Annotated in this window: 56 protein-coding genes, 1 tRNA gene, 2 pseudogenes and 1 riboswitch (1 of these 60 cut by a window edge); of the genes and pseudogenes, 48 read left to right on the forward strand and 11 right to left on the reverse strand. The window is 75.2% G+C overall.

Annotated features, from left to right (window positions below):
• From ACYVOF_RS09585 to ACYVOF_RS09655, 15 genes and pseudogenes are all read left to right on the forward strand, one after another.
• Window positions 1-672, forward strand: a pseudogene (locus ACYVOF_RS09585) (DNA repair protein RecN); the annotation flags it as partial.
• Between the two features lie 88 nt (window positions 673-760).
• Window positions 761-1,945 (forward strand): putative cytokinetic ring protein SteA, encoded by a 1,185-nt coding sequence (steA, locus tag ACYVOF_RS09590; protein ID WP_460865938.1) that lies wholly within the window; start codon window positions 761-763, stop codon window positions 1,943-1,945.
• Window positions 1,942-2,880, forward strand: coding sequence for a copper transporter (locus ACYVOF_RS09595; protein WP_460865939.1), 939 nt, complete (start codon window positions 1,942-1,944; stop codon window positions 2,878-2,880). The genes steA and ACYVOF_RS09595 overlap by 4 nt, the downstream gene beginning before the upstream one ends.
• 72 nt (window positions 2,881-2,952) lie before the next feature.
• Window positions 2,953-4,668, forward strand: coding sequence for a CTP synthase (locus ACYVOF_RS09600; protein ID WP_460865940.1), 1,716 nt, complete (start codon window positions 2,953-2,955; stop codon window positions 4,666-4,668).
• On the forward strand, window positions 4,665-5,303 hold the full coding sequence (locus ACYVOF_RS09605; RefSeq protein WP_460865942.1) for an NUDIX domain-containing protein: 639 nt from the start codon (window positions 4,665-4,667) through the stop codon (window positions 5,301-5,303). The genes ACYVOF_RS09600 and ACYVOF_RS09605 overlap by 4 nt, the downstream gene beginning before the upstream one ends.
• Before the next feature lie 50 nt (window positions 5,304-5,353).
• The gene (locus ACYVOF_RS09610; RefSeq protein WP_460865943.1) at window positions 5,354-6,325 is read left to right on the forward strand and encodes a site-specific tyrosine recombinase XerD; all 972 of its coding nucleotides are present in this window, start codon (window positions 5,354-5,356) and stop codon (window positions 6,323-6,325) included.
• A gap of 118 nt (window positions 6,326-6,443) precedes the next feature.
• Window positions 6,444-7,310, forward strand: a complete 867-nt coding sequence (locus tag ACYVOF_RS09615; RefSeq protein WP_460866047.1) for a ParA family protein — start codon at window positions 6,444-6,446, stop codon at window positions 7,308-7,310.
• Window positions 7,311-7,321: 11 nt separating this feature from the next.
• On the forward strand, window positions 7,322-8,143 hold the full coding sequence (locus ACYVOF_RS09620) for a segregation and condensation protein A (protein WP_460866048.1): 822 nt from the start codon (window positions 7,322-7,324) through the stop codon (window positions 8,141-8,143).
• The gene (scpB, locus tag ACYVOF_RS09625; RefSeq protein ID WP_460865945.1) at window positions 8,140-8,739 is read left to right on the forward strand and encodes an SMC-Scp complex subunit ScpB; all 600 of its coding nucleotides are present in this window, start codon (window positions 8,140-8,142) and stop codon (window positions 8,737-8,739) included. Before ACYVOF_RS09620 ends, scpB begins: the two co-directional genes overlap by 4 nt.
• Window positions 8,740-8,749: 10 nt before the next feature.
• Window positions 8,750-9,481, forward strand: a pseudogene (locus ACYVOF_RS09630) (pseudouridine synthase); the annotation flags it as partial.
• Window positions 9,482-9,498: 17 nt separating this feature from the next.
• Window positions 9,499-10,173: a (d)CMP kinase gene (cmk, locus tag ACYVOF_RS09635; RefSeq protein WP_460866050.1), complete on the forward strand. Its 675-nt coding sequence runs from the start codon at window positions 9,499-9,501 to the stop codon at window positions 10,171-10,173.
• Window positions 10,170-11,621 (forward strand): ribosome biogenesis GTPase Der, encoded by a 1,452-nt coding sequence (gene der, locus ACYVOF_RS09640; RefSeq protein ID WP_460865947.1) that lies wholly within the window; start codon window positions 10,170-10,172, stop codon window positions 11,619-11,621. The genes cmk and der overlap by 4 nt, the downstream gene beginning before the upstream one ends.
• A 97-nt stretch (window positions 11,622-11,718) precedes the next feature.
• A tRNA-Pro gene (locus ACYVOF_RS09645) sits at window positions 11,719-11,792 on the forward strand.
• A 118-nt stretch (window positions 11,793-11,910) separates the two neighbouring features.
• Window positions 11,911-12,669 carry a GTPase domain-containing protein gene (locus tag ACYVOF_RS09650; protein ID WP_460865948.1) on the forward strand — a complete coding sequence of 253 codons (759 nt, stop codon included), beginning with the start codon at window positions 11,911-11,913 and terminating at the stop codon, window positions 12,667-12,669.
• Window positions 12,666-14,417 (forward strand): DUF429 domain-containing protein, encoded by a 1,752-nt coding sequence (locus ACYVOF_RS09655; RefSeq protein ID WP_460865950.1) that lies wholly within the window; start codon window positions 12,666-12,668, stop codon window positions 14,415-14,417. Before ACYVOF_RS09650 ends, ACYVOF_RS09655 begins: the two co-directional genes overlap by 4 nt.
• Here ACYVOF_RS09655 and ACYVOF_RS09660 read toward each other — a convergent pair.
• Complete coding sequence (locus ACYVOF_RS09660; protein WP_460865952.1) at window positions 14,414-14,824, reverse strand: nuclear transport factor 2 family protein; 411 nt, start codon at window positions 14,822-14,824, stop codon at window positions 14,414-14,416. The two genes, ACYVOF_RS09655 and ACYVOF_RS09660, sit on opposite strands and share 4 nt — an antisense overlap.
• A gap of 55 nt (window positions 14,825-14,879) precedes the next feature.
• Here ACYVOF_RS09660 and ACYVOF_RS09665 point away from each other — a divergent pair, with 55 nt between their 5' ends.
• The gene (locus ACYVOF_RS09665; protein ID WP_460865954.1) at window positions 14,880-15,500 is read left to right on the forward strand and encodes a GNAT family N-acetyltransferase; all 621 of its coding nucleotides are present in this window, start codon (window positions 14,880-14,882) and stop codon (window positions 15,498-15,500) included.
• Here ACYVOF_RS09665 and ACYVOF_RS09670 read toward each other — a convergent pair.
• Window positions 15,448-15,579, reverse strand: coding sequence for a hypothetical protein (locus ACYVOF_RS09670; protein ID WP_460865956.1), 132 nt, complete (start codon window positions 15,577-15,579; stop codon window positions 15,448-15,450). The two genes, ACYVOF_RS09665 and ACYVOF_RS09670, sit on opposite strands and share 53 nt — an antisense overlap.
• A 143-nt stretch (window positions 15,580-15,722) precedes the next feature.
• Between ACYVOF_RS09670 and ACYVOF_RS09675 the strand changes: the two genes are divergently transcribed.
• The 13 genes from ACYVOF_RS09675 (at window position 15,723) to ACYVOF_RS09735 (ending at window position 28,246) form a co-directional block, all read left to right on the forward strand.
• The gene (locus tag ACYVOF_RS09675) at window positions 15,723-16,346 is read left to right on the forward strand and encodes an endonuclease (RefSeq protein WP_460865958.1); all 624 of its coding nucleotides are present in this window, start codon (window positions 15,723-15,725) and stop codon (window positions 16,344-16,346) included.
• A 157-nt stretch (window positions 16,347-16,503) separates the two neighbouring features.
• Complete coding sequence (gene araB / locus ACYVOF_RS09680) at window positions 16,504-18,177, forward strand: ribulokinase (RefSeq protein WP_460865960.1); 1,674 nt, start codon at window positions 16,504-16,506, stop codon at window positions 18,175-18,177.
• Window positions 18,174-18,872 carry an L-ribulose-5-phosphate 4-epimerase gene (locus ACYVOF_RS09685; RefSeq protein WP_460865963.1) on the forward strand — a complete coding sequence of 233 codons (699 nt, stop codon included), beginning with the start codon at window positions 18,174-18,176 and terminating at the stop codon, window positions 18,870-18,872. Before araB ends, ACYVOF_RS09685 begins: the two co-directional genes overlap by 4 nt.
• Complete coding sequence (gene araA / locus ACYVOF_RS09690; RefSeq protein WP_460865965.1) at window positions 18,869-20,371, forward strand: L-arabinose isomerase; 1,503 nt, start codon at window positions 18,869-18,871, stop codon at window positions 20,369-20,371. The genes ACYVOF_RS09685 and araA overlap by 4 nt, the downstream gene beginning before the upstream one ends.
• A 71-nt stretch (window positions 20,372-20,442) precedes the next feature.
• Window positions 20,443-21,579, forward strand: coding sequence for a multiple monosaccharide ABC transporter substrate-binding protein (chvE, locus tag ACYVOF_RS09695; protein WP_460865967.1), 1,137 nt, complete (start codon window positions 20,443-20,445; stop codon window positions 21,577-21,579).
• Window positions 21,580-21,644: 65 nt separating this feature from the next.
• Window positions 21,645-23,186, forward strand: a complete 1,542-nt coding sequence (gene mmsA, locus ACYVOF_RS09700) for a multiple monosaccharide ABC transporter ATP-binding protein (protein WP_460865969.1) — start codon at window positions 21,645-21,647, stop codon at window positions 23,184-23,186.
• A complete protein-coding gene (gene mmsB / locus ACYVOF_RS09705; RefSeq protein ID WP_460865971.1) occupies window positions 23,183-24,556 on the forward strand; it encodes a multiple monosaccharide ABC transporter permease in 1,374 nt (457 codons plus the stop codon). The genes mmsA and mmsB overlap by 4 nt, the downstream gene beginning before the upstream one ends.
• Window positions 24,557-24,634: 78 nt before the next feature.
• Complete coding sequence (locus tag ACYVOF_RS09710) at window positions 24,635-25,624, forward strand: LacI family DNA-binding transcriptional regulator (RefSeq protein ID WP_460865972.1); 990 nt, start codon at window positions 24,635-24,637, stop codon at window positions 25,622-25,624.
• Window positions 25,625-25,635: 11 nt separating this feature from the next.
• Window positions 25,636-26,460, forward strand: a complete 825-nt coding sequence (locus ACYVOF_RS09715) for a PIG-L family deacetylase (protein WP_460865973.1) — start codon at window positions 25,636-25,638, stop codon at window positions 26,458-26,460.
• A 77-nt stretch (window positions 26,461-26,537) separates the two neighbouring features.
• On the forward strand, window positions 26,538-26,807 hold the full coding sequence (locus tag ACYVOF_RS09720) for a GlsB/YeaQ/YmgE family stress response membrane protein (RefSeq protein WP_460865975.1): 270 nt from the start codon (window positions 26,538-26,540) through the stop codon (window positions 26,805-26,807).
• Between the two features lie 5 nt (window positions 26,808-26,812).
• Window positions 26,813-27,304 carry an SRPBCC family protein gene (locus tag ACYVOF_RS09725; protein ID WP_460865977.1) on the forward strand — a complete coding sequence of 164 codons (492 nt, stop codon included), beginning with the start codon at window positions 26,813-26,815 and terminating at the stop codon, window positions 27,302-27,304.
• Between the two features lie 46 nt (window positions 27,305-27,350).
• Window positions 27,351-27,668, forward strand: a complete 318-nt coding sequence (locus ACYVOF_RS09730) for a hypothetical protein (RefSeq protein ID WP_460865979.1) — start codon at window positions 27,351-27,353, stop codon at window positions 27,666-27,668.
• Window positions 27,669-27,742: 74 nt separating this feature from the next.
• Entirely contained in the window at window positions 27,743-28,246 is a 504-nt protein-coding gene (locus ACYVOF_RS09735; protein ID WP_460865980.1) for a hypothetical protein, read from the forward strand.
• A gap of 25 nt (window positions 28,247-28,271) precedes the next feature.
• Here ACYVOF_RS09735 and ACYVOF_RS09740 read toward each other — a convergent pair whose 3' ends face one another.
• Window positions 28,272-28,772, reverse strand: a complete 501-nt coding sequence (locus tag ACYVOF_RS09740; protein ID WP_460865982.1) for a VOC family protein — start codon at window positions 28,770-28,772, stop codon at window positions 28,272-28,274.
• Between the two features lie 190 nt (window positions 28,773-28,962).
• Here ACYVOF_RS09740 and ACYVOF_RS09745 point away from each other — a divergent pair, with 190 nt between their 5' ends.
• Window positions 28,963-31,398, forward strand: a complete 2,436-nt coding sequence (locus ACYVOF_RS09745) for an ATP-dependent Clp protease ATP-binding subunit (protein WP_460865983.1) — start codon at window positions 28,963-28,965, stop codon at window positions 31,396-31,398.
• 58 nt (window positions 31,399-31,456) lie between these two features.
• Here ACYVOF_RS09745 and ACYVOF_RS09750 read toward each other — a convergent pair whose 3' ends face one another.
• Window positions 31,457-32,239 carry a hypothetical protein gene (locus tag ACYVOF_RS09750; protein ID WP_460865985.1) on the reverse strand — a complete coding sequence of 261 codons (783 nt, stop codon included), beginning with the start codon at window positions 32,237-32,239 and terminating at the stop codon, window positions 31,457-31,459.
• A gap of 72 nt (window positions 32,240-32,311) precedes the next feature.
• On the opposite strand from ACYVOF_RS09750, the gene ACYVOF_RS09755 reads away from it, so the two are divergent.
• From ACYVOF_RS09755 to ACYVOF_RS09765, 3 genes are all read left to right on the forward strand, one after another.
• Window positions 32,312-33,568, forward strand: a complete 1,257-nt coding sequence (locus ACYVOF_RS09755) for an HNH endonuclease signature motif containing protein (protein ID WP_460865987.1) — start codon at window positions 32,312-32,314, stop codon at window positions 33,566-33,568.
• Between the two features lie 32 nt (window positions 33,569-33,600).
• The gene (locus ACYVOF_RS09760; RefSeq protein ID WP_460865989.1) at window positions 33,601-34,605 is read left to right on the forward strand and encodes a GmrSD restriction endonuclease domain-containing protein; all 1,005 of its coding nucleotides are present in this window, start codon (window positions 33,601-33,603) and stop codon (window positions 34,603-34,605) included.
• Between the two features lie 88 nt (window positions 34,606-34,693).
• Window positions 34,694-36,703, forward strand: a complete 2,010-nt coding sequence (locus ACYVOF_RS09765; RefSeq protein ID WP_460865991.1) for a TerD family protein — start codon at window positions 34,694-34,696, stop codon at window positions 36,701-36,703.
• A gap of 53 nt (window positions 36,704-36,756) precedes the next feature.
• Here ACYVOF_RS09765 and ACYVOF_RS09770 read toward each other — a convergent pair whose 3' ends face one another.
• Together ACYVOF_RS09770 and ACYVOF_RS09775 are read right to left on the reverse strand one after the other, a co-directional pair.
• The gene (locus tag ACYVOF_RS09770) at window positions 36,757-37,731 is read right to left on the reverse strand and encodes a ferritin-like domain-containing protein (RefSeq protein WP_460865993.1); all 975 of its coding nucleotides are present in this window, start codon (window positions 37,729-37,731) and stop codon (window positions 36,757-36,759) included.
• Between the two features lie 73 nt (window positions 37,732-37,804).
• The gene (locus ACYVOF_RS09775) at window positions 37,805-38,695 is read right to left on the reverse strand and encodes a DMT family transporter (RefSeq protein ID WP_460865995.1); all 891 of its coding nucleotides are present in this window, start codon (window positions 38,693-38,695) and stop codon (window positions 37,805-37,807) included.
• A 10-nt stretch (window positions 38,696-38,705) separates the two neighbouring features.
• Between ACYVOF_RS09775 and glgX the strand changes: the two genes are divergently transcribed.
• Complete coding sequence (gene glgX, locus ACYVOF_RS09780; RefSeq protein ID WP_460865996.1) at window positions 38,706-40,808, forward strand: glycogen debranching protein GlgX; 2,103 nt, start codon at window positions 38,706-38,708, stop codon at window positions 40,806-40,808.
• 7 nt (window positions 40,809-40,815) lie between these two features.
• Here glgX and ACYVOF_RS09785 read toward each other — a convergent pair whose 3' ends face one another.
• Complete coding sequence (locus tag ACYVOF_RS09785) at window positions 40,816-41,013, reverse strand: hypothetical protein (protein ID WP_460865998.1); 198 nt, start codon at window positions 41,011-41,013, stop codon at window positions 40,816-40,818.
• Window positions 41,010-41,639 carry a TetR/AcrR family transcriptional regulator gene (locus tag ACYVOF_RS09790; protein WP_460866000.1) on the reverse strand — a complete coding sequence of 210 codons (630 nt, stop codon included), beginning with the start codon at window positions 41,637-41,639 and terminating at the stop codon, window positions 41,010-41,012. Before ACYVOF_RS09790 ends, ACYVOF_RS09785 begins: the two co-directional genes overlap by 4 nt.
• Before the next feature lie 74 nt (window positions 41,640-41,713).
• On the opposite strand from ACYVOF_RS09790, the gene ACYVOF_RS09795 reads away from it, so the two are divergent.
• Window positions 41,714-42,409, forward strand: coding sequence for an alpha/beta fold hydrolase (locus ACYVOF_RS09795; RefSeq protein ID WP_460866001.1), 696 nt, complete (start codon window positions 41,714-41,716; stop codon window positions 42,407-42,409).
• On the opposite strand, the gene ACYVOF_RS09800 is transcribed toward ACYVOF_RS09795, so the two are convergent.
• A complete protein-coding gene (locus ACYVOF_RS09800; protein ID WP_460866003.1) occupies window positions 42,384-42,965 on the reverse strand; it encodes a GNAT family N-acetyltransferase in 582 nt (193 codons plus the stop codon). The genes ACYVOF_RS09795 and ACYVOF_RS09800 overlap by 26 nt on opposite strands.
• Before the next feature lie 10 nt (window positions 42,966-42,975).
• On the opposite strand from ACYVOF_RS09800, the gene ACYVOF_RS09805 reads away from it, so the two are divergent.
• Together ACYVOF_RS09805 and ACYVOF_RS09810 are read left to right on the forward strand one after the other, a co-directional pair.
• On the forward strand, window positions 42,976-43,965 hold the full coding sequence (locus ACYVOF_RS09805; protein ID WP_460866005.1) for an aldo/keto reductase: 990 nt from the start codon (window positions 42,976-42,978) through the stop codon (window positions 43,963-43,965).
• A gap of 40 nt (window positions 43,966-44,005) precedes the next feature.
• Window positions 44,006-45,160, forward strand: coding sequence for a MarP family serine protease (locus ACYVOF_RS09810; protein ID WP_460866007.1), 1,155 nt, complete (start codon window positions 44,006-44,008; stop codon window positions 45,158-45,160).
• Window positions 45,161-45,168: 8 nt separating this feature from the next.
• Here ACYVOF_RS09810 and malQ read toward each other — a convergent pair whose 3' ends face one another.
• Window positions 45,169-47,019: a 4-alpha-glucanotransferase gene (gene malQ, locus ACYVOF_RS09815; RefSeq protein ID WP_460866008.1), complete on the reverse strand. Its 1,851-nt coding sequence runs from the start codon at window positions 47,017-47,019 to the stop codon at window positions 45,169-45,171.
• A gap of 132 nt (window positions 47,020-47,151) precedes the next feature.
• Between malQ and ACYVOF_RS09820 the strand changes: the two genes are divergently transcribed.
• The 9 genes from ACYVOF_RS09820 (at window position 47,152) to ACYVOF_RS09860 (ending at window position 52,895) form a co-directional block, all read left to right on the forward strand.
• Window positions 47,152-47,757: a CDP-alcohol phosphatidyltransferase family protein gene (locus ACYVOF_RS09820; protein WP_460866052.1), complete on the forward strand. Its 606-nt coding sequence runs from the start codon at window positions 47,152-47,154 to the stop codon at window positions 47,755-47,757.
• Window positions 47,754-48,605 (forward strand): DUF881 domain-containing protein, encoded by an 852-nt coding sequence (locus ACYVOF_RS09825; RefSeq protein WP_460866009.1) that lies wholly within the window; start codon window positions 47,754-47,756, stop codon window positions 48,603-48,605. The genes ACYVOF_RS09820 and ACYVOF_RS09825 overlap by 4 nt, the downstream gene beginning before the upstream one ends.
• On the forward strand, window positions 48,602-48,934 hold the full coding sequence (locus tag ACYVOF_RS09830; RefSeq protein ID WP_460866010.1) for a small basic family protein: 333 nt from the start codon (window positions 48,602-48,604) through the stop codon (window positions 48,932-48,934). Before ACYVOF_RS09825 ends, ACYVOF_RS09830 begins: the two co-directional genes overlap by 4 nt.
• Window positions 48,931-49,740 (forward strand): DUF881 domain-containing protein, encoded by an 810-nt coding sequence (locus ACYVOF_RS09835; RefSeq protein WP_460866012.1) that lies wholly within the window; start codon window positions 48,931-48,933, stop codon window positions 49,738-49,740. The genes ACYVOF_RS09830 and ACYVOF_RS09835 overlap by 4 nt, the downstream gene beginning before the upstream one ends.
• Before the next feature lie 71 nt (window positions 49,741-49,811).
• Complete coding sequence (gene gcvH, locus ACYVOF_RS09840; protein WP_460866014.1) at window positions 49,812-50,219, forward strand: glycine cleavage system protein GcvH; 408 nt, start codon at window positions 49,812-49,814, stop codon at window positions 50,217-50,219.
• A 112-nt stretch (window positions 50,220-50,331) separates the two neighbouring features.
• Complete coding sequence (garA, locus tag ACYVOF_RS09845) at window positions 50,332-50,814, forward strand: glycogen accumulation regulator GarA (protein WP_460866017.1); 483 nt, start codon at window positions 50,332-50,334, stop codon at window positions 50,812-50,814.
• Window positions 50,811-51,545, forward strand: a complete 735-nt coding sequence (ftsR, locus tag ACYVOF_RS09850) for a transcriptional regulator FtsR (RefSeq protein ID WP_460866019.1) — start codon at window positions 50,811-50,813, stop codon at window positions 51,543-51,545. The genes garA and ftsR overlap by 4 nt, the downstream gene beginning before the upstream one ends.
• An 89-nt stretch (window positions 51,546-51,634) precedes the next feature.
• On the forward strand, window positions 51,635-52,105 hold the full coding sequence (locus tag ACYVOF_RS09855; RefSeq protein WP_460866020.1) for a bifunctional nuclease family protein: 471 nt from the start codon (window positions 51,635-51,637) through the stop codon (window positions 52,103-52,105).
• A 229-nt stretch (window positions 52,106-52,334) separates the two neighbouring features.
• Window positions 52,335-52,895, forward strand: coding sequence for a MerR family transcriptional regulator (locus ACYVOF_RS09860; protein ID WP_460866054.1), 561 nt, complete (start codon window positions 52,335-52,337; stop codon window positions 52,893-52,895).
• Here ACYVOF_RS09860 and ACYVOF_RS09865 read toward each other — a convergent pair.
• The gene (locus tag ACYVOF_RS09865) at window positions 52,892-53,821 is read right to left on the reverse strand and encodes an NAD-dependent epimerase/dehydratase family protein (protein ID WP_460866022.1); all 930 of its coding nucleotides are present in this window, start codon (window positions 53,819-53,821) and stop codon (window positions 52,892-52,894) included. The genes ACYVOF_RS09860 and ACYVOF_RS09865 overlap by 4 nt on opposite strands.
• 125 nt (window positions 53,822-53,946) lie before the next feature.
• On the opposite strand from ACYVOF_RS09865, the gene ACYVOF_RS09870 reads away from it, so the two are divergent.
• Both ACYVOF_RS09870 and gcvP read left to right on the forward strand, forming a co-directional pair.
• The gene (locus ACYVOF_RS09870; protein ID WP_460866024.1) at window positions 53,947-54,648 is read left to right on the forward strand and encodes a TetR/AcrR family transcriptional regulator; all 702 of its coding nucleotides are present in this window, start codon (window positions 53,947-53,949) and stop codon (window positions 54,646-54,648) included.
• A 13-nt stretch (window positions 54,649-54,661) separates the two neighbouring features.
• A riboswitch (glycine riboswitch) is annotated at window positions 54,662-54,760 on the forward strand.
• A gap of 78 nt (window positions 54,761-54,838) precedes the next feature.
• On the forward strand, window positions 54,839-56,832 hold the 5' portion of the coding sequence (gene gcvP, locus ACYVOF_RS09875; protein ID WP_460866026.1) for an aminomethyl-transferring glycine dehydrogenase. Its footprint extends 877 nt past the window's final position; only the first 1,994 of its 2,871 coding nucleotides appear in the window; it begins with the start codon at window positions 54,839-54,841; the stop codon falls past the right edge of the window.

Here is a 56,832-nt window from a genome sequence, read left to right on the forward strand (position 1 = left end):
GCCGCCCTGGCCGGGGTGGCCGGGGCGCGGGGTCGGGCGCGCCGGGCGGCGGCCGACGTGCTCGCCGACGCGGTCAGCGCCGAGCTGGCCGGGCTGGCGATGGGCCGCGCGCGGCTCGAGGTGGTGGTGACGCCGCGCGCCGCGGCGGCCGACGACGCGGCCGCGCTGGAGGTGGCGGGGGAGCGGGTGCACGCCGGGCCCGACGGCACCGACGACGTGGAGCTGCGGCTGGCCGCGCACCCCGGTGCCGTGCCCGCCCCGATCGGGCGCAGCGCGTCCGGCGGCGAGCTCTCCCGGGTGATGCTCGCCCTGGAGGTCGTCCTCGCCGGGGCGGACACCACGGGCACGCTGGTCTTCGACGAGGTCGACGCCGGGGTCGGCGGGCGCGCCGCGGTCGAGGTGGGCCGACGGCTGGCGCGGCTGGCCCGCACCCACCAGGTCGTCGTGGTCACCCACCTGCCCCAGGTGGCCGCCTTCGCCGACCGCCACCTCGTCGTCGACAAGCAGCTGACCGACGACCCGGACGGCGGGGTCACGGCCAGCGACGTGCGGACCCTCGACCACGCCGAGCGGGTGGCCGAGCTGGCCCGCATGCTCGCCGGGCTCGACGACACCGACACCGGTCGCGCCCACGCCGAGGAGCTGCTGGCCACCGCGGCCGCCGAGCGCTGACCCCGCCGGCGTGGTGCTGGTGTGACCGGTGGTGCGGCGACGGCGCGCCTCCCCGGGCTCCGGTGGCGCGGCCGTCATCATCGGGCGCATGAAGATCTCCGCCCTGCTGTCGCGCTCGACCGAGACGCTGCCCGGTCTGACCGGCGTGGCCCGGGTCGACCGGAACACCGCGAAGCTGCTGCGCCGGGTCGGCCCCGGCGACGTCGTCGTCCTCGACCAGGTCGACCTCGACCGGGCCACCGCGGACGCCCTGGTCGCCGCGGACGTGGCCGCCGTGGTCAACGCCTCGCCGTCGATCTCGGGCCGCTACCCCAACCTGGGCCCGGAGATCCTCGTCGAGGCCGGTGTCCCGCTCGTCGACGGGGTGGGCGGCGACGTCTTCCGCCAGGTCAAGGAGGGCACCAAGCTCCGGCTCGACGAGGGCACCCTGTACGCGGGGGAGAAGGTCGTCGCGGAGGGCACCGAGCAGAGCACCGACTCCGTCGCCGACCTCATGGTCGAGGCCAAGACCGGCCTGGTCGACCACCTGGAGGCGTTCTCCGGCAACACCATCGAGTTCATCCGGCGGGAGAGCCCGCTGCTGCTCGACGGTGTCGGCGTGCCCGAGGTCGACGTCACCATGACCGACCGCCACGTCGTCGTGGTCAGCCCCGGCCCGGGCCACGCCGCCCAGCTGCGCGAGCTGAAGAGCTTCATCAAGGAGTACCGGCCCGTGCTCGTCGGGGTCGACACCGGGGCCGACGCGCTGCTCGAGGCGGGCTACCACGCCGACCTCGTCGTCGGCGACCCCGAGGGCATCAGCACCGAGTCGCTCAAGAGCGCCGGGCAGGTCGTGCTGCCCGCCCACGCCGACGGGCACGCCCCCGGCCTGGAGCGCATCCAGGACCTGGGCATCGGGGCCATGACCTTCCCGGCGTCGGGCTCCAGCGAGGACCTCGCGCTGCTGCTCGCCGACCACCACGGCGCCTCGCTCATCGTCACCGTCGGCTCGCCGGCCACCCTCGACGAGTTCCTCGACCGCGGCCGCCGCGACTCGAACCCCTCGACGTTCCTCACCCGGCTCAAGGTCGGCTCGAAGCTGGTCGACGCCTCCGCGGTGGCCACCCTGTACCGCAGCCGGGTCTCCGGCGGGGCCGTGCTGCTGCTCGTGCTCGCCGCCCTCGTCGCCCTCGTGGTGGCCCTGCTCGTCTCGCAGGCCGGGCAGGTCTACCTCGACGACGCGATCGACGCCTGGAACTCCTTCGCGCTGTGGTTCCGAGGGCTCCTGCAGTGATCTCGCTGCGCAGCCACGTCGTCTCCCTGGCCGCGGTGTTCCTGGCGCTGGCGCTCGGGCTCGTCCTCGGCTCCACCACGCTCTCGGACGGCCTGCTGGGGGGTCTGCGCGACGACAAGTCCACCCTGCAGTCCCAGCTCGACGCCACCACCACCGACCGCAACCAGCTGCGCGAGCAGCTCACCGCGGCCGACGGGTTCGACGCCGCGGTGGCCAGCCGCATCGTGGGCCGCACCCTCGACCAGCGGACCGTGGTGGTCGTCGCCGGCCCCGACGCGGACTCCGCCGACCGCGACGCGCTGGTGGCACTCATCGGCGCCGCGGGCGGCACCGTCACCGGCCAGGTGTCGCTGACCAACACCTTCGTCGACCCGGCCTCGGCCGACCAGCTCCGCTCCACCGTCACCAACGCCATCCCGCCCGGGGTGGCGCTGCCGACGGGGGCCACCGACGCGGGCAGCCTCGCCGGGGCGCTGCTCGGGTCGGTGCTGCTGCTCGACGGCACCACCGCGCAGCCGCAGACCTCGCCCGAGGCGCTGCAGGCCGCGCTCAGCGCGCTGCAGTCCGGCGGCTTCATCGGCACCGGGGACGGCGCCGTCCGCGCCGGCCAGCTCGCCGTCGTGCTCACCGGGGGCGCCATCACCGGCGACTCGGCGGGCGACCGCGCCGCCACCGTGGCCCGGGTGGCCGCGGCCATGGACGGCCGGGGTGCGGGCACGGTGCTCGCCGGTCGGACCGGCTCCGCCGACGGCAACGGTCCCATCGGGGTGGCCCGGGCGGACGCCAACGTCACCGCGGGGCTGAGCACCGTCGACGACGTGCAGACCAGCGCGGGCCGCATCACCACCGTGCTGGCCCTGGCCGAGCAGCTCGAGGGCCGCGCGGGCCGCTACGGCACCGCCACCAGCGCGCAGGCGGTCACCGTCCCGTCCTGACCGCGACGCCGGCCCGGCGCGGCGGTGTGGATCACCGTCGGGGCCGGGCCGGGGGTGTTAGCGTGGCAGCCCGTGCCCCACCCTCGAACGGCCGTGCCGGACACCAAGCACATCTTCGTCACCGGGGGCGTCGCGTCCTCGCTGGGCAAGGGCCTGACGGCGTCGAGCCTCGGCCAGCTGCTCACCGCGCGCGGGCTGCGGGTGACCATGCAGAAGCTGGACCCGTACCTCAACGTCGACCCCGGGACGATGAACCCGTTCCAGCACGGCGAGGTGTTCGTCACCGAGGACGGGGCGGAGACCGACCTCGACATCGGCCACTACGAGCGGTTCCTCGACCGCGACCTCCCCGGCTCGGCGAACGTGACGACCGGGCAGGTCTACTCCACCGTCATCGCCAAGGAGCGGCGCGGGGAGTACCTGGGCGACACCGTGCAGGTCATCCCGCACATCACCGACGAGATCAAGGCCCGCATCCTCGCGATGTCCGCCGAGGACGACGAGGGCCACGTGCCCGACGTGGTCATCACCGAGGTCGGCGGCACGGTGGGCGACATCGAGTCGCAGCCGTTCCTCGAGGCCGCGCGGCAGGTGCGCCACGACGTGGGCCGGGACAACGTGTTCTTCCTGCACGTCTCCCTCGTGCCGTTCCTGGCCCCCTCGGGCGAGCTCAAGACCAAGCCGACGCAGCACTCGGTGGCGTCGCTGCGCAACATCGGCATCCAGCCCGACGCGCTGATCCTGCGCGCCGACCGCGACGTCCCCGACGCCCTCAAGCGCAAGATCGCCCTGATGTGCGACGTCGACTACGACGGCGTGGTCTCCACCCCCGACGCCCCGTCCATCTACGACATCCCCAAGGTGCTGCACGGCGAGGGGCTCGACGCCTACGTGGTGCGCCGCCTGGGCCTGCCGTTCCGCGACGTCGACTGGACGGTGTGGGGCGACCTGCTGCACCGCGTCCACGAGCCCGACGAGCGGGTCCGGATCGCGGTCGTCGGCAAGTACGTCGACCTGCCCGACGCCTACCTCTCGGTGACCGAGGCGCTGCGCGCGGGCGGGTTCGCCCACCACGCCCGGGTCGACGTGGTCTGGGTGCCCTCGGACTCGTGCACCACCGAGGCCGGTGCGGCCGCCGCCCTGCACGGGGTGGACGGGGTGCTGGTGCCCGGCGGGTTCGGGGTGCGCGGCATCGAGGGCAAGGTCGGCGCGCTGCGCCACGCCCGCACCCGCGGCATCCCCACCCTCGGGCTGTGCCTGGGCCTGCAGTGCATGGTCGTCGAGGCCGCGCGGCACCTCGCGGACCTGCCCGGGGCCAGCTCGACGGAGTTCGACCCCGACACCCCGGACCCCGTCGTCTCCACCATGGCCGAGCAGCTCGACGTCGTCGCCGGCGAGGCCGACATGGGCGCGAGCATGCGGCTGGGCGCCTACCCCGCCGCCCTGACCCCGGGCTCGGTCACCGCGCGGGCCTACGGCGCCACCGAGGTCTCCGAGCGGCACCGCCACCGCTACGAGGTGAACAACGCCTACCGCGAGCGGCTCGACGCGACCGGGCTGCGGTTCGCCGGCACCTCGCCCGACGGCGCCCTGGTCGAGTTCGTCGAGCTCGACGCCGACGTCCACCCGTTCTACGTGGGCACCCAGGCGCACCCCGAGCTCAAGAGCCGCCCCACCCGGCCGCACCCGCTGTTCGCGGCGTTCGTCCGGGCGGCCATCGACTACGAGGCGGCGGTGCGGCTGCCCGTCGAGGTCACCCGCGGCACCCGCCGCGAGCCGGTCGCGTGAGCGCCCCGGGGGAGCACGACTTCGCCGTCGTCGGCAGCCGGCTGGTCCACCAGGGCCGCGTGGTGGGCCTGCGCATCGACGACGTCCGCATGCCCGGGGGCCGGGTCGCGCAGCGCGAGGTCGTGGAGCACCTCGGCGCCGTCGCGGTCCTCGCCCTGGACGACACCGACCGCGTCGCCATGATCAAGCAGTACCGCCACCCGGTGGGGGAGCGGATCTGGGAGCTGCCCGCTGGCCTGCTCGACGCCCCCGGGGAGGACCCCGTCGACGCGGCCGGCCGCGAGCTGGCCGAGGAGACGGGCCTGTCCGCGCAGCGCTGGGAGGTGCTCGTCGACGCCGCCGCCTCGCCCGGTTTCACCGACGAGGCCGTCCGGGTGTTCCTGGCCACCGGGATCGGTGAGGCCCCGCGCGGCACCGGGGAGGACGACGAGGAGGCCGACATCGAGCTGCGCTGGGTGCCGCTCGAGGAGGCCGTGCGCTGGTGCCTGGCCGGCGACGTCGTCAACGCCACCACCCTGGCCGGGCTGCTCGCGCTGGCCGCGGTGCGCTCCGGGGCCGCCTCCACCCGACCCGCCGACGCGCCGTGGCCGGGCCGCCCGCGCGCCTTCGCCGACCGGCGCGCCGCCCGGGGCTAGGTTCGGCCCCTGGCTGCGCGCCCGCGGCAGCCGCCAAGGGGGGTGGTCACGTGGTCCGGACGGCGACGAGCCCCGCGGCGACGAGCCCGGGCACGGGGGCGCTGGAGGACCTGATCGCCGGCTACCTCGACCACCTCGTGGTGGAGCGCGGCACCGCCACCAACACCCTGCTGAGCTACCGCCGCGACCTGCGCCGGTACGTGGCGCACCTGCGCTCCCGCGGGGTCGACGACCTGGCCGCGGCCACCGCCGAGGACGTCAGCGCCTTCCTCGTCGCGCTGCGCACCGGTGACCCCGAGCACGGGGTGACGCCGCTGGCCGCGTCGTCGGCCGGGCGGGCCCTCGTCGCCGCGCGGGGGCTGCACCGCTTCGCCGTGCGCGAGGGGGTGGTCGCCGTCGACGTCGCCGAGCAGGTGCGCCCCCCCTCGTCGGGCACCCGGCTGCCCAAGGCGCTGCCCGTGGCGGCGGTGCTGGCCCTGCTCGACGCCGCGTCGGGCGGCGACGACGTGGCCGGGCCCCGCCGGCTGCGCGACCGGGCGCTGCTGGAGCTGCTCTACTCGACCGGGGCGCGGATCTCCGAGGCGGTGGGCCTGGACCTCGACGACGTCGACCCCACCTCGCGGTCGGTGGTGCTCGACGGCAAGGGCGGCAAGCAGCGGGTGGTGCCGGTGGGCCGGCCCGCACTGGCCGCGCTGGACGCCTACCTGGTCCGCGGCCGGCCGGGGCTGGTCACCCGGGCGGGGCCCGCGGTGTTCCTCAACGCCCGGGGGGGCCGGCTCTCCCGGCAGAGCGCGTGGCAGGTGCTCTCCGGGGCGGCCCGCCGCGCGGGCATCGAGACCGCGGTCAGCCCCCACACGCTGCGCCACTCCTTCGCGACCCACCTGCTCGACGGCGGGGCCGACGTCCGCGTGGTGCAGGAGCTGCTGGGGCACGCCTCGGTGACGACGACGCAGCTCTACACGCTGGTCACCGCGGAGGGGCTGCGCGAGGTGTGGTCCGGGGCCCACCCCCGCGCCCGGTGACTAGGCTCGGGTGCAGCCAACCCGCCCCACCCCGCACCCCAGGAGCAGCCACCCCGTGACCTCCCCCCAGCCGCCCGCGACGGGCTCGCAGGCGACCCTCGAGGGCGTCCCCGGACCGGTGGAGCCCACGGCGGACGAGCGGCCGCTGGGGCTGACCGGGCGCCCGGTGCGCGAGGTGCCCGACCCCGAGCCGCTGCGCGGGCACGGCCCCGCCCAGGTCATCGCCATGTGCAACCAGAAGGGCGGGGTCGGCAAGACGACCTCGACGATCAACCTGGGCGCCGCCCTGGCCGAGCACGGCCGCCGCGTGCTGCTGGTCGACCTCGACCCGCAGGGCGCGCTCTCGGCCGGGCTCGGGGTGAACCACAACGACCTCGAGCTGACCGTGCACAACCTGCTGGTCGAGCCGCGGGTCTCCGCCGAGGAGGTCCTGCTCGCCACCGGGGTGCCCGGGGTGGACCTGCTGCCCGCCAACATCGACCTCTCCGCGGCGGAGATCCAGCTGGTCAGCGAGGTGGGCCGGGAGCAGGCGCTGGGCCGCGCGCTGCACCCCCTGCTCGACCGGTACGACTACGTGCTCATCGACTGCCAGCCCACCCTTGGCCTGCTCACCATCAACGCGCTGACCTGCAGCGACGGCGTGATCATCCCGATGGAGTGCGCGTTCTTCAGCCTGCGCGGGCTCGCCCTGCTCAACGACACCATCGAGAAGGTCCGCGACCGGCTCAACCCGCGGCTGGTGCTCTCCGGGATCCTGGTCACCATGTTCGACGCCCGCACCCTGCACGCCCGCGAGGTGATGGCGCAGGTGGTGGACGTCTTCGGCGACGTGGTCTACGACGCCGTCATCAGCCGCACCGTCCGCTTCCCCGAGACCAGCGCCGCCGGCGAGCCCATCACCACCTGGGCGTCGTCCTCGGCCGGGGCGGCGGCCTACCGCGCGCTGGCGCGCGAGGTCATCGCGCGCTCGCCGCGCCGCCGCTGACCGTGACCGACCTGCTCGTCGACCCTGCTGCGGTCGAGACGGTCGGGTCGCAGGACCCGTCGCTGTTCACGGTCCGGCTCACCAACTTCACCGGCCCGTTCGACCTGCTGCTCGCGCTCATCAGCCAGCACCGCCTCGACGTCACCGAGGTGGCACTGCACACCGTGACCGACGACTTCGTCGCCCACACCCGGGCGCTGGGCCCGGCGGTGGGCCTCGAGCAGACCACCGCCTTCCTCGTCGTCGCGGCGACGCTGCTCGACCTCAAGGCCGCCCGGCTGCTCCCGGCCGCCGAGGTGGACAGCGAGGAGGACCTGCAGCTGCTCGAGGCGCGCGACCTGCTCTTCGCCCGGCTGCTGCAGTACCGCGCCTACAAGCAGGTGGCCGCGCTCATGGCCGAGCTGGAGGCGGGCGCGCTGCGCAGCTACCCGCGCTCGGTGAGCCTGGAGGAGCGGTACGAGTCGCTGCTGCCGGAGGTGCTGCTCGGCGTCGACGCCCAGCGCCTGGCCGAGATCGCGGCCGCCGCCCTCGCCCCGCGCCCGCCCGCACCCACCGTCGGGGTGGACCACCTGCACCTCAACACGGTCTCGGTGCGCGAGCACGCCGCCACGGTGCTGGCGCTGCTGCGCGGGGCCGGGCGGGGGGAGTGGGTCGACTTCGCGGTGCTCGTCGCCGGGTGCACGGAGACCGCGGAGGTGGTGGCCCGGTTCCTGGGCCTGCTCGAGCTGCACCGCGACGGGGTGGTGCACTTCGCGCAGGACGAGGCCCTGGGCGCGCTGCGGGCCGGTTGGACCGGGGACGAGCCCGGCGACCGGGTGGGGGCCGACTGGTGAGCGACGCGCACCTCGACCTCGACGTGCCCGACGGCTCGGGCCTGGACGAGGCCGGCCTGCGGTCGGCGCTCGAGGCGCTGCTGCTCGTGGTCGACGCCCCCGCCCCCGCCGACGTGCTGGCCACCGCGCTCGACGCCCCCGTCGCCCGGGTCACCGCCGCGCTGCAGGCGTGGTCGGCCGAGCTGGACTCCCGCGGCAGCGGCATGGACCTGCGCCGGGTCGGGGACGGGTGGCGGCTGCACACCCGCGACACCTACGCCCCGCAGGTCGAGAAGCTCATCACCGACGGGTCTCGCAGTCGCCTGACCAGAGCGGCGTTGGAGACCCTGGCCGTCGTCGCCTACCGTCAACCCTTGACCCGCGCGCGGATCGCTGCGGTGCGGGGGGTCAACGTGGACGGCGTGGTGCGCACCCTGCTCGCCAGGGGGCTGCTCGCCGAGGCCGGGACCGACCCGGAGACCCACGCGACCCTGTACACGACGACCGGGCTGTTCCTCGAGCGCCTCGGCCTGTCCTCGCTGGCGGACCTCCCCCCGCTGGCGCCCCTGCTGCCCGAGGTGGACCTGATCGACATGGAGATGACCGAGCGTGGCTGACGAGCACCCGGAGGGCGTGCGCCTGCAGAAGGTGCTCGCCCAGGCCGGCGTCGCCTCGCGCCGCGCCGCGGAGCGCCTCATCGACGAGGGACGCGTCGAGGTCGACGGGGCCGTGGTGCGCGAGCAGGGCATGCGGATCGACCCCGCCACCGCGGTGGTCAAGGTCGACGGCGGCCGCGTCATGGTCACCGAGGACCTCGTGCACCTGGCGCTGAACAAGCCGCGCGGCATGCACTCGACGATGTCCGACGAGCTCGGCAGGCCCTGCGTGGGCGACCTCGTGGCCGAGCGGGTCGCGGCGGGCCAGCGGCTCTTCCACGTCGGCCGGCTCGACGCCGACACCGAGGGCCTGCTCATCCTCACCAACGACGGCGACCTCGCCCACCGGCTCATGCACCCCTCCTACGAGGTGCCCAAGACGTACCTGGCCACCGTGCCCGGCCCGGTCCCGCGCGACCTGGGCAAGCGGCTCCGCGCCGGCGTCGAGCTCGAGGACGGGCCCGTCGCCGTGGACTCGTTCCGCGTCGAGGACTACTTCGAGGGTGTGGCCCTGGTCGAGCTGGTGCTGCACGAGGGCCGCAAGCACGTGGTGCGCCGGCTGCTCGAGGAGGTCGGGCACCCCGTGAAGAAGCTGGTCCGCACCCGCATCGGGCCCCTGGCGCTGGGCCAGCAGCGGCCCCGCTCGCTGCGGGTGCTCAACCGCGGCGAGGTCGCCGGGCTGTACTCGGCGGTCGGGCTGTGACCGCGCTCGTCATCGCGATGGACGGCCCCTCCGGCACGGGCAAGTCGACCATCGCCCGGGGCCTCGCCCGCGCCCTGGGCGCCCGCTACCTCGACACCGGCGCGATGTACCGCACCGCCACCCTGCAGGTGCTGCGCGCCGGGGTCGACCTGGCCGACCCGGCCGCCATCGACGCCGCCACCACCGTCCTGCACGTCACGGTGAGCACCGACCCCGAGGCGCCCCGGGTGGGCCTCGGGGACGAGGACGTCTCCGCCGAGATCCGCGGCGGCGAGGTCACCCGCGCGGTGTCGGCGGTGTCGGCCGTGCCCGCCGTCCGGGAGCGGCTCGTCGCAGAGCAGCGCCGCATCGCCGCCGAGCTGGCCGGCACCGGCGTCGTCGTCGAGGGCCGCGACATCGGCACCGTCGTGCTGCCCGCCGCCGACCTCAAGGTGTTCCTCACCGCGTCCGCGCAGGAGCGGGCGCGCCGTCGCCACGCCCAGGAGCTCGAGGCCGGCCGGACCGGGGACTACGAGTCCGTGCTGGCCGACGTCGAGCGCCGCGACCACCTCGACTCCACCCGCGCGGCCTCCCCGTTGCGCCCCGCCGACGACGCGGTCACCGTCGACACCAGCGACCTCACGGTCGACCAGACCCTGGGGCGGCTGCGCGAGCTCGTCGGCACCCGGGCACAGCAGGAGGCCAGCCGATGACGTCGAGCAACCGGACCCCGGGCGACGGCCCGCAGGGCGACCTCGCCCCCGGCGACGGGACGTGGAGCGACGAGTCGGACTGGGAGGTCGTCGACGCCGAGCTCGGCGACGAGGACGGCCCGGAGGAGGCCGTCCCGGTGCTCGCCGTGGTCGGTCGGCCCAACGTGGGCAAGTCCACCCTGGTCAACCGCATCATCGGCCGGCGCGAGGCCGTGGTGCAGGACGTCCCCGGCGTCACCCGCGACCGCGTCTCCTACGACGCGAACTGGTCCGGCCGCCGCTTCACCGTGCAGGACACCGGGGGCTGGGAGCCCGACGCCCGTGGGCTGCAGAAGGCCGTGGCCGCCCAGGCGGAGCTGGCCATGAAGACCGCCGACGTGGTGCTGCTCGTCGTCGACGCCGTCGTCGGGGCCACCGCCACCGACCAGGCCGCCGCCCGGGTGCTGCGCCGCGGCAAGATCCCGGTCCTGCTGGCCGCCAACAAGGTCGACGACGAGCGGGTCGAGTCCGAGGCGGCCGCGCTGTGGTCGCTCGGCCTCGGCCAGCCCCACCCCGTCAGCGCCACGCACGGCCGCGGCACCGGTGACCTGCTCGACGAGGTGCTCGCCGCCCTGCCCCACACCCCCCGCGAGCGCGACCTCACCGGGGGTCCGCGCCGCGTGGCGCTCGTCGGCAAGCCCAACGTCGGCAAGTCCAGCCTGATCAACCGGCTCACCGGCGACGAGCGGTCGGTGGTGCACGAGGTCGCGGGCACCACCGTCGACCCGGTCGACTCGCTGGTCGAGCTCGGCGGGCAGGTGTGGCGCTTCGTCGACACCGCCGGGCTGCGCAAGCGCGTCAGCCACGCCAGCGGCGCCGAGTTCTACGCCTCGCTGCGCACCCGGGCGGCGATCGAGGCCGCCGAGGTGGCCGTGCTGCTCATCGACGCCCACGAGCCCATCAGCGAGCAGGACCTGCGGGTGCTGAGCATGGTCGCCGAGGCGGGTCGCGCCCTGGTGCTCGCGTTCAACAAGTGGGACCTCGTCGACGAGGACCGCCGCTACCTGCTGGAGAAGGAGGTGGACCGCGACCTGGCCCGGGTGCCGTGGGCGCAGCGGGTCAACATCTCCGCCCACACCGGGCGCAGCGTGGCCAAGCTGGTCCCGGCCCTGCGCACCGCGCTCGACTCCTGGGACCGCCGCGTGCCCACCGGCCAGCTCAACTCGTGGCTGGCCGAGATCGTCGCGGCCACGCCGCCGCCGATGCGCGGCGGACGGCTGCCGCGGGTGCTGTTCGCGACGCAGGCCGCCACCCGGCCGCCCACGTTCGTGCTGTTCACCACCGGGTTCCTCGAGGCGGGCTACCGCCGCTTCCTGGAGCGCAAGCTGCGGGAGACGTTCGGCTTCACCGGGTCCCCGGTGCGGGTCAACGTCCGGGTGCGGGAGAAGCGCGAGCGCCGCACGAAGTGAGCACCGGGGGGCGGTGGTCGCCGGCACCGGGGGACCGGGTGTCCGGAGCACGGGTCGGGCTGCGGTAGCCTGGGCGCCGCGCCCGCGAGGGCGTGATCGGGCTGTGGCGCAGCTTGGTAGCGCACCTGACTGGGGGTCAGGGGGTCGCAGGTTCAAATCCTGTCAGCCCGACCGAGTGCGACGGAGGCGGTTCCCGGGGTCCGGGGGCCGCCTCCGCTGCGTCCGGACCGATACCGTCGGGTCCGGCCGTGGTCGCCACCGACCCCACCCCGAGCCGTCAGGAGGCCCCGTGCCCGAGAACCGCCCCCGCGGCCTGCGGGGCGTCCCGTCCGCGCTCGGCCGCGGCCGCGAGCGCGTCACCGGGCTCGTGGCCCGCCGGTTCCCGACCGTGGCCGTCACCGGGATGACCGGCGTGGGCAAGACCGAGCTCGTCGACCACCTGTGCGGCCGCGGCTCCGACGACGGCACCCCCGACGCCGGGTCCGCGGTGCTGGAGCGCAAGGTGCGCCGCGGCGCCCGGCTCAGCGGCTTCCGCTTCCGGGTGGTGCCCGGCGACAACGCCGCCACCCGGCTCGGGGCGCTCGACGAGGTCTTCCACGACGACCCCGTCGACGGCGTGCTGCACGTGGTGGCCGACGGCCGCGCCACCGGCCGCCGCCCGGCGGGCACCTCGGGGGCGGCCGCCGTCACCCGGGACGCCCAGCTGGCCGCGGAGCTGGAGGACTGGGCCATCACCGCCCACCGCATCGCCGCGATGGCCGTGCGGCGGCACCGCCCCACCTGGCTCGTCGTCGTGGTGACCAAGGCCGACCTGCTCACCGAGGACGTGGAGGACGTGGTGCGCCGCTACTCCCCGGGCAGCGGGACCCCGTTCGGCGACCGGCTCGACGAGCTGCGGGCGCTGGCCGGCGGGGCCAACCTCTCCGTCGACGTCCTGCCCGCGTGCAGCCACCTCGAGCCCGGGGCGGGCAAGGACGCACGCCGGCGGCGCGACGCCTACCTCGAGGCGCTGCAGGCGCGCATGGCCCAGCTCGCCGGGCACGTGTGAGCGGCGAGCCCACGGGTCCGGTGCGCTACGTCGGCGTCGACCTGGCGCGGGGGACGGCGGGCCCCACCGGGGTCGCGGTGCTCGACGCCGACGCCCGGTTGCTCGCGGTCGGGTCCGCGCGCACCGACGCCGAGGTGCTCGCCGCGGTGGCCCCCCACGCCGGCGGGCCCTGCGTCGTCGCCCTCGACGCGCCCATCGTGGCGGCAGGCACCACCGGCCGCCGGCCGGCCGAGAAGGCCCTGGACCGGGACCTGCGCCGCGCCGGGGCACGCCCGGCCGCCACCGGCCGCCCCCAGCCCGAGGTGTTCGGCCGGGCCGCACGGCTCTGCGCCGAGCTGGGCCTGGACACCGACCCCCGCAGCGGGCGGCCCCGCCGGGGCATCGAGGTCCACCCGCACGCGGCCGGGGTCGTGCTGCTCGACCCGCCGACCACGCCGGGGCGCGGGGCCGGGCCCGGCCGCACCCTGGACTCCCAGCGTGACGCGCTGCTCGCCCTGCTGGACCGCGTCGAGCGGGTCGTGCAGGTCGACACCACCGGGGCGGGGCTGCGCCGGGCGGTGGTGGGGGCCACCCGCAAGGCCGAGCTGCGCGTCGTCGCCGGCCAGGTCGACGCGGTGCTGTGCGCCTACGTCGCCCTGTTCGCCGACACCCGCCCCGCCGAGACGGCGGTCTACGGCGACCACGCCACGGGCGCGATCCTCACCCCCGCGCTGCGGCCCGCCGACGATCCCGACGGCCCGCCCCGGCTGCGCCCGCGCCGCCAGCCCGACCCGGTGCAGGCCGCGGTGCGCACCTACACCGCCCGGCGGCCCGGCCTCGAGCTGGCCGGGGCCGGGTGGGTGGAGCTCGTGGCCGAGCTGCTCGACGAGGCCGGCATCAACTACCTGTCGGTGACGGGACGGACCAAGACGGTCGCGTCGTTCGCGGAGAAGGCCACCCGACGCCGCGACGGCGTGCTGCTGTTCCCCGACCCGCTGACCGACATCATCGACCAGCTCGGCGTCCGGATCATCACCTACGTGCAGAGCGACGTGGCCGCGGTCGCCGACCTGCTGCGCGAGGAGGTCGTGGTCACCGACGACCGCGACCTCGGCGAGCAGACGGCCGCCGAGGGGCGCTTCGGCTACGCCAGCCGCCACCTGCTCATCGGCCTGGACCCGGCGCGGCGCGGGCAGGCCCGCTGGTCCGACGTCGGTGACCGGCTCGCCCAGGTGCAGGTCCGCACCGTGCTGCAGCACGCCTGGGCCGAGTTCGAGCACGAGGCCCGCTACAAGGGACACGTGCCCGCGGAGCACGCCCACGACCTCGACCGCCGGTTCACCCTCGCCGCGGGCCTGCTCGAGCTGGCCGACGAGCAGCTCTCCGCCATCCGGGAGAAGCTCCGCGCCGCCGAGCCGGCCGAGGTGGGGGAGGACGAGCCCGACGACCCGCGGCTGGACCCCGGGGAGCTGGCCGCCTTCCTGGCCGGGCAGTACGCCGACGCCGGGTGGTCGCGGGCCGACCGCTACGGCTGGATCTCCGGGCTGCTGCTCGAGCTGGGCATCACCCGCTTCGACGAGCTCGCCGAGGTGCTGCGCTCGCCCGTGCTGGTGGGCCTCAACGAGCGGCTCGGCTACCGCTTCCCGCCGGGCGCGGTCCGCCGGCTGGACGACGCCCTGCTGGCCGCCCACGGGGAGCGCTACGTGGCGCTCACCGGCAACACCCACCGCGCCGAGCAGCTGCGGGCCCGGCTCGCGCGGATGCGCTAGGGGCGGCCGGGGTCGGGGTCGCGCTGCCGGGACAGCTCGGTGCCCATGGCCGTGACGAGGGCCTGCAGCCCGCGCAGCGGCCGCACCATGACCGTGAACGCGGTGATGCGGCCCGTCGCGTCCCACTCGAGCAGGTCGACGCCGTCGACGTCGAGGCCGTCGACCACCGCGGCGAACCGGAGCACCGCCGAGCGCTCCGCGTGCCACTCGTCGACGTAGGTCAGCGTCGGGCCGAGCACGGCCAGCGCCGCCCACAGGTAGGCGTGCACCCGGTCCCGGCCCTCCTGCGGCGCGTGCACCGCGGGCGAGCGGAACACCGCGTCCTCGGCCAGCAGCTCGCGCAGCACGGCGGGGTCCGGGGCGGCGGCGAGCTCGTGCCAGCGCCGGACGGTCGCGGGGGTGCTCACGGCGTCACCGTAGCGGCGCCGGCGGTGGCAGGGTGGGGGTACGCGAGGAGGGCCCGTGACGGTGGAGACGCACCCGGTGACGCCGGAGAGGTTCGAGGACTTCGCCGACGTGGTGAACCCGACGCGCCGGACGACGCACTGCTGGTGCCCGTCGCACCGGCTGCGGTCGGCGGACATCGCCGCGCTGGGCGGGAGGAGCCGCGAGGCGGCGGCCCGGGCGCTGTGCGCGGGCGACCTCCCGCCGGGGGTCCTCGCCTACGACGACGGCGTGCCCGTGGGGTGGTGCAACGTCGGCCCGCGGGCGGCGATCCCGCGGCTCGTGCACAGCCGTGTGATGCCCCCGCTCGACGACGTGGCGGTGTGGACGGTGGTGTGCGTCGTGGTCCGCGGCGGGCACCGCAGGCGGGGGGTGACGACGCCGCTGATCGAGGGTGCGGTCGCCTTCGCCGCCGCGCACGGGGCGCCGGCGGTGGAGGCGCACCCCGTCGACCCCGTCGGCCGGATGGACACCACGATGGCGTTCGTGGGGACGCGAGCCATGTTCGCCCGCTGCGGGTTCGAGGTCGTCGGCACCACCGCGGCCACCGCCTCCGGCCTGCCCCGGCTGGTGGTGCGGCGGGTGCTCAGCGGTCCTCGCGCCGCCGCACCACCGCCGGGGACGCGGCCGGTGCGCTGACCCACCCGGCCGCGACCATCACCAGCAGCACGGCCAGGGCCAGGGCCGTCCCCGCCCACGTCACCACGGTGTCCACCACGTCGTCCTCCTCCGGTCCTGCCGAGCCCGGTGTCTCCTGTCGGTCTCGGTGTCCCCACCGTGCCCCGCCGACCTGGGAGGAGGCTGAGCAGCGGCTGTGCGCCCGCCCTGCGACCGCGCGGCCGGGGCGCGAGACTGCCCGGCATGGCTGACGACGTCCTGACCCGCCTGCTCGACCGCCACGGCCGGACCTTCGCCGACGAGGCGGGGATCTCGCTGCGCGACGAGCCCGCACCGCTGTTCCAGCTGCTCGTGCTGACCCACGTGCTCTCGGCCAACATCTCCGCCGACCTCGGGGTGCGGGCCGCGACCGCGCTGAAGAAGGCGTACCGCTCGGCCCACGCGATGGCGGACGCGACGGAGGACGACGTCTTCGCCGTGCTCAACGAGGCGCGGTTCCTGCGCAAGCACCGCACGGCGGCCCAGCTCGTGCAGACCGCGCAGCGCGTCGTCGACGAGTGGGACGACGACCTGCGGGGCCTGCGCGACGCCGCCGACGGCGACCCCGGCCGGGTCCGCGACCTGGTCACCGACTTCCCGGGGATCGGCGCCGTCGGCGCGGACATCTTCTGCCGCGAGGCGCAGGCGGTGTGGCCCTCGCTGCGCCCCTTCGTCGACGACCGGGTGCTCGGCACGGCCACCGCGCTGGGCCTGCCGGGCAGCGCCGACGGGCTCGCCGAGGCGCTGGGCGACGACGACCTCGCGGTGCTGGGCGCAGCCCTGGTGCGCTGCGAGCGGGCCGCCGACGCCGACGAGCTCCGCGGCTGACCTGCCACACCGTCGCGGGGGACACCGTGTGATCCTGCGCATCGGTCCGAACCCCCTCTGACACACGGTCGATGACGGCTGCGCGTGACGCTTGACACAGATCGTTGTTAACGCTCACACTCCCTCGACACGTCAACGGTGACAGGGGTTCGAAGGCATGGCACGAGGATCGGACGCGGACCGCCGCGTCACGGTGGGGGTGGACTTCGGCACCCTCTCCGGCCGGGCCGTCGTGGTCCGTGTGGCCGACGGGGCCGAGCTCGCCACCGCGGTGCACCCCTACCCGCACGCGGTGATCGACCGGGTGCTGCCCGGCACGGGGGAGCGGCTGCGGCCCGACTGGGCGCTGCAGCACCCGGGCGACTGGGTCGAGGTGCTCCGCGTCGCGGTGCCCGAGGCCCTCGCCGCCAGCGGGGTCGACCCGGCCGACGTCGTGGGCGTGGGGACGGACTTCACCGCCTGCACCGTGCTGCCCACGACCGCCGACGGCACCCCGCTGTGCGAGCTGGCCGACCTCGCCGCGCGGCCGCACGCGTGGCCCAAGCTCTGGCGCCACCACGCCGCGCAGCCGCAGGCCGACCGCATCACCGCGCTCGCCCACTCCCGGCGCGAGCCGTGGATCGCCCGCTACGGCGGGGCCATCTCCTCGGAGTGGGAGCTGGCCAAGGGCCTGCAGCTGCTCGAGGAGGACCCGGAGGTCTACGCCCGCACGCAGCGCTGGGTCGAGGCCGCCGACTGGATCGTCTGGCAGCTCACCGGCAGCTACGTCCGCAACGCGTGCACCGCCGGCTACAAGGGGCAGCTGCAGGACGGTAAGTACCCCGACCAGGACTACCTCGGCGCGCTGCACCCGGACTTCGCCGACTTCGTCGTCGACAAGGTCGAGCACCCCGTGGGCCAGCTCGGCGACCGCGCCGGCGGGCTCACCGCCGAGGCCGCGGCCTGGACCGGGCTGGCCGAGGGCACCCCGGTGTGCGTCGGCAACGTCGACGCCCACGTCACCGCGCCCGCCGCCGGTGCGGTCGACCCCGGCCAGCTCGTCGCCATCATGGGCACCTCCACCTGCCACGTGATGGTCTCCGACGTGCTGGCCGAGGTCCCCGGCATGTGCGGGGTGGTCGAGGGCGGGATCGTCGCGGGCAGCTGGGGCTACGAGGCCGGGCAGAGCGGCGTCGGCGACATCTTCGGCTGGTTCGTCGAGCACGGGGTGCCGCCGGAGGTCCACGCCCGGGCCGCCGAGCAGGGCGTGGGCGTGCACGACGTGCTCAGCGCCGAGGCGGCGACCCAGCAGGTCGGCGAGCACGGGCTGGTGGCCCTGGACTGGCACAGCGGCAACCGCTCGGTGCTGGTCGACCACGAGCTCTCCGCCGTCGTCGTCGGGCAGACGCTGCACACCACCCCGGCCGACACCTACCGGGCGCTGGTCGAGGCCACCGCCTTCGGTGCCCGCGTCATCGTCGAGGCGTTCCGCGACAGCGGCGTGCCGGTGACCGAGCTCGTGGTCGCGGGCGGCCTGGCGCACAAGCCGTTCGTCATGGGGGTCTACGCCGACGTGCTCGGCATGCCGCTGAGCGTGCTGGACTCCGACCAGGGCCCCGCGCTCGGCGCCGCGCTGCACGCCGCGGTGGCGGCCGGGGTGCACGCCGACGTGCGGGCCGCCGCCGCCGCCATGGGTCGGCGCCGCACGGCCGTGCACGTGCCCGACCCCGACCGCCACCGCCGCTACGACGCGCTCTACGCCGAGTACCTCGCCCTGCACGACCACTTCGGCCGCGGGGGCACCGACGTGCTGCACCGTCTGCGCGCCATCCGCCGGGAGGCCCTGTCGTGACCACCACCGCACCCGGCGCGACCGTCGCCGCCGTCCGGGAGACGGTGTGCGCCCTGCACTCCGAGCTCACCCGTTACGGCCTCGTGGCGTGGACGGCGGGCAACGTCTCCGCCCGCGTCCCGGGGGCCGAGCTGATGGTCATCAAGCCCTCGGGGGTGTCCTACGACGACCTCACCCCGGCCGCGATGGTGGTGTGCGACCTCGACGGGACCGTGGTCGACGGGGACGGTGCGCCCTCCTCCGACACCGCCGCGCACGCCTACGTCTACCGCGCGATGCCCGAGGTGGGCGGGGTGGTGCACACCCACTCGCCCTACGCCGGGGCCTGGGCCGCCCGTCGCGAGCCCGTGCCGTGCGTGCTCACCGCCATGGCCGACGAGTTCGGCGGCCCGATCCCGGTGGGGCCCTTCGCCCTCATCGGCGACGACTCCATCGGCCGCGGCATCGTCGACACGCTGCGCGGGCACCGCTCGCCCGCGGTCCTCATGGCCAACCACGGGGTGTTCAGCATCGGCCGCGACGCGCGCGCCGCGGTCAAGGCCGCGGTGATGTGCGAGGACGTGGCCCGCACCGTCCACCTCAGCCGCCAGCTCGGCACGCCCGTGCCGATCGACCCCGCGGACGTCGACCGCCTCTTCGACCGCTACCAGAACGCGTACGGCCAGCACACGGCCGGGACAGGACTGCCACGATGACCGTCTGGTTCCTCACCGGAAGCCAGGAGCTCTACGGCCCGGAGACGCTCGCCCAGGTGGCGGAGCAGTCCCGCGACATCGCCGACCGGCTCGGCTCGCACCGCGCCGAGCTCGGCTGCGAGGTGCGCTGGCTCCCGGTGCTCACCGACGCCGACGCGATCCTGCGCACGGTGCGCGAGGCCAACGCCGACGACGACTGCACCGGCCTCGTCGCCTGGATGCACACCTTCTCCCCGGCGAAGATGTGGATCGCGGGGATGGATGCGCTGCGCAAGCCGTTGCTGCACCTGCACACCCAGGTCAACCGCTCGCTGCCGTGGGCGAGCATCGACATGGACTTCATGAACCTCAACCAGGCCGCCCACGGCGACCGGGAGTTCGGGTTCGTCCAGACCCGGCTCGGGGTCAGCCGCAAGACCGTGGCCGGCCACGTCGACGACCCCGCCGTGCTCGAGCGCGTCGCCGCCTGGGCGCGGGCCGCCCGCGGCGCCCGGCACCTGCGCACCCTCAAGCTGGCGCGCTTCGGCGACAACATGCGCGACGTCGCGGTGACCGAGGGCGACAAGGTGGAGGCGCAGCTGCGGTTCGGCGTGTCGGTCAACACCTACGGGGTCAACGACCTCGTCGCGGTCGTCGACCAGGTCTCCGACGCCGAGGTCGACCGGGTCGTCGCCGAGTACGCCGACGCCTACCGGCTGGCCCCGGAGCTCGCGGTCGGCGGGGCGCAGCACGACGCGCTGCGGGTCGCGGCGCGGCAGGAGGTGGGGCTGCGCAGCTTCCTCGTCGACGGCGGGTTCGGCGCGTTCACCACCAACTTCGAGGACCTCGGGGGCCTGCGCCAGCTGCCCGGCCTGGCCGTGCAGCGGCTCATGGCCGACGGCTACGGCTTCGGCGGCGAGGGCGACTGGAAGACCTCGGCCGTGCTGGCCACGGTCAAGGAGGTCGGCCGCGGGCTGCCCGGCGGCACCTCTTTCATGGAGGACTACACCTACCACCTGGGCCCGGGCCCGATGCGCATCCTCGGCGCCCACATGCTCGAGGTGTGCCCGTCCATCGCGGCCGCCACCCCGTCCTGCGAGGTCCACCCGCTGTCCATCGGGGGCCGGGAGGACCCGGTGCGGCTGGTGTTCGACGCCGCCCCGGGGCCCGCCGTGGTGCTGGGCACCGCGCACCTCGGCGACCGGTTCCGCTTCGTGCTCAACGAGGTCGACGTCGTCGCCCCCGACGAGCCGCTGCCCGCGCTGCCCGTGGCCCGGGCGGTGTGGGAGCCGCACCCGGACCTGCCGACCTCGGCCGAGTCGTGGCTGACGGCGGGCGGGCCCCACCACACCGTGCTCAGCACGGCCGTCGACACCGCCACGGTGCGCGACCTCGCCGAGATGCTGCGCACCGAGCTCGTCGTCGTCGACGCGACGACCACCACCCACGACCTCACCGACCGGCTCCGCTGGAACCAGGCCTACTACCGGGTGGCCGAGGGCCTGCCCGGGCGCCGGTAGCGCCACCACCGCACCACCCGGACCACCTGCCGCTCACCCCGAGCTGCAGCCCGCCACATCAGGGAGAGACAGTGAAGTTTCGGAACCTGGCCACCGCCGCGGTGACGACGGCGCTGGCCGTCAGCCTCGCGGCCTGCGGCTCGAGCACCAAGACCACGGACGCCGCGGCGTCCTCGGGTGGTGACAACACCGGCGCGCTGGTCGGGGTCACCATGCCCACCAAGTCCTCCGAGCGCTGGATCGCCGACGGCAACAACGTCAAGAGCGCGCTCGAGGGCATGGGGTACAAGGTCGACCTGCAGTACGCGGAGAACGACATCCCCACCCAGGTCAACCAGATCGAGAACCAGATCACCCAGGGCGCCAAGCTGCTCATCGTCGCGTCCATCGACGGCACCGCCATCACCACCCAGCTGCAGGAGGCCAAGGACCGCGGCATCCCGGTCATCGCCTACGACCGGCTGATCCGCAACAGCCCGAACGTCGACTACTACGCCACCTTCGACAACAACAAGGTCGGCGTGCTGCAGGCCACCAGCCTGCTCGCCGGGCTGGGCCTGAAGAACCAGGACGGCTCCGACGTGGCGAACCCGCCCGCCGGCCCGTTCAACATCGAGCTGTTCGCCGGCTCGCCCGACGACAACAACGCCACGTTCTTCTTCGACGGCGCGATGTCGGTGCTGCAGCCCTACATCGACAAGGGCACGCTCGTGGTCAAGAGCGGGCAGAAGGACTTCAACACCGTGGCCATCCTGCGCTGGGACCCGGCCACCGCGCAGAAGCGCATGGAGGACATCCTCACCACCACCTACTCCTCCGGCGCCAAGGTCCAGGGCGTCCTCTCGCCCTACGACGGCCTGTCCATCGGCATCCTCTCGGCGCTGAAGTCCAACGGCTACGGCACCGCCGGGCAGCCCTACCCGGTCGTCACCGGCCAGGACGCCGAGGTCGCCTCGGTGAAGTCGATCATCGCCGGTGAGCAGTACTCGACGATCTACAAGGACACCCGCCAGCTGGCCCAGACCACCATCGGGATGTCGGACGCGATCCTCAAGGGACAGACCCCCGAGGTGAACAACACCACCGACTACGACAACGGCGACAAGGTCGTCCCGGCCTACCTGCTGCAGCCGGTCGCGGTCTACAAGGACAACTACCAGAAGGTCCTCGTCGACTCCGGCTACTACACGGCCGACCAGCTCAAGTGACCCCCTCCCGGCCGGGCGGGCACCGCGGTGCCCGCCCGGCCGGGCCGAGCAGTGAGGAGGACCCCGTGCCCGACGACATCCTCGTGATGCGCGGCATCACCAAGACCTTCCCCGGGGTGAAGGCGCTGCAGGACGTGACGCTGTCGGTGGGGCGCGGGGAGATCCACGCCATCTGCGGCGAGAACGGGGCCGGCAAGTCCACCCTGATGAAGGTGCTCTCCGGGGTCTACCCGCACGGCACCTACGACGGCGAGATCACCTTCGACGGCGAGCTGTGCGCGTTCTCCGACATCCGCGACAGCGAGTCCCGTGGGATCGTCATCATCCACCAGGAGCTGGCGCTGAGCCCGTACCTGTCGGTGGCGGAGAACATCTTCCTGGGCAACGAGCGCTCCCGGCGCGGGCTCATCGACTGGAACCGCACCAACCACGAGGCGGCGCAGCTCCTCGCGCGCGTCGGCCTCGCCGAGAACCCCACGACCACGGTCTCCGACCTCGGGGTGGGCAAGCAGCAGCTCGTGGAGATCGCCAAGGCACTGTCCAAGCAGGTGCGGCTGCTCATCCTCGACGAGCCGACCGCGGCCCTGAACGACAGCGACTCCGAGCACCTGCTCGGCCTGCTGCGCGGGCTGCGCGACGAGGGCATCACCTGCGTGATCATCTCGCACAAGCTCAACGAGATCGCCGCCGTCGCCGACCGGACCACGGTCATCCGCGACGGCCGCTCCGTCGAGACCCTCGACATGGCCGACGCGACCGTGACCGAGGACCGCATCATCTCCCTGATGGTGGGACGCGACCTCTCGCAACGCTTCCCGCCGCACGAGCCGAACGTCCCCGGCGAGGAGGTGCTGCGGATCGAGGACTGGACGGTGCACAGCCCCACCCAGCACGGCCGGGTCGTGGTCGACCGCGCCAACCTCGCGCTGCGCCGCGGCGAGATCGTGGGCCTGGCCGGCCTCATGGGTGCCGGGCGCACCGAGCTGGCGATGAGCGTGTTCGGCCGCAGCTACGGCACCGACATCAGCGGCCGGATCTACAAGGACGGACGCGAGATCACCGTCCGCGACGTCAGCGACGCCATCGCCCACGGGCTGGCCTACGCCACCGAGGACCGCAAGCGCTACGGGCTCAACCTCATCGACGACATCCAGCGCAACATCTCCGCGGCCGGGCTGGACAAGCTGGTGCACGGCGGGTTCGTCGACGACAACGAGGAGGCCCACGTCGCCGACGGGTTCCGGCTGAGCATGAACATCAAGGCACCCACCGTGCGGGCGGTCACCGGGAAGCTCTCCGGCGGCAACCAGCAGAAGGTGGTGCTGAGCAAGTGGATCTACACCGACCCGGACGTGCTGATCCTCGACGAGCCCACCCGCGGCATCGACGTCGGGGCCAAGTACGAGATCTACGCGATCATCAACGGTCTCGCCGACGCCGGGAAGGCGGTGCTCGTCATCTCCTCGGAGCTGCCCGAGCTGCTCGGCCTCTGCGACCGCATCTACACCCTCTCGGCGGGCCGGATCACCGGTGAGGTGCCGCGCGCCGAGGCGACCCAGGAACGACTCATGCACCTCATGACCCAGGGAACAGGAGCACGACGATGACCGACACGGCGACCGGGACGGGGTCCGCGGGGGGGACGGGCGGCGCGGCGTCGGTGCGCACCCTGCTCACCCGAAACCTCCGGCAGAGCGGCATCTTCATCGCGTTCGCGCTCATCATCGTGCTCTTCGCGGTGCTGACGAACGGGCAGCTGCTCGCGCCGCAGAACATCAGCAACATCATCGTCCAGAACTCCTACATCCTGATCCTGGCGATCGGCATGATCGTGATCATCATCGCCGGCCACATCGACCTCTCCGTGGGGTCGGTGGTCGCGGTGACGGGGGCCATCTCGGCGGTGCTCATGGTCAACCAGGGGCTGCCGTGGCCGGTGGCGATCCTGCTGACCCTCGTCGCGGGCGCGGCGATCGGTGCCTGGCAGGGGTTCTGGGTGGCCTACTTCGGCATCCCGGCGTTCATCGTCACCCTCGCCGGCATGCTCGTCTTCCGGGCGCTGACCCTCATGGTGCTGGGCAACCAGGGCATCGGCCCGTTCCCGGACGCGGTGCGGACCCTGTCCAACGGCTTCCTGCCCGGCTTCCTCGGCAACGTCGCGCTGGGCCCGCTGGGCGGTGCGGACCTGTTCACGATCCTGGTCGCCGTGGTGGCGATCGGCGGGATGGCGCTGAGCCAGTGGCGCACCCGGTCCGCGAGGCTGCGCTACGGCCAGGCCGTCGACGCCCTGCCGCTGTTCGCGGCCAAGCTGCTGGGCCCCGCGCTGGTGGTCGTCGTCATCGCCGTCCAGCTCGCCCGGTTCAAGAACATGCCCTACGTGCTGATCCTGCTCGCGGCGCTGGTCCTCGGGTACTCGACGCTGGCCGGGCGCACCGTGTTCGGCCGCCACGTCTACGCCATCGGCGGCAACATCCACGCGGCCACGCTCTCGGGCATCAAGGTCAAGCGGGTCACGTTCTGGATCTTCGTCAACATGGGGGTGCTGGCGGCACTCGCCGGCATCATCTTCGCCGGCCGGCTCAACCAGGCCGGGCCCACCGCCGGCAACGGGTTCGAGCTCGACGCCATCGCCGCGGCCTTCATCGGCGGTGCGGCGGTGCAGGGCGGGGTCGGCCGCATCGTCGGCGCGCTGACCGGCGGTCTCATCATCGCCGTCATCAACAACGGGATGTCGCTCATCGGCGCCCCCAGCGAGCGGGTCCAGCTGGTCAAGGGCCTGGTGCTGCTCGCCGCGGTCGCCTTCGACATCTGGACCAAGCGCCGCGCGGGGCGCACCCGCAGCTCGGCCGAGGCGGCACCGCCGGAGAAGCCGGTGACGACCGACGACATGCCCGACGCGGCGGGTGCGCTGGCCGTCGCCGGAGACCCCGCCGTGGACGCCCAGCAGGCGCCCGACCGGCAGAGCCTGGTGAAGTAGGGGCCGGGGGAGCCGGCACCGGGCGGAGAGCAGCGACGAGGGGGCACCGTGGGCACCGATCACGCACGCCGACCTGCGATGACCGACGTGGCCCAGCTCGCGGGGGTCTCCCACCAGACCGTGTCCCGGGTGCTCAACGGCCACCCGAGCGTGACCGAGCGGACGCGACGGCGCGTGCAGGAGGCGGTGCACGAGCTGGACTACCGGCGCAACACCGCCGCCCGGGCGCTGGTCACCGGGCGCTCGCACGTCCTGGGCGTCGTCGGCACGGGCAGCGCGCTGCACGGGCCGGTGTCGACGCTCTACGGCGTGGAGGCCGCGGCGCGGGCGGCGGGGTACACGGTGAGCGTGGCCAGCGCCCCGTCGATCGACCCCGACGCCGTCGTCGCCGCGGTGGGCCGGCTGCAGGAACAGGGTGTCGACGGGGTCGTCGTCATCGCCCCGCTGCGGGCCGGGGCCGACCGGCTCGCCGAGCTGGCCGAGCGGCTGCCCCTCGTCGTGGTGGAGGGCTCGCCCGCCGGGGCGCTCGACGTGGTCGCGGTGGACCAGGAGGCGGGGGCCCGGGAGGCGACCGAGCACCTGCTCGGCCTGGGCCACCGCACCGTCTGGCACGTCACCGGGCAGGACGGCTGGTTCGAGTCCGCCCAGCGGGTCGACGGCTGGCGGGCCGCGCTCGAGGCGGCGGGCGCGGAGGTCCCGCCCCTGCTCACCGGGGACTGGACCGCCCGCTCCGGGTACGAGGCGGGCCTGGTGCTCGCCCGGATGCCGGAGGTGACGGCGGTGTTCGCGGCCAACGACTCCACCGCGCTGGGGGTGTTCCGCGCCCTGGCCGAGCGCGGCCGCCGGGTGCCGGAGGACGTCAGCGTGGTCGGCTTCGACGACGTCCCCGACGCCGCCTACCTCACCCCACCGCTGACGACGGTGCGGCAGGACTTCGCCGAGGTGGGCCGCTGCGCCCTCGCCGCGCTGCTCGAGCAGCTCGACCGCGACGGGCCCGACCCGGTCCGCAGCCGCATCCCGGCCGAGCTCGTCGTGCGGGGCAGCACCACGGCCCCCGGGGGTGGGTAGCGTTGAGCCCCGTGAGGACGCTGATGGCGGTGCACGCCCACCCCGACGACGAGGTCATCTCCACCGGCGGGGTGCTCGCCCGCGCGGTGGCCCAGGGCGTCCGCACCGTGCTCGTCACCTGCACCGGTGGCGAGCAGGGTGACGGCCCCGGCGGGGTGAAGCCGGGGGAGCAGGGGCACGACCCCGAGTCCGTGCGGGCCACCCGCCGCGAGGAGCTGGCCCGCTCCTGCGCGATCCTCGGCATCGAGCACGTCGAGCTGCTCGGCTACCGGGACTCCGGGATGGAGGGCTGGGAGACCGCCCAGGCCCCCGAGGCGTTCGCCAACGTCGACCTCGACGAGGCCCGCGAGCGGCTCGACCGGCTCGTCGAGCAGTACCGGCCCGACGTCGTGGTCACCTACGACGAGCGCGGTGGGTACGGCCACCCCGACCACGTCATGGCCCACCGGGTGGCGGTGGCCAGCACGGAGGCGACGGGCATCCCGCAGCGGCTGTACTTCTCGGCGGTGCCCCGCTCGGCGCTGGAGATGGGGCGCCAGGCCATGGCCGCGATGCGGGAGGCCGGGGCCGACATCAGCGAGGACGACCTGCCCGACCCCGCGGTGATGGGCACCGACGACGAGCTCATCACCACCGTGGTCGACGTCTCCGCCCACGTGGAGCAGAAGCGCGACGCGCTGCGCGCCCACGCCAGCCAGTCCGACGGGGCGTTCCTGCTGGGCCTGCCCGAGGAGATGGGGCGGGTGGTGTTCGGCTCCGAGTCGTTCGTCCGGGTGCGCCCGGCCTGGGAGGGCGGCGAGCGGGAGACCGACCTGTGGGACGGGCTCGACCCCTAGTCGCGGGAACGTCGCCCGGGGGTGCGGCGTTGACCCCAGGACGGGACGAATCGGTCGTCCCCCGCCGGGAGGTCACCATGATCGGGTTCATCGTCGCCGGGTTGGTCATCGGGGCGCTCGCCCGCCTGCTCAAGCCGGGCAAGCAGAACCTCAGCCTGCTCGCGACCCTGCTGCTCGGGCTGGCCGGCTCCGTCATCGGCGGGACCGTCGCCTTCCTGCTGGGCACCGGGGGCATCTTCGAGCTCAACATCCTCGGGTTCGTCCTCGCCGTCGTCGCCTCGGTCGCGCTGGTGGGCACCGCCGAGCGCATCTCCGCGCAGCGCGCGGTCGCCGGCAAGCGGCACTGAGCGCGGTGGCACGCCCGCTCGTCGTCCGCGAGTCCGTCGAGGTCGCCGCCGACGTCGGGCGGGTGTGGGCGGCGGTGTCCGACCCCACCGAGACCCACCGGTGGAGCCCGGAGAACGTGGGCGCCACCGTCACCGGCCCGCTCGAGGTCGGGGCCACCTTCGAGGGGCGCAACCGTCGGTTCGGGGTGCCGTGGAGCACGCGGTGCACCGTGGTCGCCCGCGAGGAGCACCGCCGCTTCGCCTTCCGGGTCGAGGCGATCGGCGCTCGCACCCCGCGGCTGCGGGCCCGCATCGCGACGTGGGAGTACCGGCTCGAGCCGGTCCCGGGCGGCACCCGCGTCACCGAGACGTGGACCGACGACCGGCGGTGGCCCGACGCGGGGGCCGCGGTGTTCGACCGCCTCGTCACCCGCGGGTCGACCTTCGCCGCGCACAACCGGGCCAACATCCGGGCCACGCTGGCGGGGCTGCAGCGCGAGCTCGGCGCCGGGGCGTGACCCCTCCTGTTGACGGCCGGGCCCGGACCGGTCAGCGTCTGCACCCATGAGCGACGCAGACGGTGCGACCGACGCCGGTGACGGCCAGGACCTCGACCACGTGGACGAGCTGATCAGCGAGGCCAAGCAGGGGGCGGAGGACAACGCCGACCAGCTGCGGGCCGAGCCCTCGCCCGACGCGGACCTGACCGGCAGGACCGAGGTCGAGCGGGAGGAGGCCGAGCTCGAGGCCCGCGAGATCGAGGACGGTGGGGACGAGGACTCCGACGACACCGAGGACTCCGGCGACACCGAGGACTCCGGCGACACCGACGACGCCGAGGAATCGGAGGACGCCGACGGGGAGTCGCAGGCCGACCAGTGACGGCCGTCACCGCGACGTAGGGTCGCACCCGGCGCCGTCGCCCGGGCGGCGCCGGGGGCCGAGGAGGAGACGACGTGGCGAGCACGGACGAGGCGGAGCAGGACCGCGCGGGGGACGAGCGCACCGAGGACCGCACCACCGACGAGGCGGCCACGGACGACGGTGACACCGGCCGCCGCGACACCGGCAACAACGACGGCGACGACGCGGACGGGTCCGACGACGCCGAGGACCAGCGGTCCGAGGACGAGAAGCTCAGCGGGGGGCCGGAGAAGGCCGACCCCGCGGCCATGGAGGCCAAGTACGAGCCGGGCAAGCGACCCACCGTCGTCATGCCGGACACGCGCGGCGCCGTCTCCGGCACCGCCTTCGCCGACCGGGTCGACGACCCTGAGGAGGCGGTCAAGAACCCCGCGGTGCACGACCCGTGGATCGCCAGCGAGCACCAGGACGACGAGGACCAGCAGCCCCGGGGCGGCGAGGACGGCGGCACCGAGAACGTCGGGACCGCCAGCGGGGACGCCGACAAGTCCCCGTCGGAGGACTCCGCCTCGGAGGAATCCGGGTCCGGCTCCTAGAACCCTCTCGCCCCCGGCGGTGTCGTCAGAGCACCTGCTCGCCGTACATCTCGCCGAGCGGGTCGGCGATGATCTCCATCCGGGCGCCGTCGGGGTCGTGGAAGTAGGCGGAGACCTCCGAGTGGATCTCGTACTCCACCCCGGCGGCGTCCAGGTTGGCGACGAGGGTGCGCCAGCGCTGCGGGTCCACCGAGATGGCCACGTGGTGCAGCCCGCCGCGCAGCTCCTTGGCGTCCTCGAGGTCGAGGCCCGGGAAGTCGAAGAAGGCCAGGGTGTTGCCGTGGCCGATGTCGAAGAAGAAGTGGGTGGAGCCCGGGTAGTCCCGGTTCTCCATCATCTCCGTCAGCGGCATCTCCAGGACGTCCTGGTAGAAGCGGATCGTGCGCTCGATGTCGCCGCTGATCAGCGCGGTGTGGTGCGTGCCGCGTCCCGCCGAGGCCGGGCGGTCCGCCGCGGGGCGCAGGTGGCGGGCGGCGATCTCGTCCCGGTTGCGGCGCAGGGTGTCGACGTCGGTGCTGTCGGGCACGGTTCCTCCTGGGGGCGGTGGCGCGCTGCGGCGGGCTCGCCGGCGTGGTTCCCGACCCTGCCACGGCGGCGCCGACCCGGCCGTGTTCACCTCCAGCAGAACCCTCCCGACGCCGGGAATCGCCACCTCGGGGCGCACGTTAGTTGAGTGCAGGCGACGCAAGGTGCGTCCGCCGGTGGGGAGGAACCACATGCCCGCATTCTTCGGTCCGACCGGGTCCGGGCCCGCCGCCTTCGACGGTCCGGGCGACGGCCGCCGCATCGACCTGGCCCGCACCCTGACGGCGCAGTCGCAGGCCGTCATGGCCGAGGCCGCGCGCCTCGCGACGGAGCACGACCACGCCGACCTCGACTCGCTGCACCTGCTCTGGGCGGTGCTCGGTGACGCCACCGCGGGCTCGTTGGTGCGGCGCACCGGCGCCGACACCGAGTCGCTGCGCGCCGCCGTGCTCGAGCAGCTGCCGGGCCGCAGCGGGGCCGGCGTCACCGCCCCCGCGCTGACCACGGCCGCCCGCGGCACCCTGCTCGACGCGCACCGCGTCGCCCGGGCGCTCGGCTCCACCTACGTCGGGCCGGAGCACCTGCTGCTGGCGCTGACGGCCAGCCCGGTCACCGCGGCCGGCCGGCTGCTGTCCTCGCGGGGCGTCGACCCCGAGAGCGTGCAGGCGGCGGGCAGCCGCGACGAGGAGCCGGCGGCGGAGTCCGCCACCCCCACCCTCGACCAGTACGGCACCGACCTCACCGCCCTGGCCCGCGAGGGCCGGCTGGACCCGGTGATCGGCCGGGCCGCCGAGATCGAGCAGACCGTCGAGGTGCTGAGCCGGCGCACCAAGAACAACCCGGTGCTCGTGGGCGAGGCGGGCGTGGGCAAGACCGCCATCGCCGAGGGGCTCGCGCAGCGCCTCGTCGACGGTGACGTCCCCGCGGTCCTCGCCGACCGTCGCCTCGTCCGCCTCGAGCTGTCCAGCATGCTGGCCGGCACACGGTACCGCGGCGACTTCGAGGAGCGGCTGACCAAGGTCGTCGACGAGGTCGTCGCCCACTCCGGCGAGCTGCTGCTGTTCGTCGACGAGGTCCACACCGTCGTCGGCGCCGGTGGAGCCGAGGGGGCCATGGACGCGGGCAACATCCTCAAGCCGCGCCTGGCCCGGGGTGACCTGCACCTGATCGGGGCCACCACGCTCGACGAGTACCGCCGCATCGAGAAGGACCCGGCGCTGGAGCGCCGCTTCCAGCCCGTCCACGTCGACGAGCCCTCCCCGGAGGACGCGACCACGATCCTGCGCGGCCTCGTGGGCCGGTACGCCGAGCACCACCAGGTGCACTACACCGACGAGGCGGTCGCCGCGGCCGTCAGCCTCGCGGTGCGGTACCTGCCGGACCGGCAGCTGCCGGACAAGGCCATCGACCTGCTCGACCAGGCCGGGGCGCGACGCTCGCTGCGCGACGGTGGCACCGACCCCCGGGCGCTCGAGGCGCGCCGGGAGGCGCTGGAGGCCGAGAAGGACGAGGCCATCGCGGCCGAGGACTACGAGCGGGCGTCCCGGCTGCGCGACGAGCTCGCCGGGCTCGCCGTCCCGGGCGTCCGCGAGGTCACGGTCGACGACGTCGCCGAGGTCGTCTCCCGGGCCACCGGGGTGCCCGCGGCCCGCATGACCACGCAGGACAAGGTGCGCCTCGCCCGTCTCGAGGCCGAGCTGCACGAGCGCGTCGTCGGCCAGCACGAGGCCGTCAGCGCGGTCGCGCGGGCGGTCCGGCGCAGCCGGGTCGGGGTGGCCGACGAGGGCCGTCCCGTCGGCAGCTTCCTCTTCCTGGGTCCGACCGGGGTCGGCAAGACCGAGCTGGCCAAGGCGCTGGCGGGGTCGCTGTTCGGCGACGACGACGCGGTGGTCCGGCTCGACATGAGCGAGTTCTCCGAGCGGCACAACGCGAGCAGGCTCGTCGGGGCGCCCCCCGGCTACGTCGGCTACGAGGAGGCCGGTCAGCTCACCGAGGCCGTGCGGCGCCGGCCGTACTCGGTGGTGCTGCTCGACGAGGTGGAGAAGGCGCACCCCGACGTGTTCAACACCCTGCTCCAGGTGCTCGACGACGGTCGCCTCACCGACGGCCAGGGCCGCACGGTGGACTTCACCAACACGGTGCTGATCATGACCAGCAACCTCGGCTCGGAGTTCATCAACAGCCGGGGCGGCGCGATCGGCTTCTCCACCGGTGACGCGGCCGCGGCGCAGCGCACGTCGCACGAGAAGGTGATGGGGCGGGTCAAGGAGAGCTTCCGGCCCGAGTTCCTGAACCGGATCGACGAGACGGTCGTGTTCTCCCGCCTCGAGGCCGGGCAGCTGCGGACCATCACCGAGCTGCTGCTGGGCCGCACCCGGGACCGGCTCGCGGCCAAGGGGATCGCGCTCGAGGTCTCCGACGCGGCCGTGGGCTGGCTCGCCGAGCGGGGCCACCAGCCCGAGCTCGGGGCGCGCCCGCTGCGGCGCACCATCGCCCGGGAGCTCGACGACCGGGTCGCCGACCTCGTGGTCGCCGACGAGCTCGGCGAGGGCGGCACCGCCCGGGTCGACGTGGTCGGCGGCGAGCTCGTGGTCACGGCCTCCGCCCCGGTGGCGCTCGCGGCCTGACCCGCGGCGCCGACGACGGGCCCGGCACCTCGGACGAGGTGCCGGGCCCGTCCGGCCGTCACAGGTGGTCGCGGTAGCGCGGTGGGTGGGGGACGGTCTCGCCGACGACGTCGACCCGGACCGGCGGGGTGCGCAGGCCCAGCGACGGCAGCGATGCCCGCGGTCCGACCGGGCCGGGCGGCAGCCCGCGCAGCGCGTGGCGGGGCAGGTGGGTGGTCAGCGTCCACGCCTCACCCGCCTCGAGGTCGGGCAGCGGGGTCGACGCGTCGGGGCTGAACCACCCACCCGGCCACGGCGGTGACCCGTCGAGGTCGGTCACCCAGGCCAGCGTCAGCGCGGAGTCGTCGGGGTCGGCACGCCAGGGACGGTCGCCCACGTTGACCAGGGTCACCGCGAGCTCGGGGTCGCTCCCGTTCGCCACCGCGCCTGGCGGCCGGGACCACCGGAGCTCGACCCCGCGCGCCCGGTCCCGCCTGGTGGGTCGCACCCGGTGCTCGACCCCGGTCGAGGACAGCACCCACTCGCGCCCGCGGTCCGACTCGTGGGCGGTGAGGACGACCTGGAACCACCGTCCCGGCGCGCCGGGGACGGCGGAGGCGAGGACGACCGTGGTGGGCACGTGCACCCCGGCGCCGGACGGGTCCTCCGACTCCCGGCGGCTCAGGACCCGCCAGGCCGCTCGGGGCAGGGCGTCGGCGGTCTCTGCCCGCACCTGCCACCGGAACGACGTGGCCCCGGTCTGCTCGTGGACCAGCCGGAACAGGGGCTGCCCGCCTCCGGACAGGACGTCGGGGGAGATCTCGACCTCACCCACGCAGACCATCGCGACCTCGGCTGCCACCCCCTCACGCTCGCACGCGAGAGGCGCGGGTGGGACACGTTCGTGTCGGTCCCCGTGACTATGATCGAACACGTGTTCGACACCATCGAGGCGGGGCAGGCGCAGGCGGCGGGTCTGCTGTCGTCGGCGGCTGCGTTGCACCGGGACATCGCCCGCGCGCAGCACGCGCAGGTGGTGGCGGTGTCGGCGTTCTGCCGGCTGCGGGAGGAGCTCGACGACGCCGACCCGTCGGTGTCGGAGGCGACCGCGGCGCGGATGCGGTTCGAGGCGGGGGAGTTCGCCCGCTCCGAGGTCGCCGTGGCCCTGGGGGTGTCGGTGGTGGCGGCGGGTTGGCTGCAGGAGCTGGGGGACGCCCTGGAGGTGCGGCCGGCGTTGTCGGCGGCGTTCGCCGCGGGGGAGGTCGACCTGGCCCGGGTGCGGGTGGTCCTCGAGGGCACCGCCGAGGTGCACCCCGACCGGATGGGCGCGGTGGACGAGGAGGTCACCGCGGCGGCCCGGGTCGCCCGCGGCGCCGGGCTGGGCGCTCGGGTGGGGCGGATCGTGGCCCGGGTGGACCCCGAGGCGGTGCGCCGGCGCCGGCAGGTCGCCGAGCTGGACCGCCACGTGCAGGTGACCCCGCGTGCGGACGGCACCGCCACCGTGTGGGCCCGGTTGCGCGGGCACGAGGGGCTGGTCCTGGACCGGCGCCTCGACCAGCTCGCCGACACCCTGTGCGCGGCGGACCCCCGCACCCGCGCCCAGCAACGCGCCGACGGCCTGGTCTCCCTGGTCCACGGCACCGAGATGGGGTGCCGCTGCGGGGGCTGTCACCGCGAGGCGGTGCTGCCGATGCCCCGGGTCGAGCTCATCGTCACCGGGGCCACCCTCGCCGGCGGCGACGCACCCGGGGAGCTGCTCGGGCACGGCCCGCTCGACCCCGACCTGACCCGCATCCTCGCCGCCTGCGCGGACACCGTCCGGGTGGCCACCACCGCCCGCGGCACCGTCCTGGACACCCAGGCCGTCCGCTACACCCCCAGCGCCGCCCTGGCCGCCACCATCCGGCTGCGGGACCGCACCTGCCGGTTCCCCGGCTGCCGGCGCCGTGCCACCCAGGCCGACCTCGACCACCTCGTCCCGTTCCGCCACGACGACCCCACCCGCGGCGGGCTGACCGTGTGGGACAACCTGTTCGCGCTGTGCCGCCACCACCACCGGGCCAAGACCCTCCGCGTCTGGACCTACCACCACCTCGGCGACGCCGTCCTGGAGTGGACCAGCCCCACCGGCACCACCCGCACCACCAGACCACCCCCCGCCCCCACCGCCGACGACCCGCCGCCCTTCTAGGCGGGCGCGCGGCGCCGGATACCGTGGGTGCAGTGGACCGGGGGCGTGCTGCGGGGGTGGTCGGCCTCGTCGTGCTCGGTGCCGTGCTGAGCGCGTGCGCCGTCCCGGGACCGTCGCCGTCGCAGGACGCGCCGGCGACGTCCAGCTCGACGACCACGGCCGTGTCGGCCGCGCCCACCCCGTCGAGCTCGTCGGCGCCCCCGACCACGGCGGAGGCGACGACGCCGCCCGCAGGACCGGGCACCGCGGCGGCCGTGCTCGCGACGCTGGCGGTGAAGGGCCGTGCGCCCCTGACGGGGTACGACCGGGACCTGTTCGGGCAGACGTGGGCCGACGTCGACCGCAACGGCTGCGACACCCGCAACGACGTGCTGCGGCGTGACCTCACCGCGACCGAGCTCAAGCCCGGCACGCGGGGGTGCGTGGTGCTCGCGGGTGTCCTCGACGACCCGTACACGGGCACGACCATCGCGTTCACCCGCGGCCAGGACACCAGCGAGGCCGTCCAGGTCGACCACGTCGTCGCGCTCGCGGACGCCTGGCAGAAGGGTGCGCAGTCTTGGGACCTCGACCGTCGCACCGCCTTCGCGAACGACCCCCTTGGGCTCCTCGCCGTCGACGGACCCACCAACCAGGCCAAGGGTGCGGGTGACGCCGCGACCTGGCTCCCGCCGCAGCGCGCCTACCGGTGCGAGTACGTGGCCCGCCAGGTGGCGGTCAAGGCACGGTACGAGCTGTGGGTGACCCCGGCCGAGCGCGACGCCATCAGCACCGTCCTGGCCACCTGCCCGGGTCAGCCGCTGCCGACCGGGGGCACGGACCCCGCCGACCTGCCCGCCGACCCGGCGCCGAGCCCCACGACGCGCCCCGCCCCGTCGATGGCCCAGCCGGCACCCGCGGCGGGTGCCGACCCGGTGACCCTGCCGTTCCCGAACTGCGCCGCCGCCCGCGCCGCGGGTGCAGCGCCGGTCCTCCGAGGCACCCCGGGGTACCAGCCGAAGCTCGACGGAGACGGGGACGGCGTCGGCTGCGAGTGACGCGTGCACACGACCGCTGACCGATCGGAACGGGGAATCGGCTGTTTCACACACATCGGGCACGTCGGTGCACCTACCCTCCGGGCCGATGGACGTCGATCAGCAGGACCTCGTGAGCGGGCAGAACATCACCCTCCCCACCGGGGCTCGACGCGTCCAGGCCCTCGTGTCGTGGGTCGAGGGGGACAGCGAGCAGCAGTGCGAGGTCGAGCTGTCCGCCCTGCTGCTCGGTGAGAGCGGCAAGGTCCGGGCCGACGAGGACATGGTGTTCTACAACCAGCCGGAGTCCGCCGACGGCGCGGTCCGGTACCAGGGCGTCGCCACCCGCGAGGACGGTGTCGAGGCCCGGGTCTCCATCGACCTCGAGTCGCTCGACGCGACGGTGGCAACGGTGGCGCTCGTCGCCAGCATCGACCCGGGGACCTTCGGGTCGCTCGCCTCGGTAGTTGTGTCGCTCGTGGACCCGTCCACCCAGGCGCTCGCGCGGTTCGTGCTGCCGCCGCTGTCGCAGGAGAGCGCAGTCCACCTGTGCGACGTCTACCGGCGCCACGGCGGGTGGCGGCTGCGCGCGGTGGGTCAGGGATGGTCGACCGGTCTCGCTGGCCTCGCCACGGACTTCGGCATCACGGTCGACGAGGACACCCCGGACACTTCCCAGTCCGCGACGGACGTCGAGCCACCGGCGCCGCCCGTGGCGGTGCCGACCGACGTCGAGGCGACGCCCCCGGCCCCGCCACGTCGCCGACGGGGGGTGCGCACCGCGCGGCCCAAGCCGATCGTGATCGCCCCTCCCCAGCTCGCGGACGACCCGAGCTGGCAGGCCGCCCGGCTCTTCCCGGTGGCGGGCATAGGTGCGGCTGACGAGCAGGAGAGCCGGGCGACCTCGGCCCTGCTGGCCACGATGGTCGCGGTCAAGCGCTTCGGTCGCTCGATCACGGCGCACCTCGGCGCACCAGCGGGGTCGCTGGAGACCTTCCTCGAGGTCCCGTTCAAGCACGGCGAGACCACGTCCCGGCCGGACGGGGTGCTGAAGGTGGCCCGTGCCGGGACGGTGTGGACCGCGCTGGTGGAGGTCAAGACGGGGGCTGGCCAGCTGCGGGCCGAGCAGATCGAGCGCTACCTCGACGTCGCGCGGCTGCGCGGCTACGACTCGGTGGTGACCATCTCGAACGAGATCGCCCAGTCGCGGGGCGCGCATCCCGTCCCGGTCGACGGGCGCAAGCTCCGCAAGGTCACCCTCCACCACCTCTCCTGGGCCGAGGTGCTGCACGAGGCGCGGATGCTGCTGGCCCACCGCGGTTCCGACGACCCGCTGCAGGCGTGGATCACCCACGAGTTCATCCGGTACCTCGAGCACCCGCGATCGGGGGCGGACCTGTTCCAGGACATGGGCCCGGCGTGGGTGCCCGTGCGGCAGGCGGTGGCGGCGGGGACGCTCAGGCCCACCGACTCGAAGGTCCCTCCGGTCGCAGCAGCATGGGGCAAGCTCGTCACCCACCTCCGACTGCAGCTGACCTCGGAGCTCGGGGTCGAGGTCAAGGAGGTGCTGCCGCGGGGCCCGGCCGGCACCGCAGAGGCGAGGCTCGCCGGCGCGGTCGCCCTGCTCGCCTCCGACGGGGTCCTCCGGGCGACGATGAAGATCCCGGGCGCGGCCGGCCCGCTGACCGTGGTGGCCGACGTGCGGACCACCCAGGTCCGGGTCTCGGTCGAGGTGGACGCGCCCGGTGAAGGCGGACCCCAGCGGCGGGTCGGCTGGGTCGTGCGCCAGCTCAAGGACGCACCACCCGCCCTGCTGGTCGAGGTGGCCTTCGCGGGCAGCGCCGACAGCACGTGCGAGCAGCTCAAGGACGTCCGCGACTCCGTCGCGCCGCTCGTCCTCGACCGGACCACCGAGGTCAAGAAGTTCACGCTGACCCTCGCCGCGCCGCTCGGCACCAAGCGCAGCGGGGTCAAGGGCGGCTTCGTCAGCAGCGTGGTCACCGCGGTGGAGGGGTTCTACCGGGAGGTGGTGCAGCCCATCAAGCCGTGGGTCCCGTCGGCACCTCGACTTCCTGCGGAGCCGGACGTGCCGGCGGACGACGGGTCGTCCGGGACCTGAACGACGACGGGCCCCCACCGGTGAGGTGGGGACCCGTCGTCGAGCGGGGTGCGTCAGCTGATGCCGACGACCTCCTTGGCGATGGCCGCGGCGCGGGTCTGGCTTGCCGAGACGACGCCACGACGGTTCTTGTGGGCCTCCTCGTACGCCATGACCGCGCGCACGTCGGCGGTGGTGTCGAGCTCCTTGACCGCGGCGACGGCGTCGCTGACCGACAGCTCGTCGTACCCGGTGATGGGCAGCTCGGCGGCCTCGAGGCTGCCGGTGTTGGCGCGCGCGGTGTGCACGGCCTCGGCGGCGTCGGCGTCACCCTCCCGGGTGGCGATCTCCTCGGCCTTGGCCAGGCTCGCGTTGCGTCCCGCGGTGATGGTCTCGACGGCGTCGCCGGCGATCCGGGTGCCGCGCTCGCGCAGCTCGTCGGCGGTCTCGGTGACGGTCCCGCGGGTGCGTCGCAGGGTGGCGACCGCGCGGTTCAGGCCGGCGGCGGACCAGCGGGCCGGGGCACCGGCGACGCGGGCGGCGGTGCCGGTGGCGGCCTGCAGCGGGGTGGCGCGCAGGGCGGCGGGGCCACCGAGGGCCTCCTCGGCCAGCACGGTGGTGAGCCACTCGACGGTGGCGTCGTGCGCGGTGATCAGCCGGTCGGCCAGGCGCACGGTCTGCGTCTCGTCGGCGGCGGTGGCGAGCGCCTTGAGGTAGCGCGCGCGGTCGGCGAGCTGGTGCTCGACGGCGAGGTCGTCGAGCAGGGCGCCCGCGAGCGGCTCGGCCTGCGCGGCGACGGTGGTCAGCAGCGCGCCGACCCGACCCAGCGCGGGGGAGACGACGTCGGGGATGCCACCGAGGCGGCGCAGCTCGGTGCGGATGGCACCGGCGCGGTCCACCGCGTTGCGGCCGTTCTGGGCCAGCTCGTCGCGGACGGCCCCGGTGCGGGCCTGCGCCTGCCGAGCCTGGGCGATCTGGATCTCGGTGTTGGTGAGGGTCAGCATCGTGCGCAGCTGCGCGACGACCTGCGTGGTCGTGGTGGTGGCCATGAGCCCGACAAGACCAGCCCAGGGTGCGGGTGGGGGCGGTGGAAGCGCCGTCCAGTGACCCAACCCACGGCGCTCAGGCGCGGCCGGCCCCGGCGTGGGCCTCGGCCTCGTGACCGGCGGCCTCCCGGGCCAGGGCCACCGTCGAGACCACCATGACGACCACGGCGACGGCGATGGTGACGACGCCCGTGCCCCCGACCCGCAGCTCCTCGCCCAGCACCACGAGGCCCAGCGCGACCGCCACCACCGGCTCCAGGACGATCATGGTGGGCACGGAGGTCTGCAACGCCCCGGCGTGGAACGCGGACTGCTGCAGCACCGTGCCCAGCGCGGCCACCACCACCAGGGCGTAGGGCGCGGGCGAGCTCAGCAGCTCGGTGAGCCCGCCCCGGCCGAGCCGGTGCACCGAGACCGTGGTGAGCACCGCGACCAGGGCGAACAGCACCGCCGTCGGCACCGCCAGCAGGACGGCCCGGTCGCGACCCGGCCGGGCCCGTCGCGCCCCCAGCACGCACCCCACGACCACGACGGTCGCCGCCGCGGCGACCGCGGCCCAGGCCGGACCGGTGGGGCGCTGGTGACCCGGCCGGGGGTCACCGACGACCACGAACACGGCGATCGCGGCGGTGAGCAGCACGGCCCACGTCCACTCCGTGCGCGTCACCCGCCGGTGGGAGAGCCGGGCGCTCAGCGGCAGCGCGACCAGCAGCGAGGACACCAGCACCGGCTGGACCAGCAGCAGCGACCCCCGGCCCAGCGCGAGGGCCTGGAAGACGAACCCCCCGACAGCCGAGGCGGTCCCGGCCCACCACATCGGCTGGCGCACCAGGGTCGCGGCCATCGCCCCGCCCATCCCGTCCTCGGCGGGGACGTGGTCGGTCGAGCGCTGCCGGACCACGATGCCGACGGCGACGAACACCGCGGCCACGAGGGCGAGGAGCACGGCGGACAGCTCGCGGGACACGCCCCCCAGGATGCCCGACGGCGGCGGGGGTCACACCGTTGAGCGCCGTGCGCACCGCCCCGCCAGGATTACCCCCGTGACCTCGTCGACCCCTGCCCAGAGCCAGCCCTACCCCCTCGGTGCCACCGCCCGCCCGGACGGGTCCCTCAACGTCGCCGTCTACTCCGAGACGGCCGACGCCGTCGACGTGGCCGTGTTCGACGCCGACGGTGCGGAGCGCCTGGTCCGGCTCACCGAGCGCGCCGGGCACGTCTTCCACGGTCTCGTGCCCGACGCCGGGGTCGGCACCCGCTACGGCCTGCGCGTCGACGGCCCCTGGGACCCCGAGCGCGGCCTGCGCCACAACCACGCCAAGCTCCTGCTCGACCCCTACGCCACCGCCGTCGAGGGGATGGTCGACTGGAGCGAGGACGTCTTCAGCCACTTCCACGACGAGCCGGAGACGGCCAACGAGGCCGACTCGGCCAGCTCGATGCCCCGCTGCGTCGTCGCCGACCGCGACTTCGACTGGGGTGACGACGCCCCGCCGCGCACCCGGGTCCGCGACACCGTCGTCTACGAGGTCCACGTCAAGGGCTTCACCGCGCTGCACCCCGACGTCCCCGAGGACGTCAGGGGCACCTACGCCGGCCTCGCGCACCCGGCCGCGATCGCGCACCTGACCGACCTGGGCGTCACCGCCGTCGAGCTGCTGCCGGTCCACCAGTTCGTGCAGGACTCCCACCTGCTGGAGAACGGGCTGCGCAACTACTGGGGCTACAACTCCATCGGCTTCCTGGCCCCGCACAACGAGTACAGCTCGGCCGGGGAGGGCGGCGAGCAGGTCGCCGAGTTCAAGTCGATGGTCAAGGCGCTGCACGCCGCCGGGCTCGAGGTCATCCTCGACGTGGTCTACAACCACACCGCCGAGGGCAACCACCTCGGCCCGACGCTGAGCTTCAAGGGCATCGACAACGCCTCCTACTACCGCCTCGTCGCGGGCGAGGAGAACGCCTACTTCGACACCACCGGCACCGGCAACAGCCTCAACGTCGGCCACCCCGCCGCGCTGCAGCTGATCATGGACTCGCTGCGCTACTGGGTGACCGAGATGCACGTCGACGGCTTCCGGTTCGACCTCGCCACCACGCTGACCCGCCAGTCCGGCGACGCCGAGGTGCACAGCGCCTTCCTCACCCTGTGCCACCAGGACCCGGTGCTGGCCACCGTCAAGCTCATCGCCGAGCCGTGGGACACCGCCGGCTACCAGGTGGGCGGCTTCCCGGCCGACTGGTCGGAGTGGAACGGCAAGTTCCGCGACGACGTGCGCGACTTCTGGCGCGGCACCGACGGCGCCCTGGGCGAGCTGGCCCAGCGCCTCACGGGCAGCCCCGACGTCTACGAGTCCGACCGTCGCTCGCCGCTGTGCAGCGTCAACTTCGTCACCGCGCACGACGGCTTCACCCTCGCCGACCTCACCGCCTACGACGAGAAGCACAACGAGGCCAACGGCGAGGACAACAACGACGGCGAGTCCGACAACCGCTCGTGGAACGGCGGGGTGGAGGGCGACACCGACGACGAGGGCGTGCTCGCGCTGCGCGGCCGGCAGCGGCGCAACTTCCTCGCCACCCTGCTGCTCTCCGCCGGGGTGCCGATGATCCTCGGCGGCGACGAGATGGGCCGCACCCAGGGCGGCAACAACAACGCCTACTGCCAGGACGACGAGATCTCCTGGTTCGACTGGGAGCACGCCGACCGCGAGCTGCTGGCGTTCACCACGGACCTGCTGACCCTGCGCCGCGAGAACGCCGCGCTGCGCCCCGCGTGGTTCCGCGGGACCGAGGGCACCGACACGATCCACCTGCTCCGCGCCGACGGGGCGGAGATGGGTCCGGACGACTGGTCCGACGCCGGCGCCAAGTCCCTCGCCGTGCGCCTGGCCCACGAGGGCAGCACCACCTTCCTGCTGCTGCTCAACGCCGCCGACGGGCCGGTGGAGTTCCAGGTTCCCGAGGGCGCGTGGCGCCTGGCCCTGTCGTCCGACCCCGACCAGGAGGTCGGCCGTGACGTGGAGACCCTGCTGGTCGGCGACCACTCGGTGACGCTGCTCCGCGAGCAGCCCACCGCGTGACGTCGGGCTAGCGGCGCGACCGGCGCAGGGTCTGCACGAGCAGCTGACCGAGGAACACCACGACGGCGACGCCGACCAGGTAGTAGACGCCGTGCAGCACACCGGTGCCGGCGCCGTCCCCGCCGGCCAGGGCGATCACCAGCACGACCACGAAGGCGATGACTCCCGCGACGAGGGCGTTGCGGAGGTACAGGCTGGCGCTCACGGCAGCTCCCACGGGGCTCGGGTGGTGGTGCGGTCAGAGTAGGCCGGACCATCACCCGCTGTCCCAGGAACCGCGCTCCCACCTGCGTCGATGGTCCCGACGAAGCTGTCGAAGGCCTGCGTGGTGCGGGCCGTGTCGCCGGTGGCGTCGAGGTCCATCAGCAGCCCACGGATGACGGCGAGCACGAGCGTCGCGAGCTCGGGCCGTCCCAACGTGGCCAGGCCCTCCTCGAGCGGCCCGAGCCAGTCGGTGGTCGCCGAGCGCCGGAAGTCCGGCCACGGCGGTGGCACCACGTCGTCCCGCCACTGGGAGAACATCCGCAGGTACGGCCGGCCGGCCGGGCCGGTGATGGACGCCCACGCCCCGGCCAGCGTGCGGGTGTAGGGCTCGTCCGGCCGCACCCGCAGCAGGTCGCCGAACACCTGGAGCTGGCGCTGCCGCGCGCGGCGCTGGACGTCGCGGAGCAGCGCGTCGCGGCTGCCGAAGTGGTAGACGAGCATCCGCGCCGACGTGCCCGTGGCGGCGACCAGCGGGCCGAGCCGGTCGGGCAGGCCGTGCGCGAGGGCGTGGTCGGTGCATGCGTCGAGCAGCCGCTCCCGGATGTCCGGCTGCGGTCGACGGCCCACCGCGGCACCGTTTCACGTAACAACTTCTACGTCTACCGTCGGCGCGGGACGGTCGGGACGACGTGGAGGTGGCGATGAGGGTCGTGTTCGTGCACGGGGCCTGCGTGCGGGACGGGTCGTGGTGGTGGCACCGGGCGGCGGCGCGGCTGCACGAGCGCGGGGTCGCGAGCGTGGCGCCCGCGCTGCCGAGCTGCGGGGAGGCGGGCCGCCCCGGCGGCACGGACGGGCCGGGGCTGGCCGAGGACGTCGCCGCGGTGCGCCGGGTGCTGCGCGACGGCGACGAGCCCACCGTGGTGGTGGCCCACAGCTACGGCGGGATCGTCACCGCCGAGGCCGCGGCCGGGGTCCGGTCGGTGCACCACCTGCTGCTGGTCTCCAGCTACCTGCCGGAGGTGGGGCAGGCCCTGGCGGACTTCGGCCCGGCCGAGCCGGCCCCGTTCCTCGAGGTCGACGACGCGGACGGCACGGTCGGTGTCCGTCCGGAGCTGCTGGTGGGGACGTTCCTGCAGGACTGCGACCCGGAGGTGCAGGCCGACGCCGCGGGCCACCTCGCCCGGCAGAGCGTCGGGGTCATCGGCACCCCCGTCGCGGCCGCCGCGTGGCAGCAGGTGCCGTCGACCTACCTGGTGTGCGCGCAGGACCGGGGCACCCCGGCGGCGCGGCAGCGCGAGCACGCCCGGCGGGCCGGGGACGTGGTCGAGGTCGACGCCGGCCACCACCCGTTCCTGTCCCGGCCCGAGGTGGTCAGCGAGCTGGTCCTGCGCCTGTGACCGCGCCGCCCTCCTCGGCGCGGGCGACCCAGATCTCGACGCGGCCGACCTGGGCGGGGGACTCCGGGCTGCGGGGGACCACGCGGTCCAGCCGCAGCCCGGCCGCGCGGGCGACGCCCGAGCTGCGCACGTTGGCCACGTCGACGTGCACCTCGACCCGCTCGACCCCGGGCAGGGCGAGACCGACCCCGACCAGGGCCCGGGTGGCGGCGCGGGCGTGGCCGCGGCCCGTCGCCGCGGGGTGCAGCCAGTAGCCGACCTCCACCGCGCCCGGGCCGAGGCGGTGGTGCAGGCCGAAGGAACCGAGCACCGGGGCGCCCACCCGCTCGCGCAGCAGGTAGAGGTGCTCGGTGCCCGCGTCCCAGCTCGCCTCGGCCGCCCGCGCGAACCCGAGCTGGGCGTCCCCGTCCGCGGCGCCGGGGGTGGCCCACCCCATCCACGGGCCGAGGTGCTCCAGGCTCTCGTGCACCGCGGTGCGCAGCGCGGGCCCGTCCGCCGCGCGGAGCCGGGTGAGCACGGCCGCCGGCAGGGCGACCGTGTCGGGGGGAGCGGGCACACTGGGGACCATGGAGCACCTCGAGGTCGACGGTCTGGGCCAGGTCAGCCGGGTCGGGCTGGGCACCTGGCAGTTCGGGTCCAAGGAGTGGGGCTACGGCGACACCTACGCCGACGGCGGCGCCCGCGACATCGTGCACCGCGCCCTGGAGCTGGGCGTCACCCTCTTCGACACCGCCGAGGTCTACGGCTTCGGCCGCAGCGAGAAGATCCTGGCCGAGGCCCTGGGGGAGCAGCGGTCCCAGGTCGTGGTGGCCAGCAAGATCTTCCCCGTGGCCCCCGTGCCGAAGATCGTCCGCAACCGGGCCGACGCCAGCGCGGCGCGCCTGCAGCTCGACCGCATCCCCCTCTACCAGGTGCACCAGCCGAACCCGGTGGTCCCCGACTCGGTGATCATGCCGGGCCTGCGCGAGCTGCTGGACTCCGGCCGCATCGGTGCCGCCGGGGTGTCGAACTACTCCCTCGAGCGGTGGCGCAAGGCCGACGCCGCGCTGGGCCGCCCCGTGGTGAGCAACCAGGTGCAGCTCTCGCTGGCCCACCCCGACGCCCTCGACGACCTGGTGCCCTTCGCCGAGGCCGAGAACCGGATGGTCATGGCGTACAGCCCGCTGGCCCAGGGCCTGCTCGGCGGGAGGTACGGCGTCAAGAACCGGCCCGGCGGGGTGCGGGCGGCCAACCCGCTGTTCGGCACCGAGAACCTGCAGCGCGTCGAGCCGCTGCTCGGCCTGCTCCGCGAGGTCGCCGCCGCGCACGACGCGAAGCCCGCCCAGGTGTCCCTGGCCTGGCTGCTCGGCCTGCCCCGCGTGGTCGTCATCCCCGGGGCGTCCAGCGTCGAGCAGCTCGAGTTCAACGTCGCCGCCGCCGACCTGCACCTGAGCGCCGACGAGCAGCAGTCGCTCACCGACGCGGCGCGGGCGTTCCACCCCGTCTCGGCGGCCACCACGGCCGTCGACGTCGCCAAGGAGAAGCTCGGGGGCCTGCGCTCCCGGCTGGGCCTCTGAGGTTCAGCCCCGGCTCAGGTTGCCCCGGCACCCTGGGGGAGTGACCCTCCTGGACCTGGTGCTCCTCGTCGTCGTGGCCCTCGCCGCCCTCGGTGGGTGGCGCCGCGGGCTGACAGGCTTCGGCCCCGGCCTCGTCGGGCTGCTCCTCGGGCTCGCCGTGGGCGGCTGGCTCGCCGGCGTGCTCGTCACCCCCGCGGCGTCGGCCGGGGTGCACCTGCTGCTCGTGGCGGCGTTCCTCGTCGGAGGCGCGGTCGTGGGCTCGGCGCTGGGGAACACCGTGGGCGGCGCCCTGGGCCGCGGCCTGAGCCTGGTGCGGCTGCGGCCGCTGGACCGGGCGGCGGGGGCGGTGGTGCGGGCCGGGCTGGCCGTCGTGGTGGTCTGGGTGCTGGCCGGCATCGTGGGCGGGCTGGTGCCCGGGGCCGCGGGCCTCGCCTCCCGCAGCGCCGTCCTCGGCCAGGTCGCCGACGTCCTCCCCGAGCGCGACGGCCTGCTGGCGGACACCGCCGGCGCCCTGGGGGTGCCCGCCGACGTGCTGGCCCTCGTCCCCAGCTCGGCGACCCGCTCGCTGGACCCCGCCGAGGTCGGGGAGGTGGCCGCCGCCGCGGGCCGCTCGGTGGTCAAGATCGAGGGCACCGGGTGCGGCACCGGCGTCGAGGGCTCCGGCTTCGTCGTCGACGGCGGCCTGGTCGTCACCAACGCCCACGTCGTCACCGGCACCAGCCGGCTGACCGTGGCCGACACCGGGGGCACCCACCGCGCCACGGCCGTGCTCGTCGACGACGACGCCGACCTGGCCGTGCTGCGGGTCGACGGGCTCGACGCCCCCGCCCTGACCCTCGCCGACGGCGCGGCGGGCAACGGCACCACCGGCGTCGTCCTGGGCTACCCCGGCGACGGCCGGCTCACCGCGGTGCCCGCCACCGTGGTCCAGCGCCTGCCCGTGGTGCAGCCGGGTGTCGACGGCGGCTACACCAGCCGCGAGGTCTACCGGCTGCGCGCCGTGGTGCGCGAGGGCAACAGCGGCGGCCCGCTGGTCGACGGCGCGGGCGACGTCGTCGGGGTGGTCAACGCCCGCTCGGCCACCGACGACGACACGGGGTTCGCGCTCACCCTGACCACGCTGCGCACCGACCTTGCCCGGGCGGCGGGGCTCACGGCGGCGGCGAGCACCGGTGGGTGCCGCACCGCCGCCTGACCGGTGGCTCAGCCCCGGGGGTGCACCGCGGCGTCGAGCAGCTCGGCCAGGGCGGTGGCCGAGCCGCAGCCGTCCAGCTCGTCCACCCCGACCGGCAGCGGCAGCCGCCAGTTCACCCGGTCCTCGGTGCCGGGCACGTTGGGCCGCCGCTGCGCCAGCACCGCGTCGTCCAGGGTCGCGCACAGCAGCGCCGACGGGGCGGCGACCAGCCGGCGGTGCGCCCGCAGCGTCGCCGCGGCCGGGTCGTCCCCGTCCGCCGCCCCGATGGTCTCCAGCATCTCCTGCCGCGAGGCCGCCAGCTCCGCGTCGCTGCCGAGCCCGAGGCTGCGCTGCTCGGCCAGGTCCGTGCCGTCGACCAGGCCGCGGACCGTCGGCAGGTCGTGCGTGGTCACCGCGGCCATCGCCCCCTCCGGCCACGCCGCGGGGGCGTCCTCCTCGAACCACAGCAGCCGGTAGCTGAGCATCCCGTGCTCGGCCATCGCCTCGCGCACCCCGTCCTCGACGACGCCGAGGTCCTCGCCCACCACCAGGGCGCCCGCGCGGTGGCTCTCCAGCGCGACGATCGCGAGCATGTCCTGCCACGGGTAGCGGACGTAGGCCCCCGCCCGGGGGTCACCGCCCGGCGGCACCCACCACAGCCGGAACAGCCCCATGACGTGGTCCACCCGCAGCCCGCCGGCCCCGGCCAGGGTGGCCCGGACGGACGCGGCGAACGGCTCGTACCCGGCCAGGCGCAGCCGCCACGGGACGAACGGCGGTGACCCCCAGTCCTGCCCCAGGCCGTTGAACGCGTCGGGGGGCGCACCGACGGTGACCCCGTCGGCCAGCACGCCCTGCCACGCCCACGCGTCGGCCCCGCCGCCGGAGACCCCCACGGGCAGGTCCTGCAGCACGGTGGTGCCGGCGCATGCGTCCTCGAGCTGGCGGCCCAGCGCCCACTGCAGCCAGGCGTGGAACGCGACGTCGTCCCCGTGCTCGGCGACCGCCGCGGCCACCGCGTCGGAGTCCGGGTCGTGCAGCTCGGCGGGCCAGTCGTGGAAGTCGTCGCCGTGCGCCTCGGCCAGCACGCACCAGGTCGCCCACTGCTGCAGCGGGCGGCCCTGCTCCGCGCGCCACGCGGCGAAGTCCTGGCCCGGCCCGGCGTCGAACACCCGGCGCAGCGCCCGGCGGTGCAGCACCCAGGCGGCGTCGCGGTCGATCACCTCGGCCCGGCGCAGCGCCCGGCCCTCGGCGACGTCGACCGGGTCGGGCGCACCCGCCCCGGGCACCTCGGCCACCCGCAGGTAGAGCGGGTTGCGGAAGCGGCGCGTGGCCGGCAGGTAGGGGCTGGCCTCCTGCGGGTGCGTCGGGGCCACCCCGTGCAGCGGGTTGACCAGCAGGAACCCCGCGCCCCGGGCGGTGGCCCACTCCCGCACCGCGCGCAGGTCGGCCAGGTCCCCGGTGCCCCAGCTGGCCGCCGAGCGCGCGGCGTAGAGCTGGACCGCGACGCCCCACTCGCGCAGCCCCTCCGGGCGGTGGCACCGGCCGGGGGAGACGATGACGCGGCGCGCGGGCCCCGCGTCGGGGGTCAGCTCGTGGTAGCCCAGCGGCAGGTCCACCGCGCCCGGGCCGCCGACCCGTCGGGTGGTGCCGTCCTCCAGCGCCAGCTCCCCGGCCGGCAGGTCGGCCTGCTGCCCCGTGCGCAGCACCAGCGGGGCGCGCTGCTCGAGGTCCGCGGGCGGGGTGCCGATGACCTCGCGGAGCGCGGCGAGGGTCTCCTCGGCGGGGTGCTGCTCGACGTCGTCGCCGTCGAGCCAGCTCCGGGAGATGCCCCAGTCGTCGGTCTCGGGGGTCCGGGGGCCCTGCGGTGCGCTGCTCACGCCGCACAGCCTGGCCGATCCGCGCGCCGGGCGCCCGGAGCCCGGTCCGGCGGGGGTGTCGTGTGGCAGGCTCGCCGCGGACGAGGGGCGGTGGTCGGTGTGGTCGGGTCGGCCGGGCAGGACGCAGCGGTGCTGGCCGAGGACGAGCCGGCCGGGGGTGCGCCCGACCGCGTCCTGACCATCCCGAACGCGCTCAGCGTGCTGCGCCTGCTGGGCGTGCCGCTGTTCCTCTACCTCCTGCTCGGCCCGCAGGCCGACGGCTGGGCGATCGTCGTCCTCGCCGTCAGCGGGGCCACCGACTACCTCGACGGCAAGCTCGCCCGGATGCTGGACCAGGGCTCCCGGCTGGGCGCGCTGCTCGACCCGGCCGCCGACCGGCTCTACGTGCTGGCCACCCTGGTCGCGTTCGTGGTGCGCGACATCGTGCCGTGGTGGGTGGCCGCCGTCCTCGTCGGCCGCGACCTGGTGCTGGCCGCGACGTTCCCGCTGCTGCGCCGCCGCGGGATGACCGCCCTGCCCGTGCACTACCTCGGCAAGGCGGCCACCTTCTGCCTGCTCTACGCGTTCCCGCTGCTGCTGGCCGCGCAGGCCGAGGGCACCTTCGCCGCCATCTGCCGCCCGCTCGCCTACGCGTTCGCCCTGTGGGGCGGGGCGATGTACCTGTGGGCGGGGGTGCTGTACCTGGTGCAGGTGCGCCTCGTCGTGGCCCGGGTGCCCCCGGTGGGACCGGCCCCGTGAGCCCCGACCCCGGCCCCCGGCGCTCGCCGCAGCCGTCGCTGCTCGCCGCGCTGCTGGCCGACCCGCTCGACCCCGGCTACGCGGCCGCGGCCGCCCGGCGGCGGGCCACCGCGTCGCACCACGCCCACGCCGCCCGCACCACTCGGGCCTGGGCCGTCGCCGGGGTCCTCGTCGTCGGGCTGGTGCTCGGTGTCGCCGCCGCCACCACCTCGGCCGCGGCCCCGGCGGGCGAGGTGGTGCGCGCCGGACTCGCCCAGGAGGCCACCGACGCGCAGGGCAGGGTCGACGACCTGGCCGCGCAGCGCGCCGGGCTGGCGGCCCGGGCGCAGGAGCAGCGCTCCCGGGTCCTCGACGGCGGCAGCGAGGGCCGGGCGGCCAACGACGCGCTGCAGCAGCTGCAGGTCGCGGCCGGGGTCACGCCCGTCGCCGGACCTGCGCTGCGGGTGACCCTGAGCGACACCGGGTCGGGCGACGCCACGTCCGGGGCCCGCGGCGGCACGGTCCTCGACCGCGACTTGCAGCTCGTGGTCAACGCGCTGTGGTCCGGGGGAGCGGAGGCGGTCGCGGTCGGCGGCGTCCGGCTCAGCCCGCAGGCCAGCATCCGGCAGGCCGGTGGCGCGGTCCTCGTCGACGACCAGCCCGTGTTCACCCCCTACGAGGTGGTGGGCATCGGCGACGTCGGTCGCCTCGAGACCACCTTCGTGCGCAGCGAGGCCTACGTCCGGCTCTCCGCCGTCGCCCAGGTCTACGGTCTGGGCTTCGCGACGGAGCGGGTCGAGCGGGCGGAGCTGCCCGCGGCGACGGGGACCGACCTCGCCGCCACGGGCCGGGTAGGGGGTGGCCGGTGATCGCGGTGGTCGCGCTGGCGGTCGGGGTCGTGCTGGGGCTCGTGCTGAGCCCGCAGGTGCCCGACTTCGTCCAGCCCTACCTGCCCATCGCCGTCGTCGCCGCGCTCGACGCGGTGTTCGGGGGGCTGCGGGCCCAGCTCGACGGCATCTTCGACCCCAAGGTGTTCACCGTCTCGTTCGTGTTCAACGTCGTGGTGGCCGCGCTGATCGTGCTGCTCGGCGACCAGCTCGGGGTCGGCACCCAGCTCTCCACCGCGGTGGTGGTGGTGCTGGGCATCCGCATCTTCGGCAACGCGGCCGCGATCCGCCGCCACCTGTTCGGGGCGTGAGCACCGTGGACGAGGAGCGCCGGGACCCGCCGCCGGAGAACCCCCAGCAGGAGAACCCCCAGCAGGAGAACCCCCAGCCGGGGGCGGACGGCACGGCCCCACCCCGCTCGCGCCGGGCCCGGGCGGTCTCCACGGCGCTGGTGGCGCTGCTGTGCGCCGCCCTCGGCCTCGCCGTCGTCGCCCAGGTCCGTGACCAGGGCTCCGGGGACACCCTCGACTCGGCCCGCCCCGCCGACCTCGTGGTCCTGCTGGACACGCTGCAGCAGCGCGAGGCCTCGCTGCGCGAGGAGGTGGCCCAGCTGCAGTCCCGGGTGGACACGCTGCAGGCCTCCGGGCAGGACTCCGCTGCCGCCCTGGCCGAGGCGCGGCAGGAGGCCGGCGCCCTGGCCGTGCTGGTCGGCACCGCCCCCGCCACGGGCCCGGGGGTGCGGCTGACGCTGACCGACCCCTCGCGCAGCGTCGGCCCGGAGGTGGTGCTCGACGCGGTGCAGGAGCTGCGCGCGGCCGGGGCCGAGGCCATCGAGGTCGGGGGCGCCGACGGCGCCGCGGTGCGCATCGGGCTCAGCTCGTCGGTGGGCGGCCGCGCGGGGGCCGTGGCCGTCGACGGCACCACCCTGGCCCTGCCGTACACGGTGCTCGCGGTGGGCGACCCGGCCACCACGGCGGCGGCGCTGGACATCCCCGGCGGCGTGGTCGACACCGTCGCCCGGGCGGGGGGGTCGCTGCGCGTGGAGCAGCTCCCGGAGGTCGCGGTGACCGCCTTGCGAGCGGTGAGCCCACCCCAATACGCTCAGCCGGCCCGCTAGCCGGACGGTGGCCGCACCCGTCGGGTCGGCCGTCGCGCGAGCCCGCCGAAGACCCGCACCCGAGGAGACCCGTGGCCGAGCCCAGCACCCCCGAGGACCTGCGCTACACCGCCCAGCACGAGTGGGTGCAGAAGGTGGGGGAGGACCGGGTCCGCATCGGCATCACCGACTTCGCGCAGGCGCAGCTCGGCGACGTGGTGTTCGTGCAGGTCCCCGACGTCGGCGACGACGTCACCGCCGAGCAGCCCTTCGGCGAGGTCGAGTCGACCAAGAGCGTCTCCGACGTCTTCGCCCCGCTCACCGGCACGGTGGCCGCGGTGAACGAGGCCCTCGAGGCCAGCCCGGAGCTGGTCAACTCCGGCCCCTACGGCGACGGCTGGCTGCTCGAGATCACGGTGCCCGACGCGGGCGGCCTGGACGACGTGCTGGCCGGCCTGCTCGACGCGGCCGGCTACCGGGAGACCACCGAGAGCAGCTGAGCGGGCGGCACGGCGGGGTGTCCGGGGTGGGCCCGACGCACCCCGTGATCGCGGTACGGTCATGGCCCTGCCGCCCGGGGACGGGCGGCGACGACGTCGAGGAGGAGCTCAGGTGAGCCAGGACGACCAGCACGCGGGGCAGGAACGGCCCACCGAGACGACCTCGGTGTTCCGTGCGGACTTCCTGCAGGAGGTCGACCGCTCCGGTGGCGCCTCCGGCGAGCAGCCCGTGGCCGGCGTCGAGGCGCTGCCCGCCGGGTCGGCCCTGCTCGTGGTCAAGCGCGGCCCCAACGCGGGCTCGCGCTTCCTGCTCGACCAGCCGATGACCTCCGCCGGCCGCCACCCCGACAGCGACATCTTCCTCGACGACGTCACCGTCAGCCGTCGTCACGCCGAGTTCCGCCAGGACGGCGAGGACTTCCTCGTCGTCGACGTGGGCAGCCTCAACGGCACCTACGTCAACCGCGAGCCCGTCGACTCCGCGGTGCTGGCCAACGGCGACGAGGTGCAGATCGGCAAGTTCCGCCTCGTCTTCCTCACCGGGCCCAAGGGCGCCCAGGGCACCGAGCGCTCGGCGGGTGCAGGGAGCCGGTGACCGCTCCCGGGCGCGCGCCCCGCGCCGGCATGTCGATCGGTGCCGTCCTCGAGCGGCTGCGGCCGCAGTTCCCGGACGTCACCATCTCCAAGATCCGGTTCCTCGAGTCGGAGGGCCTGGTCACCCCGCAGCGCTCGCCGTCGGGGTACCGCCAGTTCTCGGTGGCCGACTGCGAGCGCCTCGCCTACGTGCTGGCGGCGCAGCGTGACCACTACCTGCCGCTCAAGGTCATCCGCGAGCACCTCGACGCCCTCGACGAGGGTCGGGAGCCGGCCGGGCCCGGCCCGCGCGCGCCCCGGGCGCTGGCCGTCGCCGACCCGCTGGTGCCGCCGGACGCGTTCGCCACCGACCGTGCCCTGCGGCTGACCCGCGAGGAGCTGCTCGAGCGCGCCGACGTCGGCGCCGAGCTGCTCGCCGAGCTCGAGGCCCACGGCCTGCTGCGGCCTGGCCCGGCCGGGCTGTACCCCGCCGACGCCACCGTCGTCGCGCGGACCGCCGGAGCCCTGGCCCGCCACGGCCTGGACCCCCGCCACCTGCGCAGCCTGCGCACCGCGGCCCAGCGCGAGGCCGACCTCGTCGCCCAGGTCGCGGCCCCCGTCGCCCGGCAGCGGGACGCCGGCGCGGCGGGCCGGGCCGAGGAGCTCGCCCGCGAGGTCGCCGCGCTCACCGTGACGCTGCACGCGGCCCTCGTCGGCAGCGCGCTGCGCGAGGCGGGCACCGCGCAGGCCTGACCGGCGGGGGTGCCCCCGCGCGTGTAGCGTCGGACCGGCAGACGCCGTGTGGGCGATCAGGTCTGGCGGTTCGAGATCAGGAGGTCACCGTGGCGGAGATGCGGGTCGTGGGCATCCGGGTGGAGCTCCCCGCGAACCAGCCGATCCTGCTGCTGCGGGAGTCGGACGGGGACCGGTACCTGCCCATCTGGATCGGGCAGGGCGAGGCCACCGCGATCGCGCTGGAGCAGCAGGGCGTCAAGCCCGCGCGCCCCATGACGCACGACCTCATCAAGAACCTCGTCGGCGCCTTCGGCCGCAACCTGCAGCAGGTCCGCATCACCGACCTGCAGGAGGGCACCTACTTCGCCGAGCTCGTCTTCGACGGCGACACCCGCGTCTCGGCCCGCCCGTCGGACTCCGTCGCGCTGGCCATGCGCTCGGGCGTGCCGATCCACGCGGACGAGTCGGTGCTCGCCGAGGCCGGCCTGGTCATCCCGGACGAGCAGGAGGACGAGGTCGAGAAGTTCAAGGAGTTCCTCGACAACGTCTCCCCGGAGGACTTCAGCACCGACGGCTGAGCCGGTCTCGATCAGGTCTCACCCTCGACGAGAGGTCGAGACCTGTGCGTGGCGCGTTGACCGCCACCAGCACCGGACATACCGTCGACGACGCACCGAGCACCAGGTCGGGGCCACGCAGCACCGCCCCGGTGGTGCTCGAGCAGGCGAGGAGACGGCGTTGGTCGACCGACCGCACGACGACGAGGGCACCGGTCCGCTCGCCCCCGTCGCGCGTCCCCTCCCCGACCTGCCCCAGCCGGACCTCGAGGTGCAGCCCGGCCTGTTCCCCGACGACACCGTGCCCGACGAGCTCGTCGGCTACCGCGTGCCCATCGCCTGCCAGATCGCCGGCATCACCTACCGCCAGCTCGACTACTGGGCCCGCACCTCGCTGGTGGTCCCGTCGATCCGCGGCGCGGCCGGCTCCGGCAGCCAGCGGCTCTACTCGTTCAAGGACATCCTCGTCCTCAAGGTCGTCAAGCGGCTCCTCGACACCGGCGTCTCGCTGCAGAACATCCGCGTCGCCGTGGAGCACCTGCGCCGCCGGGGGGTGGCCGACCTCGCCCGCATCACCCTGTTCTCCGACGGCACCACCGTCTACGAGTGCACCTCCGCCGAGGAGGTCGTCGACCTGCTGCAGGGCGGGCAGGGCGTGTTCGGCATCGCGGTCAGCGGCGCCATGCGCGAGCTGACCGGCACCATCGCCGACTTCCCCGCCGAGCGCGCCGACGGCGGCGTGGTCGAGGACGCCCCCGAGGACGAGCTGGCCACCCGCCGCCGCGACCGGGTCACCCGCCGCACCGGCTAGCCGACCCGCGCCGGGTCGCGGGCGACGGTCGCCGCCACGACCTGCTCCCACGGTGTCGCCCCCTGCCCGAAGGTCCGGGTCGTCGCGGACGCGTCGAGCACGAACTCGGCGTCGAACTGGTGGCGGACGTCGACGAGCTCCCGGAGGAACGGCACCACGGGGGAGAGCAGCCGGAGCGGGGCCCACGGGACCGCGCTGACGGGGCCCGGCTCGACCCCGGCCGCGCGGGCGAGGTCGCCCACGGCCTCACGCTGCGTGCGGACCGTGCTCGGCACCATCCACGCCCGGCCCCACGCGCGCTCGTCGGCCCCGAGGGTGACCAGCGTCGACACCACGTCGGGCAGGTAGCTCCAGCTGCGCCGCGCGTCCGGGTTGCCGAACACCCACACCCGCCCGCCGCGCCGGACGGTGGGCACCTGGCGGTTGAGGTGGGACTGCGCCGCGGGCACCGTCGGGCCCACGAAGTCCGACGCCCGCGCCTCGGTCACGCGGACCCGGCCGGCGGCGTGCGCAGCGACCATCTCCCGCCACATCCGGGCGCGCACCCGGCCCTTGGTGTCGGTCGCGTCCATCGGGGTGTCCGGGGTCATCGGGCCCGTGGGGCGGCCGTAGCCGTAGAGGTTGCCCATCGTCACCAGCACCGCGTCGTGCCGCTCGGCCGCCGCGAGCAGGGCGGCGGCCACGGGCGGCCAGTCGGTGGCCCACGACGTGTAGGGCGGGTTGACCGCGTTGGTGATGGTCGCCGCACCGCGGGTCGCGGCGACCAGCGCATCGGCGTCCGCCGCGTCGACCACCCGGTGCTCGACCCCGTCCCGCGACGTCCCCCCGCTGCGGGAGAGCACCCGCACCTCGTGCCCGGCCGCGGCCAGGCGCTCCGCCGTCCCCGACCCGACCGGGCCCTTGCCCACGACCACGTGCAGCGCCATCTCGTCCTCCGTCCGCTGTCGAGAGCGGTGCTCTCGATCGAGAACGATGCTCGCATTTTCGGCCACCGCAGTCAAGAGCGGTGCTCTCGGTTGCGTGCGACGCTCTCGTGCCGCACGGTGGGACGGTGCCGACCGCTCGTGACCGCGCCCGTGCCGAGCTGACCGCCGAGATCGTCGACGCCGCCCGCCGCCAGCTCGCCGAGGTGGGTGCGGCCGCGCTCTCGCTGCGGGCCGTCGCCCGCGAGGTCGGCCTCGCCTCATCCGCGGTCTACCGGTACTTCCCGAGCCGCGACGAGCTGCTCACCCGGCTGATCGTCGACGGCTACGACCAGCTGGGCGCGGCCGCGGAGGCCGCGGACGACCCCGGCCGCGACCCCGCCACGCGCTGGGTCGGCGTGTGCCGCGCGGTCCGGGCCTGGGCGCTGGCCCACCCGCACGAGTACGCCCTGCTCTACGGCTCGCCCGTGCCCGGGTACACCGCGCCGCCGGACACCGTGCCCGCCGCGGCGCGGGTGGGTCTCGTGCTGGGCCGGGTGCTCGCCGACGCCAGCCGGGCCGGCCTGCTCCCCGACGCCGCCGGGGTGTCGACCGGCGCCACCACCGACCAGCTCACCGAGGCCCTCGGGGGCGACGGGCCGGGCCTCGACGACGCCGTGCGCGGCCGGGCGCTGCTGGCCTGGAGCTCGCTGTACGGGGCGATCAGCTTCGAGCTGTTCGGCCACTTCGTGGGCTCGGTCACCGACGGCGACGCGTTCTTCGACGCGGCGATGACCGACCTGGCGCTCCTGCTGGGGTTCCCCGCGCCGGACCCCGCGGCCTCGACCTAGACTGGACCTGCGTCGCCGCCGTGCGGGAGAGAGCCCGGAGACCGTGTCCGGGCCGCCGAAGGAGCAGCACCTCCCCGTCAACCTCTCAGGCACCAGGGACCGCCCGGAGCTCGACGCCTCTGGAGTCGCCGTGCGCGGTGACAGAGGGGGAGGACGTGTCGTCCCGTCCGCCCAGCCCGGAGGCCACCCCGTGACCCAGCCGCAGCAGTCCCACACCTTCGCCGACCGTCACGTCGGACCCGACGCGGACGGCCTGGCCCGCCTGCTGCACGTCATCGGGGTCGAGCACCTCGACGACCTCGCCGCCGCGGCGCTGCCCGCCGACATCCTCGACCCGGCGGGGGAGAACGGCCTCGACGCGCTGCCCGCCCCGGTCAGCGAGCACGAGGCCATCGCCGAGCTGCGCGCGCTGGCCGACCGCAACACCGTCACCACCTCGATGATCGGGCTCGGCTACCACGACACGATCACCCCCGCGGTGATCCGCCGCAACGTGGTCGAGAACCCCGCCTGGTACACCGCGTACACGCCCTACCAGCCGGAGATCAGCCAGGGCCGGCTCGAGGCGCTGCTCAACTACCAGACGATGGTCGCCGACCTCACGGGCATGGAGATCGCGAACTCCTCCATGCTCGACGAGTCCACCGCCGCCGCCGAGGCCATGACCCTGCTGCGCCGCGCCGGGAAGTCGAAGGCCGCACGGTTCGTCGTCGACACCGAGGTGCTGCCGCAGACCCGGGCCGTCGTCGCCACCCGCGCCGAGCCGCTGGGCATCGAGCTCGTCGACGCCGACCTGGCCGCCGACGGCCTGCCCGAGGGCGACTTCTTCGGCGTGCTCACCCAGGCCCCCGGCGCGTCCGGGCGCGTCACCGACCCGACCGCGCTCATCGCCGAGGCCCACGAGCGCGGTGCCCTGGTCGCCGTGGCCGCCGACCTGCTGGCGCTGACCCTGCTGACCCCGCCCGGCGAGCAGGGGGCCGACGCGTGCGTGGGCACCAGCCAGCGCTTCGGGGTGCCCATGGGCTACGGCGGGCCGCACGCGGGGTACCTCGCGGTGTCGACGAAGCTCGCCCGCCAGCTGCCCGGCCGGCTCGTCGGGGTGAGCGTCGACGCCGACGGTGCCCCCGCCTACCGGCTGGCCCTGCAGACCCGCGAGCAGCACATCCGCCGGGAGAAGGCGACGAGCAACATCTGCACCGCGCAGGTGCTGCTCGCCGTCGTCGCCGCCATGTACGCCAGCTACCACGGGGCGTCGGGCCTGACCACCATCGCCCGCCGGGTCGCGGGGCACGCTGCCCGGCTCGCCGCGCTGGTCCGGGCCGGGGGTGGGGACGTGGTGCACGACGCGTTCTTCGACACCGTCACCGTCCGCGTGCCCGGCCGGTCCGCCGAGGTCCACGCCGCGGCCCGCGCGCAGGGCATCAGCATCCGGGTGGTCGACGCCGACACCGTGGGCGTGACCTGCGACGAGCTCACCACCGCCGCGCACGTCGACGCCGTGGCCGCCGCGGTCGTCGGCCCGGCCGCCCCCGCCCCCGCCGACGCCCCCGCCGACGCCCTGCCGGACGCCCTGCGCCGCACCACGGAGTTCCTCACCCACCCGGCGTTCACCCGCTACCGCTCCGAGACGGCGATGATGCGCTACCTGCGCGCGCTCTCGGACAAGGACCTGGCCCTGGACCGCACGATGATCCCGCTGGGCTCGTGCACCATGAAGCTCAACGCGGCCACCGAGATGGAGCCCATCACCTGGCCCGAGTTCGCCGGCCTGCACCCCTTCGCCCCCGTCGAGGACGCGGCGGGCACGCACCAGCTCGTCGACGACCTCGAGCGCTGGCTGGTCGCCATCACCGGCTACGACGCGGTCAGCCTGCAGCCGAACGCCGGCAGCCAGGGCGAGTACGCCGGGCTGCTCGCCATCCGCGGCTACCACCGCGACCGCGGCGACACCGGCCGCGACGTGTGCCTCATCCCCTCCAGCGCGCACGGCACCAACGCCGCCTCGGCCGTCATGGCCGGCATGCGCGTCGTCGTGGTGGCGTGCGGCGAGGACGGCGACGTCGACCTCGACGACCTGCGCGCCAAGATCGAGGCGCACCGCGACACCCTCGCCGCGATCATGGTCACCTACCCGTCCACCCACGGGGTGTACGAGTCCGGCATCCGCGAGCTGTGCGGCCTGGT

It is taken from the genome of Rhodococcus aerolatus, assembly GCF_054783215.1.

What these genes read in the sequence shown, in the direction of transcription:
- steA (WP_460865938.1), top strand. Translation starts at nt 761, where the DNA reads ATGAAGATCTCCGCCCTGCTGTCGCGCTCGACCGAGACGCTGCCCGGT.
- cmk (WP_460866050.1), top strand. Translation starts at nt 9,499, where the DNA reads ATGGACGGCCCCTCCGGCACGGGCAAGTCGACCATCGCCCGGGGCCTC.
- der (WP_460865947.1), top strand. Translation starts at nt 10,170, where the DNA reads ATGACGTCGAGCAACCGGACCCCGGGCGACGGCCCGCAGGGCGACCTC.
- ACYVOF_RS09675 (WP_460865958.1), top strand. Translation starts at nt 15,723, where the DNA reads ATGGCTGACGACGTCCTGACCCGCCTGCTCGACCGCCACGGCCGGACC.
- araB (WP_460865960.1), top strand. Translation starts at nt 16,504, where the DNA reads ATGGCACGAGGATCGGACGCGGACCGCCGCGTCACGGTGGGGGTGGAC.
- araA (WP_460865965.1), top strand. Translation starts at nt 18,869, where the DNA reads ATGACCGTCTGGTTCCTCACCGGAAGCCAGGAGCTCTACGGCCCGGAG.
- mmsB (WP_460865971.1), top strand. Translation starts at nt 23,183, where the DNA reads ATGACCGACACGGCGACCGGGACGGGGTCCGCGGGGGGGACGGGCGGC.
- ACYVOF_RS09710 (WP_460865972.1), top strand. Translation starts at nt 24,635, where the DNA reads ATGACCGACGTGGCCCAGCTCGCGGGGGTCTCCCACCAGACCGTGTCC.
- ACYVOF_RS09720 (WP_460865975.1), top strand. Translation starts at nt 26,538, where the DNA reads ATGATCGGGTTCATCGTCGCCGGGTTGGTCATCGGGGCGCTCGCCCGC.
- ACYVOF_RS09730 (WP_460865979.1), top strand. Translation starts at nt 27,351, where the DNA reads ATGAGCGACGCAGACGGTGCGACCGACGCCGGTGACGGCCAGGACCTC.
- ACYVOF_RS09745 (WP_460865983.1), top strand. Translation starts at nt 28,963, where the DNA reads ATGCCCGCATTCTTCGGTCCGACCGGGTCCGGGCCCGCCGCCTTCGAC.
- ACYVOF_RS09765 (WP_460865991.1), top strand. Translation starts at nt 34,694, where the DNA reads ATGGACGTCGATCAGCAGGACCTCGTGAGCGGGCAGAACATCACCCTC.
- ACYVOF_RS09770 (WP_460865993.1), bottom strand. Translation starts at nt 37,731, where the DNA reads ATGGCCACCACCACGACCACGCAGGTCGTCGCGCAGCTGCGCACGATG.
- glgX (WP_460865996.1), top strand. Translation starts at nt 38,706, where the DNA reads ATGCCCGACGGCGGCGGGGGTCACACCGTTGAGCGCCGTGCGCACCGC.
- ACYVOF_RS09795 (WP_460866001.1), top strand. Translation starts at nt 41,714, where the DNA reads ATGAGGGTCGTGTTCGTGCACGGGGCCTGCGTGCGGGACGGGTCGTGG.
- ACYVOF_RS09805 (WP_460866005.1), top strand. Translation starts at nt 42,976, where the DNA reads ATGGAGCACCTCGAGGTCGACGGTCTGGGCCAGGTCAGCCGGGTCGGG.
- ACYVOF_RS09865 (WP_460866022.1), bottom strand. Translation starts at nt 53,821, where the DNA reads ATGGCGCTGCACGTGGTCGTGGGCAAGGGCCCGGTCGGGTCGGGGACG.